The sequence below is a fragment of the Mesorhizobium sp. M0207 genome (assembly GCF_040321995.1).
GTDB lineage: Bacteria > Pseudomonadota > Alphaproteobacteria > Rhizobiales > Rhizobiaceae > Mesorhizobium.
The window spans coordinates 121,770-171,640 of record NZ_JAMYSQ010000013.1 but is presented as its reverse complement, the minus strand read 5'-3'; the positions used below and the strand labels follow the sequence as shown (position 1 = coordinate 171,640).

Below are 49,871 nucleotides of genomic sequence, written 5' to 3'. Positions count from 1 at the left end.
GCCGCCGATGCTGCCAAAGTTCCCATCAGCCATCGCATCAAGAAATGCGCCTGGAACGACGACTATCTCATCAATGCCATCACTCATATGCGATAGCCCTGCCACGAGAGGGGGGAGATGTCGCCGAAGGCGACAGAGGGGGTCGCCTCGGCTGGCGCAACGCCTTGTGGGACGAAAGAAAGGGTTGGCGCTTCACGCGCGGCAACCCGCTCTGGCCTGCCGGCCATCTTCCCCTCAAGGGGGGAGATTATCCCGCTCAGCCGCTTTCGCCAGAACGAGCTAAGTCGAGACTCAGCCGATCCCGCGCTCGACCAGGAAGCGGTGGCCACCTGACATCGCCGTTGTCTCGACCAGTCGATGGCCGCTCTCGGCGCAGAAGGCGGGAATGTCGATGACGGCGAGCGGGTCGGTGGTTTCGAGCCACAGGCGGCTGCCCGGCTGCATTGCGGCCAGGCGCTTTTTTGCCTTGAGCACGGGCAACGGGCAGTTCAGGCCTTTGAGGTCGTAGACGGCGGCGGGGCTAGCTGAGGGCCTGTGTTCCTGGCCCCCATCGTCTTGCTCAAGCATGAAGTTCAGCCGCCAAACATGCCGAGCAGCTTCTTCTTCAGCCTTGTCGCCGTGCTTTCGGCGTCCGCAGCCTGCGTTTCGGCGACCGGAACGGCCTCCGCGGATGGCGCGACGGTTGCGGTCGCGACAGGCGCTTCGGCTGCCGACTTGGCAGCATCCTTTTCGGCCAATGCCTGCGCCTTGGCGGCTTCCTTCTCGGCCAAGGCCTGTGCCTTGGCTGCCGCTTTCGCTGCCTTCGCCGCTTCTATCGCGGCAAGCCGCTGTTCCTCGGCCTTCTGCTTGGCAGCCTTTTCGGCGTCGAGCGCTGCCATCTTGCGGCCCGCCGGCGAATCGATGCGGCCCATGCGCGCCGTTTCGGCCACCGTGCCGTCCGGGTTGAGCGAGGGCGGCTCGATCGGAACGCGTTCGCCGCGGGCACGCCGCTTCGACCAGTCGGAAACGATGCTGGCTTCCTTGATCCCGGCGATGGTTGGCTTGGGCGCCGGCACGCTGGCCTTTATGGCGCCGTTGAAGGCCGCCTCATAGGTGCTTTGATAGGCGTTGATGGCGCTCTTCAGCGAATCGGGCTGGGTGGTCGGAGGGCAAGGGCCGGTCGGATTGAAGGTCGAGCCGTCGGCCGCAACCTGGTTGAACACGTAGCGCTTCTCGCAGACGTCGACTTTCGGCGGCACCTTGGTGACCTCGAAATTGTCGTAGCCAACCTTCAGCATCTTCCAGAATTCGTAGTTCGGGTCGTTGCGATAGCGCGCCATGTTGGCGGCGGTCATGCGGAACGGAAAAGCCTGGATCTGAAACTCGGTCTGGCCGCCCTGGAAGGCGTCGCGGCCGAAAGCGTAGATCTGCTCGATCTGGGCGTCGGTCATCGAATAGCAGCCCGACGACGAGCAGGCGCCATGGACCATCAGGTTGGAACCGGTGCGGCCATTGGCGCGGTCATAGGCGTTCGGGTAGCCGATATTGAAGGACAGGTGGTAATTCGACCGCGGGTTCATCTGTGCCGGGCGGACCGTGTAAAAGCCTTCCGGCGCCTGGCGGTCGCCTTCGGTGAATTTCGGGCCGAGCTTGCCCGACCATTTGCAGATGTCGTAGCTGGCGACCAGGTCGTAGCGGCCGTTGGTCTTGGCCTTCCAGATTTCGAGCTTGCCTTCTTCCTTGAAGATGCGGGCCATCACCGAGGAGGTGCGGACCATGCCCTTGGCTTTCATTTCGGCCAGGACTTTGTCCGGCAGCGGCTTGTTGGCTTGCGGCGCAAAATCCTTCATCGAAGCGTCATTGCAGCCGGCGACGCCGATCGCAGCGATCAGAACTCCGGTGCGGGCAAGCTTGGCAAACATGGATATGGCTATCGTCTCATCTCTGCGCCGCGGATGCCGCAGCTGCTAAACCGACCGCTGACGGACCTTAAGCCCGTTAACCTTGAAAATTCCTTACCGCAAGTATGCGGCGCGTCCCCTTGCGTTAAGCTCACTGAGCCGAATGCGGCGGCATTTTTGTGGCGAAACTGGTTCACGCCGCCACATTTCAGGCCGCGTGCCTGCGTTGGTTACAGATTGCGGCCCATCGCCAGGTATTTCTCGCGGCGATGCTCGCGGAAGTCGGTGTTGGCGCCGGAGAATTCCTTCATCGTCCTGGCGATGAGGTCGCCGGTGGCGGCGATCACCGTTTCGGGGGCGCGATGGGCACCGCCGAGCGGCTCGGCGATGATCGCGTCGATGATCTTCAGCTCCAGCAGGTCCTGCGCCGTGATCTTCATATTGGTCGCAGCATCCTTGGACCGCGTGGTATCGCGCCACAGGATCGAGGCGGCGCCTTCCGGCGAGATCACCGAATAGATGGCGTGTTCGAGCATGTAGACGCGGTTGGCGGTGGCGATCGCTATGGCGCCGCCCGAGCCGCCTTCGCCGATCACCACCGAGATCGACGGCACCTTCAGGCCAAGGCAGGCCGAGGTCGAGCGGGCGATGGCTTCCGCCTGGCCGCGCTCTTCGGCGTTGACGCCGGGATAGGCGCCGGCCGTGTCGACCAGCGTCAGCAGCGGGATCTGGAAGCGGTCGGCGAGTTCCATCAGCCGCACCGCCTTGCGGTAGCCCTCCGGCCGCACCGAGCCGAAATTATGCTTCAGCCGGCTTGCCGTATCGGAACCCTTCTCCTGGCCGATGATCGCCACCGGCTCGCCACGGAAGCGGGCGAAGCCGCCGACGATCGCCTGGTCTTCGCCGAAATTGCGGTCGCCGGCGAGCGGCGTGAAATCGGTAAGCAGGCCCTTGATGTAGTCGATGCAATGCGGCCTGTCCGGATGGCGCGCCACCTGCACCTTCTGCCACGGCGTCAGCGCTTTGTAGGCGTCGCGCAGCGCATCGCGCGAGCGCTTCTCGAGACGGGCGATCTCATCGCCGACATCGACCGCCTCGCCGTTCTCGGCAAGCTTCTTCAGCTCAAGGATCTTGCCTTCGAGATCCTGCACAGGCTTTTCGAAATCGAGGTAATTGTACATTCTTGGGCGAACCGGCAAGTCGGAAGGCAATGACTGACGCAAGCCCGAAAATGCAGGCTGGGCGCGGTGGAGCGTCGTTCTCACATAGCGACATGACGCCTAGTCGGCAAGCGGATGATGATCGTTGACCAGACGCACCAGCCGCTCCTCCAGCACATGCGTGTATATCTGCGTCGTTGAAATATCGGCATGGCCGAGCAGCTGCTGCACGGCCCTGAGATCGGCGCCGTTCTGCAAGAGATGGCTGGCGAAAGCATGGCGCAGCACATGCGGCGATATCTTCGCCGCGGCAATGCCGGCCCGCGCGGCAAGCCCTTTCAGCTCGCGGGCAAAGACCTGTCTCGAGAGATAGCCGCTGTCGGCGGCGGCCGGAAACAGGAACGGGCTGTCGGCAAGAGCCGGCACCGCCGCCCGGGCGGCAAGCCAGGTCCGCATCGCCGTGCGCGCCTTGGCCGACAGCGGCACCATGCGTTCCTTGTTGCCCTTGCCGCGCACCATGAAGAAGCGGTCGTCGCGCTGCGCCACCGTCACGGGGAGGCCGACCAGCTCCGAAACGCGCAAGCCGGTGGCGTAGAGCACCTCGACCAGCGCGTGCAGGCGCAGCGCCGCCAGGCTGTCGCCGTCATGCAGGGAGGGGTCCATTGCCTCCTGCGCGGCACGGTCGAGCAGCCGGCCGGTATCGGCCTCGCTCATCGTCTTCGGCAGCGGCCGGCCTTTCCTCGGACTGTCCAGCGTGCCGGTCGGATCGTCGCCGCGCAGGCCCTCGGCATAGAGGAACTTGAAGAACTGCCGGATCGCCGACAATTTGCGCGCCTGCGAGGTGGCGGCAAAGCCGCGCGCGGCGATGTCGTCGAGATAGGCACGGATATCGGCGCTGGTGGCAGCGGCAAGCCCACCGCCGATCCCGGCGGAAGCGTCTTCGAGGTCGCGGCGATAGGAGGAAAGCGTGTTTTCGGCGGCGCCGCGCTCGGCGCTCATCATCTCCAGGAACGCTTCGATGCGAGCGGCGCTGTTCATTTTTTGGGATTGAGCTTTTCCGGAGGGATGCGCACGCTCATTTCCGCCTTCCTCGGCTCGACGAACATGACCAGGGCGAACATCGCGCCATAGACAATGCCGGCCAGAATCGCGAGCGTCACGACAAAGCGAAACAGTGTTGGCATTAATTTTCGCCCGTCGTCTTATTCTGCATTTCCAACCCTGTGCCCTTATGAGACGCCAATCCGGCCAATTCAAGGGTGAAGCCCATAGTCCCGGTTGCGCCGCGCTTGACGCAAACAGGCTTTTGATGTCGATACGCCGCCAAAGAGGCCCTAGAAGCATGAACGCGCTACCAGCAAATCCTCCGGGCGAGAGCCATGCCGCGCTGCTCGGCCGGCTGGGCGGCCGTTCCATCGTCTTTGTCGGGCTGATGGGCGCCGGCAAGACCGCGATCGGCCGCAAGGTGGCGGCGATGCTGGCACTGCCCTTCATCGACAGCGACCAGGAGATCGAAAGCGTCTCGCGCATGAGCGTCCCGGACCTGTTCGAGCGCTATGGCGAGGCGGAGTTCCGGGCACTGGAGCAGCGCGTCATCCTGCGTGTGCTGGAGCACGGGCCGCAGGTGCTGTCGACCGGCGGCGGTGCCTTCATGAACGCGCAGACGCGCGAGGCGATCGCCAGCCATGGCGTTTCGGTTTGGCTGAAGGCCGAGATCGACCTGTTGATGGAGCGCGTTTCCAAGAAACAGAACCGGCCGCTGCTGAAAAGCGCCGATCCGCGCGCCGTGCTTGAACGGCTGATGGCGGAACGCTACCCGGTTTATGCCGCGGCCGATGTCGTCGTGCCGACCCGCGACGACCGCAAGGAGATCATTGCCGCCGAAGTGGTGGACGCGCTGCGCGGCCATCTTGGCGTTGCCGGCATCGACGAGGTGCGGTCGTGAGCGCTGATGCAACGGTCACTGTCGAAGTCGGGCTTGGCGAGCGTGCCTACGATATCTTGATCGGCCCCGGCCTGCTGTCACGCGCCGGCGCCGAGATCTCGCGCCGTCTGCCGGGAACGCGGGCGGCGGTCGTCACCGACGAAAACGTCGCTAGCGCGCATCTCGCAGCGCTTGCGGCCGGCCTGGCAAGCGGTGGCATCCAACATGCCGTCATCACGCTGCCGCCAGGCGAAAAGACCAAGAGCTTTGCGCATCTCGAGGAGGTGGTCGACGGCGTGCTGGCCGCCAAGCTGGAGCGCGGCGATGTCGTCATCGCGCTCGGCGGCGGCGTCATCGGCGACCTGGCCGGCTTCGCCGCCGGCATCGCGCGGCGCGGCATGAACTTCGTGCAGGTTCCGACCTCGCTGCTGGCGCAGGTCGATTCCTCCGTCGGCGGCAAGACCGGCATCAACAGCAAGCGCGGCAAGAACCTCGTCGGGGTATTCCACCAGCCGAAGCTGGTGCTGGCCGACACCGAAGTGCTCGACACGCTGCCGATCCGCGAGTTTCGCGCCGGCTATGCCGAACTGGCCAAATATGGGCTGATCGACCGGCCCGAGTTTTTCGCCTGGCTGGAAGAAAACTGGCGTCAAGTGTTTGCCGGCGGGCCGGAGCGGGCTGCGGCCATCGCCGAGGCCTGTCGTGCCAAGGCCGACGTCGTTGCCCGCGACGAGTTCGAGACCGGCGACCGCGCGTTGCTCAATCTCGGCCACACCTTCGGTCATGCGCTGGAGGCGGCAACCGGCTATGACGGCGCAAGGCTCGTGCATGGCGAGGGCGTCGCCATCGGCATGGCGCTGGCGCACCGCTTTTCGTCAAGGCTCAATTTGGCGAGCCCCGACGACGCTGCGCGTGTCGAGGCGCATCTTCGCGCCGTCGGTCTGCCCTGGCGGATGGCCGACATTCCAGGCGAACTGCCCGACGCCGAGACGCTGTTCTCCTTCATCACCCAGGACAAGAAGGTGTCGCGCGGCGCGCTGACCTTCATCCTGACGCGCGGCGTCGGACAGGCCTTCATCGCCAGGGATGTGCCGGCCTCGGAAGTGCTGGCGTTCCTCCGGGAGAACCATCCGGGTCGGCAGGAAAGCCGGCCGGGATGAGCCAGGCCGGCTGGATCGCGGCTGCCGTGCTCGCCGGCCTCGGCGTGCTGGGCTTCGTCTTGCGCCGGCGCCTGCTTGCCGCCTTCGGCTACGAGCTGCAACGCATGGAGCCGCAGCGCTCTGCGCGCGAGGAACTGCGCGGCGCCGTCGACGATTTCCGCCGCGACGGCCAGGTGGTGCGCGAGGACCGCGCCCGCATCGGCGGCCTGTTCGACCTCGAGGAGCTCGAAGTGTCGGACGTCATGGTCCACCGCACCAATATGCGCTCCGTCAACGCCGACGACCCGCCCGAAGCGGTGGTGCGCGAGATCCTGCAGAGCCCGCACACCCGCATGCCGTTATGGAAGGGTTCGCTCGACAACATTGTCGGCGTGCTGCACGCGAAGGATCTGCTGCGCGCGCTGAACGAGGTCGGCAACGATTTTTCCAGGATCGACGTGATGAAGATCGCGTCGAAACCGTGGTTCGTGCCCGACACCACGACGCTTCAGGAGCAGCTCAATGCCTTCCTGCGCCGCAAGGCGCATTTCGCCATCGTCGTCGACGAATATGGCGAGGTCGAAGGGCTGGTGACGCTGGAGGACATCATCGAGGAGATCGTCGGCGAGATCGCCGACGAGCACGACATCGACATCCAGGGCGTCAAGCAGGAGGCCGACGGCTCCGTCGTCGTCGACGGCACGGTGCCGATCCGCGACCTTAATCGGGCGCTCGACTGGAACCTGCCGGACGAGGAAGCCACCACCATCGCCGGCCTTGTCATCCACGAGGCGCAGTCGATCCCGGACGAAAAGCAGGCCTTTACGTTTCACGGCAAGCGCTTCGTCGTCATGAAGCGCGACAAGAACCGTATCGCGCGGCTGAGGATCAAGCCGGCGATGCTTGGAGAATGACAGTGCGCACCTTGTGGCAGCCGTGGGCAGTCAGGCGTTGATGAAGATCGATCGGCGAAGCCTGCTTCTGGCGTCGATGGCGGCGCTGCTGCCGGGACAGGCTGCGGCGGCATTGCGGCTGCGTTCGCCGTCGCCCGAAACCTTCGACTATGGGCCGGCCAAGCTCGACATTTATTCCCGCGACGGCGCAAGCGGCCTGCCGGTCGTCTTTTTCGTCCATGGCGGCGCCTGGCGAGTCGGCAACCGCGGCAACGTCAATGCCAAGCCGCAATTCCTGCTCGACAATGGCTTCGGCTTCGTCTCGATCGACTACCGGATGCTGCCCAAGGCCGACGTCGCCACCCAGGCGGCAGATGTCGAACTGGCCTATCGTTACGTCCGCGCCAACATCGCCAGGCATGGCGGCGATCCGGACCGGATCGTCGCCATGGGCCATTCGGCCGGCTGCCATCTCGTCGCATTGACCGGGCTGCGCGGCGGCCTGCCCGGCGTCGCGGCGCTGGTTCTCGACGACACCAGGGCCTACGATCTGGAGGCGCTGGCCAGAAGCGGCGGCATGGCAGGGGTCTATGCCCGCGCCTTTCCCGATCCGGCGCAGTGGCGCGCGCTGTCGCCTGTCACCTACGTCGAAGGCCGCAAGCACCCGCCGACCTTCATCGCCCATTCGCGCGCGAAAGCCCGCGCGGCGGATGCGCAGGCCTTCGCCGGGCGTCTGCGCGCCACCGGAACCAGGGTCACGCTGTTCGACGGCAGCGCCTATTCGCACATGTCGATCAATCGCGACTTCGGCACCGAGGGCGATGCATTGACCGCCGCGGTGATGGCTTTCCTGAGGGCGAGCCTCGGCTGAAATTACCAGCGGGTCTTTTCGCCGGGCGCCGCCGGCTCGATCGCCAGGGCGTGCACGCCGGATTTCAATTCCTCGGCCAGCAATGTGTTGACGGCGCGGTGACGTTCGACGCGGCTCATGCCGGCAAAGGCTGGCGCGACGATGCGGACGCGAAAATGCGTCTCGCCGGTGCCGTCGAAGGTGGCGTGATGGCCGGAATCCACATGATGATGCCCGGCATGGAGATGGCTTTCGTTGATGACGGCCAGCCGTTCCGGCGAAAACGCCTTTTTCAGCTTGTCTTCCATCGTTGCCTGTATGGACATCGCCGCTTCCCTTCACCACATCTATGTCATCGCACAAAATTCGCAATTCGCCGGTTTTATGCCGCGATTCAGCGGTTAGGGCGATCATCGCGAAAATGTCAATTCTTGTTTCGCATCCGCGAACAGCCCATAAATGGGTGAGATGAAGCCGTACCCAAAATATTTCGAGAAGATTCGTATCCGCCCGGAGAAGGACGCGGAGCTGAAGTCGCGTTCGCCGATCTGCCAGTGGGATGGCTGCAAGGAGGCCGGTACCCACCGTGCCCCGGTCGGACGGATGAAGGAAGGCGAGTATTTCCAGTTCTGCTTCGACCATGTGCGCGAGTACAACAAAGGCTTCAATTATTTCTCGGGCGTTCCCGACACCGAGATCGCCCGCTTCCAGAAGGAAGCCATGACCGGCCACCGGCCGACCTGGAAAATGGGCGTCAACGGCGCATCGACCCGCTCCTCGCCGGACTTTGCCCAGGCGCGCTCCGGTCGCGCCGGCTACTACAATCGCATGCGCGATCCGTTCGACCTGTTCAAAGGCCCGAAGGACCCGCGCGAAGCACGCGAGCGCAAGGCCAAGCCGCTTGAGGCCAAGGCACTGGAAACGCTTGGCCTTGATACAAAGGCAACTGGCAAGGATATCAAGGCGCGCTATAAGGAACTTGTGAAACGCCACCATCCGGATGCGAATGGCGGCGACAGAGGTTCGGAAGACCGGTTCCGCGATGTGCTCCAGGCGTATCGCGTGCTCAAGCAGGCAGGTTTGTGCTGAGCGACCTTACGGTTCGTGTCGTTTTCCAACTTTCATAAGGTTGGAAAAGGCTCTAAGACCGCCCCCGAACAAAATCGATTGCCGGCGAAACGCGGCGTTTCGCTTGTGGAGACGTTGATAGAGATGAACAAGGTCGATCGCGACATCGCCAACCTGCCCGACACCACGGTGTCGGTGAAGGAGACATTCGGCTTCGACTCCAAGATGGTGGTGCCGGCCTATGCGGTGACGAGCGAGCATGTCCCCGACATCGACCCGGACTACCTGTTCGACAAGAACACGACCATGGCGATCCTCGCCGGCTTTGCCTACAACCGTCGGGTCATGGTGTCGGGCTATCACGGGACCGGCAAGTCGACGCATATCGAGCAGGTCGCCGCCCGGCTCAACTGGCCTTGCGTGCGCGTCAACCTCGACAGCCATGTCAGCCGTATCGACCTCGTCGGCAAGGACGCCATCGTCGTCAAGGACGGGCTGCAGATCACCGAGTTCCGCGACGGCATCCTGCCCTGGGCCTACCAGCACAATGTCGCGCTGTGCTTCGACGAGTACGATGCCGGCCGCCCGGACGTGATGTTCGTCATCCAGCGCGTGCTGGAATCGTCGGGCCGGCTGACGCTGCTCGACCAGAGCCGGGTCATCCGCCCGCACCCGGCCTTCCGGCTGTTTTCGACCGCCAACACGGTTGGGCTGGGCGACACCACCGGCCTCTATCATGGCACCCAGCAGATCAACCAGGCGCAGATGGACCGCTGGTCGATCGTCACCACGCTGAACTACCTGCCGCACGACAATGAAGTGAACATCGTGCTGGCCAAGGCCAAGCATTACCGCGACGGCAAGGGCAAGGAGATCGTCAACAAGATGGTGCGTGTCGCCGACATGACGCGCTCGGCCTTCATCAACGGCGATCTGTCGACGGTGATGAGCCCGCGTACGGTTATCACCTGGGCCGAGAATGCCGAGATCTTCGGCAATATCGGCATGGCGTTCCGGCTGACCTTCCTCAACAAATGCGACGAGCTCGAACGCTCGCTGGTGGCCGAGTTCTACCAACGCGCCTTCGGCGAGGATCTGCCGGAATCGGCGGCGAATGTGGTGCTGGGCTAAGCAGAGTCTCGATGGCGGGTCCGGGCGACAACACGCGAAACAAATCCAAGACCGGCGCTGAGAACGACAGCTTCAAGCGCGCCGTCACCGTCTGCATGCGCGCCATCGCCGGCGACAAGGATCTCGAGGTCGGTTTCGCCAAGGATCGGCCGGCGCTGGCCGGCAGCCGCGCCCGGCTGCCGGAACTGCCGAAGAAAGCGTCGAAGGCGGACATCGCCATCACCCGCGGGCTCGGCGATTCCATGGCGCTGAAGCGCGCCTGCCACGATTCGCGCATCCACACCAGGCTGGCCCCGGAAGGCAAACAGGCCCGCGCCATCTATGACGCGGTCGAGCAGGCCCGGGTGGAGGCGATCGGCAGCCGCGCCATGCAGGGCGTCGCCGACAATATCGGCTCGATGCTCGAGGACAAATACGCCAGGGCCAACCTCGTCGACGTCAAGGACAAGGCCGACGCGCCGATCGAGGAAGCGCTGGCGCTGATGGTGCGCGAAAAGCTGACCGGCCGCACTGTGCCGAAGAGCGGCGAACGGCTGGTCGATCTCTGGCGCCCCTGGGTCGAGGAAAAAGCCAGTGCCGATCTGGACGGGCTGTCGGCAAAGCTCGACGACCAGCAGGCGTTCGCCCGCGTCGTGCGCGAGATGCTCGCCTCCATGGAAATGGCGGAGGAGCTCGGCGACGACCAGGAGACGGAAGACTCCGAGGACAACGACGAAAACCAGCCGCAAGGCGAGGAGCAGAGCGAGGAGGGCGGCGAAGACGATTCGGGCTCCGAGCAGTCGCAGTCCGAGGATACAGAGGCATCGTCGGACGACGAGCAATCGGCCGAGACGGAAGCCTCCGACGCCACCGCCGAGGATCTCTCCGACGATGACGACGCCGATGCGGAGACGCCCGGCGAGGCGCGCCGCAACGACAATCCCTTCACCAATCTGCCGAAAGAGATCGACTACAAGGTCTTCACCACGGCCTTCGACGAGACCGTTGGTGCGGAGGAACTGTGCGAGGAGGAGGAGCTCGACCGACTGCGCGCCTTCCTCGACAAGCAGCTCGCCAACCTTTCCGGCGTCGTCGGGCGGCTGGCCAACCGGCTGCAGCGCCGCCTGATGGCGCAGCAGAACCGCTCCTGGGATTTCGACCTCGAAGAAGGCTATCTCGATCCGGCACGGCTGGTGCGCGTCGTCATCGACCCGATGCAGCCTCTGTCCTTCAAGCAGGAGCGCGATACCAAATTCCGCGACACGGTGGTGTCGCTGGTGCTCGACAATTCGGGTTCAATGCGCGGCCGGCCGATCACGGTCGCCGCGACCTGCGCCGACATCCTGGCGCGCACGCTGGAACGCTGCGGCGTCTCGGTCGAAATCCTCGGCTTCACCACCCGCGCCTGGAAGGGCGGGCAGGCGCGCGAGAAATGGCTGAAGGAAGGCAAACCGCCGAACCCCGGCCGGCTCAACGATCTGCGCCACATCATCTACAAATCCGCCGACCATCCGTGGCGGCGGGCGCGCCGCAATCTCGGCCTGATGATGCGCGAGGGCCTGCTCAAGGAAAACATCGACGGCGAGGCGCTGCTGTGGGCGCACAACCGGCTGATCGCGCGGCCGGAGCAGCGCAAGATCCTGATGATGATCTCCGACGGCGCGCCGGTCGACGATTCGACGCTGTCGGTCAACCCCGGCAATTATCTCGAGCGGCATCTGCGGGCCATCATCGAACTCATCGAGACGCGCTCTCCGGTCGAGCTTTTGGCCATCGGCATCGGCCACGACGTCACCCGCTACTATCGCCGCGCCGTCACCATCGTCGATGCCGAAGAACTGGCCGGCGCCATGACCGAGCAGCTGGCCTCGCTGTTCGCCGAGGAAACCGTGCGCGACACGCGGCGCGGCGGCATGCGGCGCGCCGGATGATTTTTTCCCGCGGCGGCTTTTGGCAGAAGCTTTTGGCCGCCATTGCGTTGTTAGGCATCAGTTTGGCGCCAGCTGTCGCTGCCGGCCCGGCCTCGGTCGAGCCGGCCGAAATCACGGCACGGCCGATCAGCGAATTCCACATCGGCCGGCCGGACAAACAGTTCGGGCCGCTCGAATTCATCGGCGGGCTCGAAATGACCTCGTCGACGCGCGATTTCGGCGCGCTGTCGGCACTTCGGTTCCTCGAGCCCGGCAGCGATTTCATCGGCGTCGCCGACACCGGCTTCTGGTTCTTCGGCACCCTCGTCCACGATGCCGAGAAGCGGCCTTCCGGCATCCAGAATTTTCGCATGCAGCAGATGGTCGATTCGGCCGGTCAGCCGATCGACGAGAAATGGGCGGTCGATGCCGAAGGCCTCGCGGTCAAGGACGGCATTGCCACGGTCGGTTTCGAGGGCGATCACCGTATCGCAGAGTTCAAGATCGATCCGGACGGCATGAAGGCGCCGTTCAGGCAATTGGGCTTCCTGATTCCAGCCTGGGAACTTCGCCGCAATCGCGGCTTTGAGACCGTCACCCGCGCCAACCCCAACGGGCAGCACGCGGGCGGACTGGTCGTGGTGTCGGAAAAGAGCCTCGACAAGGCCGGCAACATCTTTGCCGCGATCATCGAAGGGCCGCACAAGGGCGTCTTCACCGTCAAGCGCAATGGCGATTTCGACATCACCGACGGCGCCTTCCTGCCGGACGGCGACCTGTTGCTTCTGGAGCGCAGTTTTTCGATGGCCGGCGGCGTCAAGATGCGGCTGCGGCGCATCTATGGCGAAGGCGTCGAGAAGGGCGCCGTCGCCGACGGGCCGGTGCTGCTCGAAGCCGACATGGGCTACCAGATCGACAACATGGAAGCGCTCGACGTCTGGACCCGCGACGATGGCGCGCTGATCGTGTCGCTGATGTCCGATGACAACCACTCGATCCTGCAGCGCAATCTTTACCTGGAATTTGTGCTGCACGAGGATTGACGCGCGACAGGCCTGCTGGCCGACAGCATCGCTGGCATTTCCGCGCCGTTTTGCAGCGGAGGCAATTTCCCCTGGCAATGACCCGCGTCGCGGGTTTTCCAGCCGGCTCTCACCATCTGAAAAAATACTTTAGTCGTGACTTGACAATTTGCGTCATCGGCGAAATACTCAAGTCCATGCTTAAGTATTCCGAGATCGACAGTATCCTGCGGGCTCTTGCCGAGCCGACGCGCCGGGCAATCCTGGAAAGGCTGAGCCGCGGGCCGGCCACCGTCAGCCAGTTGGCGGAGCCGTTCGGCATGACCTTCGCCGCCGTACTCCAGCATCTCCAGGCGCTGGAAGCGTGCGGGCTGATCCGCAGCGAGAAGGTCGGACGCGTGCGCACCTGCCGGATCGAGCCCGGCGGGCTGGCCCCGCTCGCCGACTGGATCGCCGCGCGCCGTACACTGGCCGAACGCCAGCTCGACCGTCTCGGCCAGATCCTGGCGGAGACTGATCAACCGAACGCAACACTCCACGACCAGGAAAAGGACGACAAGAAATGAACCAGATTGGCCCGGTTAACGACGAGCACTCCGTCATCCATTCGACCTTCACGATCGAGCGGACCTATCCGCAATCGCCCGAGAGCGTCTTCTTCGCCTTTGCCGACAAGGCGACGGTGCGGCGCTGGCGTGTCGAAGGCGACGGCTTCACCATCGCCGAATTCACCTTCGATTTCCGTGTCGGCGGCAGCGAGGTTTCGCGGTTCAGCTACCAGGGCGGCCCGGAGATCAGGCTCGATGCGCAGTTCCAGGACATCATCCCTGACCGGCGCATCGTATTTTCATACCGGATGGCGGTCGGGGCGCAGCCGCTGTCGGCGTCGCTCACCACGGTCGAGCTTGCACCTTCCGGCGAGGGCACCCGCCTGACCTATACCGAACAGGGTGCGTTCTTCGATGGCGTCGATTCAGCGCAAGGGCGCGAGGAGGGCACACGCGGGCTGCTGCAGGCGCTCGCCGCCGAGCTTCAGAAGGCGAAGTAGAGGTTCGTCGGCGTGGCGGGCGGCGACCACAAGGCCCGCCCGGATTGCGAGGTGGCCTATTGCCCCTTGGTCGCGAGCCAGACGATGTGCCGGGCGCCGCGCTTGCCGTGAGCCCGCACCTTGACCTCCTCGACCGTGAAGCCGCCCTGCTTGAGCCTTCGGGTGAAACCTGCGTCAGGGCCCTGCGACCAGACCGCCAGCACACCGCCGGGCTTGAGAGCTGCTCTCGCGCTGATCAGGCCGGCTGCGCCGTAGAGCGCATCGTTGGCCTTGTAGACGATGCCCTCGGGGCCGTTGTCGACGTCGAGCAGGATCGCGTCCCAGGCCGAAGCTTGCGATCGGATGAGCTGACCGACATCGGCCTCGCGAATGCCGACACGCCGGTCGTCAAGGCAACCGTCGAAAACTTCGGCCATCGGGCCGCGCGCCCACGCCACGACCGCCGGCACCAATTCGGCAACGGTGACCTGCGCATCGTCGCCGAGCTCGGCCAGCGCCGCGCGCAAGGTAAAGCCCATGCCGAGGCCGCCGATCAGGATGTTCGGGGTCCGGCGGCCGGCAATCCTTTGGCAGGACAGTTTCGCCAGCGCCTCTTCGGAACCGCTGAGCCGGCTGTTCATCAGCTCGTTGGCGCCAAGCATGATCGAGAATTCGCCGCCGCGCCGCTTCAGGCGGAGTTCCTGTCCGCCGTCAGGCGTTTTTGCCGAGTCCAGTTGAAGCCAGGGGATCATGCTCGATAGTCTTTGAGCATGATCTTGTCCGAAAACCGGTTCCCACTTTTCGCTAACGCGGACCTTTGGTTCGGGATCATGCTGCCAGTGCCGGTTGGCTCCAGCGGGCGGCAAGCAGCCGGTAGGGGATCAGCGCCACCACCGCTATGACCAGCTTGACGCCGAGATCGCCGAGCGCCCAGGAAATCCAGCGCATCGTCTCGACCGGCAGCACGCCCATCAGCGGCGCGGTTTCCAGCGCAAAGCCGTCGTTGGGCCCGGCGAAGGCGAACGCCGCCGCGAAGGCGACGGTGAAAAACACCACCGTATCGAAAACGGAGCCGACCAGCGTGCCGACGATCGGCGCGCGCCACCAGCTCTGCCGGCGCAGCCGGTTGAATACGGTGACGTCGAGCAACTGCGCGGTGAGGAAGGCGGCGCCCGAGGCAGCGGCAATGCGCACCAGCCGGTCGGCGGCGGTCTCGAATTCGATCAGGCCGTGGCGAAACAGCAGCGGTGGGATGACGATCGAGCAGATCACCGCTGTCATGAAGCCGACAAAGACGATCCTGCGCGCCACCGCCGGCCCATAGCGGCGGTTGGCGAGATCGGTGACCAGGAAGGAGAACGGATAGGTGAAGGCGCCCCAGGTCAGGATGTCGGCCAGCGACAGCCCGCCGATTGAACCTTGCATCGGGAACTGCACGAGGATGTTCGAGGCCACGACGACGAGCGCCATGGCCGCCACGAAGGGCAGGTACCGCGAGAGGAAAATCATTTTTTTATCCTGGGTAATGGAACCAGCGGAACGCGATCCGGAGTTCGGACCACGCCCTGGAAGGCGGCTGCCGCCGAAAAACTCAGGCGGCCGGCTGCTCGGCGATCTTCTTGGCGATCTGCTTCTTCAACAGGCGGGCGCGCTGCGACAATTCCTTGGCATCGGCCTTGGCCAGGAAGGCGTCGAGGCCGCCGCGATGCTCGACCGAACGCAATGCGTTGGCCGAAATGCGCAGGCGCACGTTCTGGTTCAGCGCTTCCGAGATCAGCGTCACATTGACGAGATTGGGCAGGAAGCGACGCTTGGTCTTGTTGTTGGCGTGGCTCACATTGTTGCCGGACATGACTGCCTTGGCAGTGAGTTCGCAGGTGCGGGACATGGTTCTAACCTTCGGTTCTCGGTCCTGGCCAAACATTCGACCCGCGCCGGGTGGCGCGCGGTTTCGGTCAGGCGGCCTCATGGAAAAAGTTGGCGTTCCATAGTTGCATTTCGCCGAGGCGTCAAGCTTGGGGTTGGTTAGTGCCAAGGGAATCAATCAAAAGATGACCGATGCCGGCGCTGCCCCTCATCCGCCTGCCGGCACCTTCCCCCGTATAGTGACGGGGAGAAGGGGCTGGGCCGCAGGCTCGGCGCTTTCTGCAACTCCGCAAATTGGCGAAACCGTTTGCAAGGCGACCTTCTCCCCGTCCCTATACGGGGAGAAGTGCCCGGCAGGGCGATGAGGGGCTGCGCAAACCTGTCGCGATTTTCCAGGTGGCCACATTTTGTTCTTGCTTTGTGCCGGCAGCTATGCTACTAATTTCGGTATGGTGCTAATTGGCTCCAACGACCCGCCCGTCGAGGCGGGTTTTTTATTTCTGGCCCTGGACCCTCCCCAGCGTTCCCTGCCGACGCCGCCTTTCACATTAAGGCCGGAATTCAGCCTATAAGCGGTCGCACAGGGACATGCCAGACCGGAGCCGCCCGTCCGGTCGACAATCAAGGACCCGCCATGCCTCGTTCTTTCCTCCATGCCCTGGTCGTGCTGTTGGCCGCCGCGTTGCCGACGACGGCTTCGGCCGAGCCGCAATCCTTCACGGGCGAATATTCGGTGTCGTTCCTCGGCCTCTCCGTGGCCAAGGCGAAATTCTCCAGCCATTACGAGGATGACACCTATTCGATCGAGGGCAGCGTTTCCGCCGCCGGGCTCGCCACTTTGTTCGACGATACGCGAGGCACGATCTCGTCGAAGGGCAAGATTTCGGGCAAGCAGTTGCAGCCGCAAGCGTTCCACGCCGACTACACGTCCGGCAAGAAGGCATCGATGATCGACATCCAGTTTGCCAACGGCGTCGTCACCTCGACCAAGGTCGTGCCTGAGCCGAAGAAGCGCAATCCCGAGAATTGGATACCGCTGGTCGGCAGCCATCTCGTATCGGTCCTCGATCCGATGGCCGCCACCGTCATCCATGCCGACAGCCTCGACCAGGTCTGCGGGCGCACGGTGAAGCTCTATGACGGCGAAATGCGTGCCGATCTGAAACTGACCTACGAGTCCAAAGGGTCGATCTCGGTGGCCGGCTACAAGGGCGATACGGTCACCTGCAGGCTGGGCTTCGAGCCGGTGGCCGGCTACCGCAAGAACCGCAAGGCGCTGAATTACCTGAAGAAACGCAGCCGCATCATGGTGACGTTTGCACCGGTCGGCCAAAGCGGCGTATATGCGCCGATCCGCGCCACGGTCAGCACGCAAATCGGCCCGTTGACGATCAGCGCGGAGCGGTTCGAAGCAAACGAATAGGCGTGATGGTGCGCCGCCAACGATGGGCAGGGGGCGACGGGTATGGCGCGCGCAACACTGATCGGCTTCTCCGCGGTCGCCATGTGGGCGCTGCTGGCGCTGCTTACGGATGCTTCGGGCGCCGTGCCGCCGTTCCTGCTTTCGGCAATCACCTTCACGATCGGCACTTGCGTCGGGCTGTTTGCCCGGCTGTTCATGCCGGCAGCCGATGGCGCCGCGAAGATACCGCGCCAGGTCGAAATACCACGCAAAGTCTGGGTGATCGGCATTGCCGGCCTGTTCGGCTACCACTTCTTCTACTCCACCGCGCTGCGCAATGCGCCGGCCGTCGAGGCCAGCCTGATCGCCTATCTGTGGCCGCTGCTGATCGTGCTGGGGTCGGCGCTGATGCCGGGCGAGCGGTTGGCCTGGAACCACGTCGCCGGCGCGCTGCTCGGCCTTGCCGGCACGGTCCTGATCGTCACCAAGGGCGGCGGCGGGCTTGCCTTCGATGCGCGTTATGCCTTCGGCTATGCAATGGCCGGCGTCTGCGCGGTGCTGTGGTCGTCCTATTCGCTGTTGTCGCGGCGCTTCCCGTCGGTGCCGACCAGCATCGTCACCTGGTTCTGCGCCGCCACCGCGGCGCTTTCGCTGGTCTGCCATCTGTTGCTGGAAGAGACGGTGCTGCCCAACGGCGCCGGCCAGTGGCTGGCCGTGCTCGGCCTCGGTCTGATGCCGGTGGGGGCGGCGTTCTATGCCTGGGACATCGGCGTCAAGCGCGGCAACATCCAGGTGCTGGGGGCGGCGAGCTATGCCGCGCCGCTGCTGTCCACCCTGGTGCTGATCGCCGCCGGCTTCGCCGAGCCGTCATGGCGCATCCTCGCCGCCTGCGTGCTGATCACCGGCGGCGCGGCACTGGCGGCGAAATCGCTGTTCCTGCGCAAGGGGGCCACGAGCGAGGCAAACGCATGATGCCGTTTCCCGGCGGCATCGATGCCAATGCCAATGCGACGCTGCTGTTTTCGCTGGCGGCGGCGGTGATTTACGCGTTCAGCCTCGGCATGCCGCCGCGCCTTTCGCGGTCGGCGGCAAGGACATTGGCGGTGGCGATGCTGGCGGTGCTGGTCGCGCAGCAGCGCGGCCCATGGCTGCTCGTCGCCGCGCTCGGCGTCAGTGCCGTCGGCGACGCCTTCCTGTCGCGCGACGGCGAGAAGGCATTTCTTGGCGGCGCGGCCAGTTTTCTTGCCGCGCATGTGCTTTACGTCGTGCTGTTCCTGCGTGCCGGCGGCGGCCTCGGGCTGCTCTCGGCCGAACCGTGGCGAGGAATTATTGCCCTGGCGATGGCCGTGTCGGTGTTGGCGATGATTTTCGCGCTCTGGCGCCGCGTCGGCCCGGCCTTGCGTTTGCCGATTGGCATCCATGCCGCGGCACTGCTTGCCATGGGCCTTGCGGCGCTCACCCTGAACAGCGTCGGGGTCATTGGCGGCATCGTCCTGCTCATGCTGTCCGACGGGCTGCACGCCGCGGAAAAGTTCCTGCTGCCCGCCATCTCGCCGCACCGCATTGGGGTGCGCCATGGGGTCTGGGCGCTGTACTACGCCGGCCAGCTGGCGATCACGCTGGGTTTCCTGCTGGGCTAGGGTGCCTAGGGCGTGCCCGGCAGCCAGCCTGGTTCGGCGAGTTCGAAGGCGGCGAAATCGAAACCCGGCGCCACGGTGCAGCCGACCAGGGTCCATTCGCCGAGGCTGCGCGCCGACTGCCACCAGCCTGCCGGCACGACGATCTGCGGCCGCTCGCCCGCGGCAAGCGCCGTACCGAGGATCTCCTCGATGACGGGACCGCCTTCTCGGTGTATCGATAGCGCCAGCGGCGCACCGTCATAGAAATGCCAGACCTCGGCCGCGTCCTTGACCCGGTGCCAGGCCGACAATTGGTCCTTCTCGAGGAGGAAATAGATCGCCGTCGAATGCCCGCGCGTGCCTGCCGTGCCGTCGCGAAAGGTCTCGGCATACCAGCCGCCTTCCGGATGCGGCTTCAGGCCGAGCAGGGCGATGATTTCGGCGGAACTGGTCATGACCCTAGCTCCTGGCGCCGCTCAGAAATTGTCCTTGCGCTTGCGGATCTCGGCGAACACTTCGGCGTCGGAGGCGTTCTCGAGGCCGAGATGCCTGCGGATCGCCGGATCGTGCCAGCGCAGGAACGGATTGGTCGACAGTTCCTCGCCGATGGTCGTCGGCAGCGTCGGTTTGCCGTCGGCGCGCAGCGCCTCGACCTTGGCGGCACGCTCTTTCAGCGCCGAATTGGTCGGGTCGACGGTGAGTGCGAAACGGGCATTGGCCAGCGTATACTCATGGCCGCAATAGACGACCGTCTCGGCCGGCAGCGCCGCGAGCTTCTTCAGGGATTCGTACATCACCGGCGGCTTGCATTCGAGCAGCCGCCCACAGCCGAGCGCAAACAGCGTGTCGGCGGCGAATGCTACTTTCGACGCCGGCAGATGATAGGTGACATGGCCGGCGGTATGGCCGGGCGTGGCGATGACCTCGATCCGCTCGTCGCCGAGATGGACGACCGAGCCTTGCTCGATAGTTTCGTCGATGCCGGGAATCTTCGCCTTTTCGGCTTCCGGCCCGACAATGCGCAGCTTGAAACGCTCCTTCAGCGCCAGATTGGCCTCGACATGGTCGAGATGGTGGTGAGTGGTCAGGATCATCGTCGGGGTCCAGCCGGTGCGCTTGATCGCCGCCAGGATGGGCGCCTCCTCGGGCGCATCGATGAGCGCCGTCTGGCCGCTTTTCGGGTCGTGCACCAGCACGCCGAAATTGTCGCTGCGGCACATGAATTGTTCTATCTCGACCGGCATCGCATCTCTCCCTTTATTGCCGCAGACATAGGGCGCCTGCCAGCCGATGTCATCTGCCTTTGTTGAACTTGGACTGCTTCGAAGCTACCGTTCCGAGCATGCATTCAGACATTGTCGATCTCCGTTCGTTTTATTCGACCACGCTCGGCCGCCTGGCCGAACGCTCGATCACCATGGCGCTGTCCTCGATATGGGCCGTCGTGCCCAACGAGCGGCTGGTCGGCCTCGGCTACACCTTGCCATGGCTGGAGCGCTTCGGCAGCGATGCCGAGCGCGTCTTTGCCTTCATGCCGGCAACGCAGGGCGCGGTGGTCTGGCCGGCGACGGGGCCGACGGCGACCGCCCTGGTCTTCGAGGAGGAACTGCCGCTGGTCGATTCCTGCATCGACCGCATGCTGCTCGTCCATTCGCTCGAACATGTCGAGAACCCGCGCGAGACGCTGAACGAGATCTGGCGGGTGCTGTCACCGGCCGGCCGTGTCGTCATCGTCGTGCCGAACCGGCGCGGCGTCTGGGCACGCTTCGAGCATACGCCTTTCGGCAATGGCCGGCCGTTCTCGCGCGGCCAGCTGACCGAATTGCTGCGCGAAGCGAATTTCACGCCGGCGGCGTGGTCCGATGCGCTGTTCTTCCCGCCGTCGCCGCGACGTTTCATGATGCAGTTCCATAATGTGCTGGAACGCGCCGGCCGGCGCTTCTGGCCGATCTTTTCCGGCGTTATCGTCGTCGAGGCGCAGAAGCGGCTCTATCAAGGCGTGCCGGTTGCCCAGCGCGCGTCCCGCCGCGTCTTCGTGCCGGTTCTCTCGCCGCATGGCGCGCCGACGCTTGGCCGGGCTGTCGCGGGCCAAACGTCCGACACCGCCAGGATGACGCGTTCGTGATCCGAGACGTGCTTTTTCACGCCTATCTGACGATATCAGGTTTGCTGTCCGACTGAAGGCCGTGCGGCCGATCCTATGACCGGTTTGGCATTGCTCCGAATGCAAGGATTTAACCGATGGATGATCGTCCGGATGTCGAGGCCAGCGCCCAGAAGCTTGCCACGTCGATCGAGGCCAGCAGCCTGCGTGAGCAGCTGGCAACAATCAAATTGGCACTGACCAGCTCGCCAGTGCGAAAACAATTGCTTTGGGCAGCGATCGGCATCGTCGCCGTCATCGTGGCGAGCTCGATCGGGCAGGTTCTGCTCAATCGCTGGAACCAGCCTTTCTACGACGCGCTGGCGCGGCGCGACATGCCGGCTTTCCTGCATCAGCTTCTGGTCTTTGCCGGCATCGCCGGCGGGCTTGTGGTGCTCAATGTCGGCCAGACCTGGCTCGACCAGATGCTCCGCCTGAAGCTGCGCGAGGCGCTGACGCTCGACCTGATCGACGAATGGATGCGGCCGGCGCGTGCCTTCCGGCTGACCCATGCCGGCGCCATCGGCGTCAATCCCGACCAGTGCCTGCAGCAGGATGCCGGGCATCTCTCCGATCTTTCCACCGGTCTTGGCATCGGCCTACTGCAGTCCTGCATCCTGCTTGCCTCGTTCGTTGGGGTCCTGTGGTCGCTGTCCTCCGGCTTCGTCTTCCACATAGGCGGCCATTCGCTGGCCATACCCGGCTACATGGTCTGGGCGGCGATCCTTTATGCCGGCACCGCCTCCTGGTTGAGCTGGTTGGTCGGGCGACCGTTGATCCGCTTCAACAACGATCGCTATACGCGTGAAGCGGAGCTGCGCTCCTCGGTGGTTCGCGTCAACGAGAATGTCGATGCCATCGCGCTGGCGCATGGCGAGGCCGATGCCAGGCGCCGGCTCGAATTCGATCTCGGCATGGTGCTGGGCGCCATGCGGCGCATCTACAGCGCCCAGATCAATCTTTCCTGGGTTACCGACACCTATGGCTGGATCACTGTCGTCGCGCCGATCCTGGTCGCCTCACCGGTCTATTTCGCCGGCGATATCAGCTTTGGCGGCTTGATGATGGCAGTCGGCGCTTTCAACCAGGTCCATTCGTCGCTGCGCTGGTTCATCAACAATATCGGCGGCATCGCCGATTGGCGCGCTACGCTGATGCGGGTCGCCGACTTCCGCATCGCGCTTGCCGACACCGACGCGCTGCACCATACGGAAAGGCGCATTTCGTTCGGCGAAAACCCGGACGGCAGCCTGACCTTCGAGAAACTCGAGGTCGCCTCGCCGGAGGGATGCACCAAGCTTGCCGAGCCGCATGTCGAAATCCGCGCCGGCGACCGGGTCATGATCACCGGAGATCCGGGCGCCGGCAAGACGCTGTTCTTCCGGGCCATTGCCGGTCTGTGGCCATGGGGCAGCGGACGGATCGGCATGCCGGCGGGAGAAGCGCCGATCTTTGTTCCGCGTACCCCCTATTTCCCGCTCGGCAAGCTGCGCGAGGTGCTCAACCATTCAGACGGCGCGGCGGAGGCGAGCGATGCCGAGATCTCGGAGGTGCTGGCCGATGTCGGGCTGCAACGCCTGTCGTCCTCGCTCGATCGCTCGGCGCGCTGGGAGCGTGAGCTCAGCGACGACGAGCAGCGTCTGCTGGCCTTTGCCAGGCTGGCCTTGCGACGGCCGAAATGGGTGATCATCGACGAGGCGCTGGACGCGTTCGACGGCCCAACGCTGAGGCAAGTGCTGTCGATGCTGGAGAAGCGCCTTCCCGACGCCGCGATCCTCAATATCGGCCGCGGCCAGCACAATGCCCGCTTCTTCCGGCGGGCGTTGACCATCGTCAAGGATGCCGGCCAGCCGCCACTCAAGCCGGCCCGTATCAGGGCAGGTGCCATCGAACCGCCCCCGGTTGTCGTTTCGGCTGGCCGAAAGAAATAGAAGGCAAGCTTTATTTCGCCGCGATCGCGGCGAAAAACTGTCGCGATCGTTTCAGATGGGAACGTTCCGATCGGCCATGCTTGACGCTCTCGCCCTGCTCGCCTGCCTTGCCTGCACCCCGGCGGCACCTGCGGCCGCACCGGCCAATGCAATTGCCGTCGATGTCGAGCTGGTGCTGGCCGTCGACATCTCGCAGTCGATGGATGAAAGGGAGTTTGCCCTGCAGCGCGCCGGCTATGTCGCGGCGCTGCGCCACCCCGACTTCATCAACGCCGTGCGTGCCGGCACCTTCGGCCGCATCGCCATCGCCTATTTCGAATGGGCCGGCACCATCCGCGACGATGCGGTCATTGCCTGGCAGGTCGTCGACAGCAAGGAGAGCGCCAACGCTTTCGCCGACAAGATCGCGGCCCGCCCGTTCAGGAGCTTTCGCGGCACCTCGATTTCCGGTGCTGTGGCTTTCGGTGCCGAGCTTTTCAACGGCACGGCCTTCACCGGCAAACGCCGCGTCATCGACGTCTCGGGGGACGGCCCAAACAACACCGGCTTGCCGGTCACAACGGCACGCGATGCGGCGCTGGCGAAGGGCATCGTCATCAACGGGCTGCCGATCCTGATCAGCCCGTCACCCACCTTCAGCCATCTCGACCGGTACTATGCCGAATGCGTCACCGGCGGGCCGGGCTCGTTCGTGCTGCCGATCTATGCTGCTTCCGAATTCGCCACCGCCACTCGCCGCAAACTGATCCTCGAGGTCAGCGGCATCGAGTATCCCAAGGTGGATCCGAGGACGATCCGCATCGACGCACCGATCGACTGCCTGCAAGGCGAGCGCGACCGAAGGTTTTTCTCGGACCCATATTTCCCGGAACTCGACCGATAAGGCTGGCCCAGGGGTAAGCTAAGCTGGTGGCAGGCCGAAGGCCGGGAACAGAGATGGCCCGAGCGGCCCTATGAAGATCGTCAAGGAAGCGATCCCGCCCTCGGCTGCGTCGAACACATGCAGGGAATGGGCCCGCCATTCAGGGCCATCGTGGCTGCGGGAATAAACCCCGACCGCCGGCTGGGCATTGGCGCGGGTAGCCAGCGTGCGGAAGCCGCCAAACCTCGGCCAGACGGTCTCGAAGAAACCGCGGATCGCTTCGCGGCCTTGATACCATTCACGCCAAGGCGGCATGGTGTAGATGGCGTCCTGACGCAGCAGCTCGATCAAGCCGTCGAGATTGGCGGCCTGCCAGGCCTGCATGTAGCGTTCGAGCAGCAGGCCTTCTTCGCGGCTGGGCCGTGATCGGCTGGCCGGCCGTCCCTGAGGATAGCGCGCCGCCAGCGTTACGCGGGCTCGCTGCAACGCGCTGTTGATCGAAGCCGTCGATCCGCCCAGCAAACGCGCCGTCTCGACAGCCGACCATCCGAGGACGTCGGCAAGCAGCAGCGCGGCGCGCTGCCTGGGCGGCAGATCCTGGATCGCCGCGACGAAGGCGAGCTGGACGGCCTCGCGGCTCTCGTAACGGGCTTCCGGACCTGGCTCGCTGCCGGCAATGTCTGGAAGCTCGGCGTCGGGGTAGGGCTCCAGCCAGGCGATGTCGGCTACCGGCCCGCCTATGGCCGCCCCGTGCGAGGGCGGCCGTCCGGGTTCCCGGAGAATGCGACGCGCCCTCGACCTCGCCTTGATGGCGTTGAGGCAAGCGTTGGTCGCGATCATGTAGAGCCAACCGCGAACCGAACCTCGCCCGTCGAACTCCGATCTTGCGCGCCAGGCGCGAAGCAACGTGTCCTGGACGAGGTCGTCGGCCTCGTGCAGCGAACCCATCATGCGATAACAATGCAGCTTGAGCTCGCGGCGATGCGCGGCCGTGACCTTCTCGAAGGCCAGCCGATCGAGGATCGGCTGGCGTGATGGTTGCAGAGGTGGTTGACCGTTTGTCATGTGGCTTCTGCGGTTACGAGCGAGCGTTGCATTACGCGCCCCTCAGGCGGCCGGGGCAAGCCCGCTACCGCTCACCATGAAGGAACTGCCTTGCGGCTGGCCGGTGGCGAGTGCGACCACCGCCCGTCCGACATCGGCCGGCGTTTGCATGTCGGTCATGGCGGCGATGAAGTCCGCCGGCTGGATGCCCATATAGGCCGCTATGCTGTCGGCGCCGGCTTTGCCCACGCCGGTTTCCGGCATGATGCGCATCGGCGCGAGCGCCATGAAGCGCAGGCCGAGGCCAAGCCGGTCGGCCTCCTTCTGGCTATGACCGGCCAGGAACATCTGCATGCGTTTTGCGCCAGCATAGCCGCCGGCGTTCGGTGGTCCGCCGGTCAAGGCCGCGCCGCTGGAGATCAGAACGATCCGGGTCCCCGGCTTGAGCGGACGCCGCAGAGCGGCCCGGCAAAACAGGAACGACGCCTTGACGTCCGTGTCCCAATTTGCCGAGAACGCCTTCCAGTTCTGTTCATGCACCGGCGCAGAAGGCGCCAGCGCACCTGCGCAGATCACCAGTACGTCCGGCTCAAGCGCGGCGAAGACCTTATCCGGGGCGGAGTCCATCGTAGCATCGACCGCGAGCGTCTTCACGCCCGAGACCTCCCAGGCAAATTGCGCCAGGGCCTGTTTTCCGCGGGCGACGGCCAGCACTGTCGCTTTCTCCTTGAGAGCGGCCTCCGCGATCGAGCGGCCGACACCACGGCTGCCTCCGACGACGACGACATTCTGATTTTGCAACGATCCCATGGATCACCTCTCGTTCCCGGCCGCCGGACCATCCAGGCGCGCTCATCGAAAGGACAGCGCAGGTGGGTGGAAATCATCGGTGCCAGGCGGAAATATCTTTCAGCTGACGGCAGCGGCGCGTCGGTTTTGTATTCAGTGTCATTACCTCGGGGGTAATCGACCTGTGCGCGACGTCTCGGCAAACTGCTCCCATCAAGCCGGTTGTCCGGCCTTCGACCACAAGGAGTTACGCCATGACCGCCTACGCCGTCGCCCATATGCGCCAGGTCACGCCGGGACCGCAGATCGTCGAGTACCTGCACAAGATCGATGCCACGCTGGAACCGTTTGGCGGCCGCTTCGTGGTGCACGGAGGCGAGGTGGAAGTCGTTGAAAACACCTGGCCGGGCTATCTCATAGTCATCGAGTTTCCCAACCGGCAGCAGGCACGTGCATGGTACGACTCGCCCGCCTATCAGGAGATATTGCCGCTGCGTACCGGCAATTCCCGGTCCGATGTGGTCTTCGTTGATGGCGTCCAGCACCCGCACAAGGCCACGGACGTGCTTGAATAGAGGGAATGATCGGGTACAACCGGCGTCTATGGTGCCGCCATCTATCTGGCGGCACCGAATTTGGATCGCGTCTGCATCGGCAGCTTCACCGCCCCTGCAGCACCTTGATCGCGTTGGACATGTCGCCATGCGACAATGCAGCCAGGTAATCCGAGTAGTTGATCCTCCCGTTCGCGAAGCCGTTCATCAATCGCGTGCAGAACGTGTGTTCCAATCCGGCATCCGGGACGTTCATGAGCGCGGCGAGGTTTGCCCTTTCAACCTTGCCGAACCGCATCTTGAATTTGGTCATGCACCGCTGGATCGCCTGCCGTTTCAGCGCCGGGCTGCCGCTCAACGCGACTTGTCCATTCTGGAAATCGGTCTTCGACGTCGTGCATCCGGAAATCAAAGTGGCCGACATCAAAGCTGTTGCTAATACTAACGTCTTCATTGCTTCCCCCAAACCAACCCGTTTGAGACCTGTTAAAGCAACAAAGAATGCCGGGCAACTTCATTGGATTGAAAATTGAAAATATGGTTTCTTGCGCAGGTCTGAGGTTCGTTGCTTCTGCCTGTCAAACCTATCGTTTCAGCAGGAATATCGCTTGCTGGCCGAAAAAATTCCAGAACCACCAAGGCATGGAGAAGCCGATCCGCTGGCCGTTGGCGTCGAGCGCGGTTGCCTTTTCCACCGTCGCGCCAAGCTCGTCGCACAGATTGACGAAGTCGCGAATGGTGCAGAAATGGATGTTGGGCGTGTCGTACCAGGAATAGGGCAGGTCCTTGGTCACCGGCATGCGGCCGTTGAAGAGCAGCGAAAGGCGCACCCGCCAGTGGCCGAAATTCGGGAATGAGACGATGGCGCGGTTGCCGATCCGGAGCAGTTCGTCGAGCACCAGCTTCGGATTGCGGGTCGCCTGCAAGGTCTGCGACAGAACGACGAAGTCGAAACCCTTGTCGGGATAGAATTGGAGATCCTTGTCGGCATCGCCTTGAATAACCGACAGGCCGCGCGCCACGCATTCGTTGACGCCGCGTTGCGACAGTTCCAGCCCGCGGCCATCGACCTTCTTGGTCTCCTGCAGCAATTCGAGCAGCAGGCCGTCGCCGGAACCGACGTCCAGCACCCGCGACTGCGGCGGGATGAGATCGGCGACGACTTCGAGATCGACGCGCTGGGCGCGGTTGACGCTCATGCGTTCGGCTCCTGCCTGGCGCATGATCCTGATCCGAAAAGTCTGCAACTTTTCGGGGTCATGCGCTGATGCCTGGCGCATGGTCCTGATCCGAACGGTCCGCAACCTTTCGAGGTCATGCGCCGAGCCCTCTCGCCCGAGCGGCCGAGGCGATAAAGCCTTTGATGGCGGCGAACAGTTCGGGCTCGTCGAGCAGAAAGGCGTCGTGGCCGCGGTCGGTCTCGATCTCGACGAACGAGACCGAAGCGCCGGCCGCGTTCAGCGCGTGCACGACCGAGCGGCTCTCTTCGGTCGGGAACAGCCAGTCGCTGGTGAACGAAACCAGGCAGAAGCGCGTCTTGGTGCCGGCGAAGGCATCGGCCAACCGGCCGCCATGGTCGGCGGCGAGATCGAAATAATCCATCGCCCGGGTCATGTAGAGATAGGAGTTGGCATCGAAGCGATCGACGAAAGTCATGCCCTGATGGCGCAGATAGCTCTCGATCTGGAAGTCGGCATCGAAACCGAAGGTCAGGGCTTCGCGGTCCTGCAGGTTGCGGCCGAACTTGCGGTGCAGCGCTGCTTCCGATAGATAGGTGATGTGGGCGGCCATGCGCGCCACCGCCAGCCCCTTTTCCGGCCGCTTGCTGTGCTCGAAATACTTGCCGCCATGCCAGTCCGGGTCGGCCATCACCGCCTGCCTGCCGACCTCGTGGAAAGCGATGTTCTGCGAGGAATGGCGGGCGCCGGTGGCGATCGGCAGCGCCGAGAAGACGCGCTCCGGATAGCTGGAGGCCCATTGCAGCACCTGCATGCCGCCCATCGAGCCGCCCAGCACGCTGAACAGCTGTTCGATGCCGAAATGCTCGACCAGCATCAGCTGCGCCCGCACCATGTCGCGGATGGTGATGATCGGCAGGTCGAGCCCGTAGGGCTTGGCGGTGGCGGGATTGGTCGAGGCGGGGCCGGTGGAGCCGAGACAGCCGCCGATGACGTTTGACGAGATGACGAAGAAACGGTCGGTATCGATGATCTTGCCGGGACCGATCAGCACTTCCCACCAGCCCGGCTTGCCGGTCACCGGATTGGTGTTGGCGACATGCTGGTCGCCGGTCAGCGCATGGCAGACGAGGATGGCGTTGGAGCGCGCGTCGTTGAGCGTGCCATAGGTCTGGTAGGCGATCTGGAACGGCGACAGCAGCGTGCCGGCGTCGAGCTTGAGCGGCTTGTCGGCGCCGAAACGCAACACCGGGCTCGACGGCTGGTCGGCCTCGTTGTTGGTTTTTCGCGCGCGCAAAGCGACCATCACATCTCCTTGCCCGGCCTTCAGTTGTCCACCGGTCCGGGCAACAGCCAGTCAGGGCAACAAAAAACCGGCCATGCCTTCGCAGAGCCGGTTACAAGATGCAAACGGCCCTTTAGCAAGTTGTTTAACGTGGCTGCAAGCCGACCGGCCAAATCACCACGGAACTGTTGCTGCTCTTCTAGGACCGACGCATGGCTTCGTCAACGGCAAGTTCTTGATCCCGAATTGCCGCCCCTCGACATTCCGGGCCACGGCTTGTATTTCCGCTGCGGCTTCCGGACGGAGGCACTCTCGACGGATTTCATGAAATGAGCCAGACACCGGATCAGACACGTCCAAAGCCCCGCGCCGGCATCATGGACATCGAAGCCTATGTGCCCGGCAAGAGCGCGGCGCCTGAAGGTGTCGCCAAGGTCCATAAATTGTCGGCGAACGAGAACCCGCTCGGCCCTTCGCCAAAGGCGATAGAGGCCGCGCGCGCGGTCGCCGACAAGCTCGCGGTCTATCCCGACGGCAGCGCCAGGCGCCTGAGGGAAGCGATCGCCGAGGTGCACGGGCTCAACCCGGCGAACATCGTCTGCTCCAACGGCTCCGACGAGATTCTGGGCCTGCTGGCGCAGACCTACCTCGCACCCGGCGACGAAGCCATCATCACCGAACACGGCTTCATGGTCTACAAGATCTACATACAGTCGGCCGGTGCCGTCCCGGTAACGGTCAAGGAGACCGATGAACGCGCCGACATCGATGCGATCCTCGCCGCGGTGACGCCGGCTACCCGGATCATCTTCCTTGCCAATCCAAACAATCCAACCGGCACCTACGTGCCGTTCCAGGAGGTGCGCCGCCTGCATGCCGGCCTGCCGCGAAACGTGCTTCTGGTGCTGGATGCAGCTTACGCCGAATATGTCCGGCGCAACGATTATGAAGCCGGCGTCGAGTTGGTGGGCAGCGCGGAAAACGTGGTCATGACCCGCACTTTCTCCAAATTGGGCCTGGGCGGGGCGCGGATCGGCTGGATGTATGCGCCAATGCACGTCATCGACGCGATCAACCGCGTGCGGGGACCCTTCAACGTCAATGCGACGGCAATCGAGGCCGGCATCGCGGCGATCCGCGACCGTGCCCACATCGAACGCAGCGTCGCGCACAACGAGACCTGGCTGGCCTGGCTGAGCGAGCAATTAAGCGGGCTCGGGCTGCGGGTGACGCCGAGCGTCGGCAATTTCATCCTCATCCACTTTCCCGAGGACAAAAAGCATTCGGCGGCGGCCGCCGACGACTACCTCAGTGCGCGCGGCTACATATTGCGGCGCGTTTCCGGCTACGGTTTTCCGAACGCGCTGCGCATGAGCATCGGCACCGAAGAGGCCAATCGCGGCGTTGTCGCAGCACTCGCGACATTCCTGAAAAGCTAGAACACCATGACCTCACCGATGTTCGAAAAGATCGCGCTGGTCGGCATCGGCCTGATCGGCTCGTCGCTGGCCCGCGTCATCCGCCGCGAGGGACTCGCCGGCCAAGTCGCGATTTCGACGCGCAGCGACGCGACGCTGGCACGGGCGAGCCAACTCGGCCTTGGCGACACCTATGCGACGGATGCGAAAGAGGCGGTTCGCGATGCTGATCTGGTTATCGTTTCGGTGCCGGTCGGCTCTTCAGGCACGGTCGCCGCGGAGATCGCGCCGGCGCTGAAGAAGGGCGCCATCCTCACCGATGTCGGCTCGACCAAGGCATCGGTGATCGCGCAGATGCAGCCGCATGTGCCTGATGGCGTGCACTTCATCCCCGGCCATCCTTTGGCCGGCACCGAAAAATCGGGACCGGACGCCGGTTTTGCCGAACTGTTCGAGAACCGCTGGTGCATTTTCACGCCTCTGCCCGGTACCGATCCCGCAGCACTGGAAAAGCTCTCGGAATTCTGGCGCCGCTGCGGCTCCAACATCGACACGATGGACCCGCAGCATCACGACATGACGCTGGCCATCGTTTCGCACCTGCCGCACATCATCGCCTATAACATCGTCGGTACCGCCGACGATCTGGAGTCGGTGACCAAGTCCGAGGTCATCAAATACTCGGCTTCCGGCTTTCGCGACTTCACTCGTCTCGCGGCGTCCGACCCGACCATGTGGCGCGACGTCTGCCTGCACAACAAGGACGCCATTCTCGAAATGCTGGCGCGGTTTTCCGAGGATCTGTCCTCGCTGCAGCGGGCGATCCGCTGGGGCGACGGCGAAAAACTGTTCGACCTGTTCACCCGCACCCGCGCCGTCCGCCGCTCGATCATCGAGGCCGGCCAGGATATCGACGTACCGGATTTCGGCCGCCAGGCAGTCGAACACCCGCCGAAGGGATAAGCCGCGGCAGGCCGATCGCAGGCCGGCCTGGCTTAGAGCGGTTCATCGTTTCACAGAAACGCCGAACGGCTCTATCTCTTTGTTTTGCGCAATTCCGGACGGAAAACCGTTTCACACTTTTCCTGGGATTGCTCTAGTCGAGCGGCTTGATCTTGCCGAGCGGGATGAAGCCGAGCGAGGCCTTGCCCCTGACGATCTTCAGCGGCATCGACGGCTGGTTGCCGAGGAGCGCCAGTCCGGCAAAGCCGGTCTGGATCTCTTTCTTCTGCTCGGGGATGGCGGTGGCGAGGATTGCCGCCACGGCCTTTGGATCATTGAGCCTGATCGTCAGGTCGGCATTTATGAGACCGTCGTCATCGACCGACAGCGGTCCGGAAACGGTGATGCGCGCAGTTCCGGACGACAGATCGAGCTCGTGGATTTCGGCCGCCTGGCCGCGCAGGCTCTTCGGATTTGCCTTGATCAGTGTCACGCCGTTCTTCAGCGTCACGTCGCCGCTGCCGTCGAGCGGCGGCAAGACGCGCCCGCCGATGGCCGCCGCGTCGATTTCAAGATCGGTGAAATTGCCGGCATAGTCGATGTCCGGGCCGTTTGGGCGCAATTGTCCGGTGGCGGTTCCGGCGCTGAACAGCGAGATGGGATCGGTGTCGTCTGCCGGATCGGTCTGGCCGGACAGGCCTTCTGCCTGCAGCGAGAGGCGGCTCGGCAGCGGCCAGGACAGCTTCATGTCGGCCCGCAGATCATCCCAGTCGATCCAGAGCGGGGTCATGCCGGGAACAGAGGTCCTGAGCGGCCCCCTGAGCTCGGCGGCAGGCGACAGAAGCCGGGTGATCTGCGTGGCGGCGTTGATCTTGCCTGTCGATGCCGCGACGTTGCGGCTGTCGTCCTCGTAAGCCAGGCTGTCGCAGGAAACGGTGAAGCTGAAGGGATAGCCGCTGACCGCGAGATTGGCGCAGTCGGCCTTGATGCCTTTGTCGTCGAGATCGGCGACCGCCTTTTTGGTGGCGCTCTCGACCAGGTCCGCCAGGTAGAACCAGCCGGCGCTGTAGATGCCGAACAGCACGAGGATGAAAGCGGCAAGCCACAACAGGCGGCGACGTTGGCTGGGCGGCGGGCGCTCGTCACTTGACGTCATGCTGCGGCTTTCGTTAACGCGGGGTGGCACGGGCGGGCTGTCGCTTGCGGCACCAACAGGTAGGCGGACTGAAACACCACCGGTGAGGTGGTCGTCACAATCAGGCTTGGCGATATGGGCGATTTTTGGGTTTTTGGCTACGGCTCACTGATCTGGCGACCGGGATTCGCACATGTCGAGACGCGGCGCGCCCGCCTGCATGGCTACCGCCGTTCGCTCTGCGTCTATTCTTTCGTGCATCGCGGCACGCGCGAACGGCCGGGCCTGGTGCTCGGCCTCGACCGCGGAGGCTCCTGCATCGGGCTGGCGTTCCGGGTTCCAGGCGAGCTGCGCAACGAGGTCATTACCTATCTGCGCGAACGCGAGCTGGTCACCAACGTCTATCTCGAACGTGTGCTCAGCGTTCGCCTCGACAAGGGTGAAACGGATGGGGGCAAGACGGTCGACGCCGTCGCCTATGTCGTGGACCGCAGCCATGAGCAATATGCCGGTGCGCTCGACCCGGCCGAGGCGGCGGCCGTCGTTCGCGGCGCCGTCGGCCAATCGGGGAGGAATGAGGATTACGTGCTCAGCACGCTGGAGCACCTCGAAGCACTGGGTATAAGCGACCACTGGCTGGAAGACGTGACGAGACGGATCACGACGTAGCTTCGGTGCCGTGACGCGGGCTACATCCTGAAAATCTGTTTACCAAGATCGGCGCGATCCAGGCTGTTTGCCACGGCAAGCTTGAACTCGGTCAGCGGGTGGAGACCGCCGACAGGAACGTGGAAGCCGGGCTGGCCGAAGGTGTCGATAATCTCGCATAGGACAGGCCGGTCGGGTTCGGCAGGCGGCGAAAAGAAGTAGCGATAGATATTCGCCCTGATTTCGACGCCGCTCAGCAAGACATCGAAATTGTGCAGTTCGAAGCGCTCGGCACTCATGCCGCCATTGATCACCATCTGCCCGCCGAGCGCCAGGGTGCGGATCAATTCGCCGCTGACAGGTCCGCCGACATTGTCGATAATCCCGTTCAATCCGGCGCCGCCGGTGATATCCATCACGGCTTCCCGGATACTTGTCTTCAACTCCGAAAGGTCAAGAGTGGCGGCGGCGCCAAGCGTCTTCAGATCGAAGCTTTGGTGCGAGCGCCACACAAGAGCGATGACGTTGATGCCGCGTCGTTGGGCGAACTGCATCACCATTGTCGAAATTGACGAATAGCCGGCCGTGACAGCCAGCCATTGGCCAGGCCGCACACGGGAATCCACCAGCAGATCCCACGCGGTAATGGGGTTCACCATCTGCCCGGCGCGTTCGACAGGATAGCCGGCAGGCAACGGGATCAGCCATTCGGCGGGAATGGCGGCGTACTCGGCCCAGCTGCCATAATAGCTGAACGCGACAAGCATCCCCGGTTCCAGCAAGACGTTCGCGCCAACGGCTTCGACGATGCCGGCGCCATGGTTTCCGGCGATCTGCCGGGGAAAATGCGGCTTCTTCGGTTCGGGATAGAGGTTCTGGATAAACAGGAAGTCGCCCGGATTGATCGAGGCCGAGACCATCCTGACCAGCACCTCGCCGTCGCTGATCCGTGGCATCGGCAGGTCATCCACATAGAGCACGTCGCGCGGCGAACCGATGGCGTCAAATACAATTGCTTTCATGCCGGTCTCCATAACAAACGATCCGAGGCCAACAGTCTGAGCCCCGGCCAGGCCGTGCCGAGACTTGCGTCGGCGCGGCGGAACCTATGGCCGGCCGGCAAAGGTCTGAATTGGCAGATTTGACAATCTATGTGCCAAACTTGCCAGATCGTTTCTTCAGAGGCTGCTGGTTTGGATGCCCGGGACCAGCCTCTTGAAGCCCGACACGGCGCGGCGGGTCGCGGTTTTGTGAAGCGCCGGCGGGCTGGAAAAGAGGCTATGCGTTTGACGTTGCCACGGTGCGACATAGGTTGGCTCGGTCGGCGGCTCCCACCCGCCCCAGCATGAATCACCATGGAGATCAGCCTTGCAGAAACGTCGTCTCGGTCGCACCGACCTATCCATCGCGCCATTGGTTCTGGGCGGCAATGTGTTCGGCTGGACCGCCGATGAGAAAACCTCGTTCGACCTGCTCGACCGCTTTGTCGACGCTGGCCTCAACGCCATCGACACGGCCGATTCCTATTCGCGCTGGATTGCCGGCCACGAGGGCGGCGAATCCGAAACCATCATCGGCAAATGGATGAAGAGCCGTGGCAACCGCGACAAGGTTGTCGTCATCACCAAGGTCGGTTCGGATATGGGACAGGGTAAGAGGGACTTGTCCGCCGCCTATATCGAAAAGGCCATCGATGCTTCGCTGAACAGGCTGCAGGTCGATAGCGTCGATCTCTATCTGTCGCACTGGCCCGACCCGGCGACCCCTTATGAGGAAACGCTCGGCGCTTACCAGAAACTGCTCGACAAGGGCAAAATCCGTTATGCCGGCGCTTCCAACCTCGACGCCGCCCAGCTGCGGGCCGCACTTGACGTAGCAAGCCTGCGCGGCCTGCCGCGCTACGAGGTGCTGCAGCCGGAATACAACCTCTACGACCGCTCGTCCTTCGATGGTCCGCTGCGCGATCTCTGCGCGGCCGAGGACATCGGCGTCATCACCTATTTCAGCCTCGCCAAGGGGTTTCTGAGCGGCAAGTACCGCAGCGAGGCCGACCTCGGCAAAAGTCCGCGCGGTGGCGGTGTGAAAGGCTATCTCAACACCCGCGGCATGCGCATTCTCTCAGCGCTCGACGCGGTGTCGGCCAGACATTCGGCCAAGCCGGCGGAAGTGGCGCTTGCCTGGGTCATGGCGCGGCCCGGCGTCACCGCCCCGATCGCCAGCGCGACGACGCTCGACCAGCTCGACAGCCTGGTGCGTGCCGCGTCGTTGCAGCTCAGCCCGGACGATATCGCCGAGCTCGACAAGGCCAGCGCGTAGCCGCGCACGATCGTTCAAGACCGGCGCCGCTGCCTTGCCCTACCGTCCCTGCCTCGTCACAGGATGCAGCGCCGCATGGCCGGACAGGGTCTTCTCGATCAGCAGCTATGGCAGCGATTGCTGGCGCTTGTGTTGGCGTCGGCCATCGTCATGGGCAGCCCGGGGCCGGCGACGATAAGCGTCACCGCGATCGGCGCCGCGTTCGGCCTGCGCGGTTCGCTGCGCTATGCCTCGGGAATCGTTGTCGGGACGGTTCTCGTGCTTTTGGTGGTGGCGACGGGCATCATGGCCGTTCTCACCGCGCTGCCGAAGCTCGCAGCGCTGTTGGCGGTCGCGTCAGCAGCCTACATCCTCTATCTGGCGTTCAAGATAGCGACGGCGCCGCCGCTGGCGGCACGCATTGGTGGGGCGGCACCTCCCACTTTCCTGGGCGGGTTCCTTCTGGCCGTTGCCAATCCGAAAGCCTATGTGGCGATTGCCGCCGTGTTCGCCGGCGCGTCTCCTGGCGCCGGCGGTCTTGCTATTTCAGCCAAGCTGGCGGTCCTCGCCTTGATGATTGCTGCCATTCATCTCTTGTGGCTTCTCGCCGGCGCGGCTTTTGCACATTTGCTGCGCAAACCGCTGGCGTCGCGGATCATCAATCTGGTGTTTGCCGTGACGCTGGTTGCAACAGCCGCCCTGGCTGCCTTGCCGTGAGCCTTTCCGGCATGCGCGGCAGGTGTCTCAGCCTTTCAATTCAGGTTTCGCATCGAGCTCACCAAGCCGTTTCATTGCCGTCGGCGGCATCGGCGGCGGGTTCGGCGTCTGTGCCGCCTCGACGAGAAGCTGGTCGCAGGCGGCTTCCGTCTCGCCGATCAGCCGTTGCATGAATTCGTCCTTGCCGAGGCCGGGCGGGATCGGTGGCAGGAAGCGCGCCTTGATCGTGCCGGGATAGCGCAGGAATTTGCGGCGCGGCCAATAGAGACCGGCGACGTGGGCGACCGGCACCACCGGAATGCCAAGCTGGGCATAAAGTTCGACGATGCCGTATTTGTAGACCGGTTCGTCGCCCGGCGCCCGGCGGGTGCCCTCGGGGTAGATGATCAGCTGGCGCGGATTGCGCGCCAATTCCTGTTTGGTCGCGGCGATCACCGTCTTCAATGCCTTCGAGCGGCTGCCGCGGTCGACCGGAATCATCCGCATCTTCAAAATGTACCAGCCGAAGAACGGGATCCAGGTCAGCTCCCGTTTCAATATGTAAACGGGATCGTCGAGATAAGGCAGGAAAGCGATCGTGTCCCAGAAGGACTGGTGCTTCGGCGCCAGGATGAAAGAGCCGTCAGGCAGGTTTTCCTGGCCGGTGATCTCACTTCTGGTGCCGGCGATCTTGTCGTAGAGCCACATGCTGGTGCGCGACCAGAATTTCGGCACGAACCAGGCGCGATGGCGCGGCGACAGGAAATAATACGGGGTCCAGAGGATCATCTGGACGATCAGATTGAGGTAAAAGGCGAGATTGAACGCCAGCGAGCGGAAATACAGCATACAGCAAGTGCCCGGTGAGGAGGTGTGCGTTCGTTACACCAAGCGCCGGCAAAAAGGAAACGCTGCGAGGCGGGCGATCGGCCCGGCCTTGCGAGGGCCGTCTTCGTCACGTTTCCCACGCGGCCTGCAGCAGGCGCTGTCTCAGGCGCGGGGCGGCGAAGTCGAGGAATGCGCGCAGCTTCACCGGCAGTAGCCCCTGGCCGGCATGGACGAGGCTCACCGGCCATGGGTCTGGCTCAAACTCTTGCAGCACCGGGCGCAGCGTACCCGACCGGACTGCGGCGGCAATCTGATAGGAAAGCAGCCTCGTCACGCCGACGCCGGCAATCGCCGCATCGATCGCTGCCTCAGCCGTGTTGACCCGTAACCTGGAGCGGACCGGCACGCTGAATTCGGTCTTGCCGGTGGCGAAGCTCCAGGCGGCGGCGGTGAGCCCTTCGAAGGTGATGGCACTGTGTGCTGCAAGCTCCTGCGGCGTTTTCGGTGTGCCGTGCTCGGCGAGATAGGCCGGGCTCGCGCAAACGACGCGGCGGATTGAACCCAAGCGGGTGGCGATCAGGCTCGAATCGGCAAGCTCGCCGATGCGGATGGCGAGATCGATGTGCTCTTCGACCAACTGGGTTATCCGGTCGGCGAGTGTCAGCCGCACACCTACCTCAGGATAGACGGAGAGGAAGCTGGTGACGACCGGCAGCACATGCAGGCGGCCGAAGACGATCGGCGCAGTGACGATGAGTTCGCCGGTCGGGGCATTGTATTCGCCGGCGGCTATTCGCTCGGCCTCGCCGACCTCGTCGAGAATGCGACGACAGGCGGCGAGATAGGCATGGCCTGCATCGGTCAGCGACAGCTGCCGCGCCGAGCGGTTCAACAGCCGTGTCTTCAAATGCTTTTCCAGGTCCGAAACCTTGCGGCTGACCGTCGTCAGCGGAATGCCGAAGCGGCGCCCGGCAGCCGAGAGGCTGCCTGTCTCCGCCGCGGCAACGAAAAGCGACATGGACTGGAGGCGATCCATAGCTCTCCCGAAAATTTGCCCTCCCGAAAAACGGAAGGATAGATTGCAGATATGGCATCTGCATCTCGAAGATGGAAGGACCTATTTCCTGACTAGCAATACAGCGCAGCTTGGCGCTTGAGGAGGCTTCCATGAACGCTCACACCAGCGATGTTGCTTTCACCCCGACGGTGAAGGCGATTCAGGCGCGCAAGGGCTCGCGCCAGGCCTATGCCCGTGTCGAGGAGCGTGGCGGCTGGCAGGCGGCAATCACGCCCGATCTCGCCGCCTTCATCGAGGCGCAGACCAGCGTCTTTCTGTCGACCGCCAATGCGGACGGGCAGCCTTACATCCAGCATCGCGGCGGGCCTGCCGGTTTCCTCACGGTGCTCGACGAACGGACGATCGGCTTTGCCGATTTTTCCGGCAACAGGCAGTTCATCACCCAGGGCAACCTCAGCGACAACCCACAGGCTTTCCTATTCCTGATCGATTATGCGCACCGGCAGCGCATCAAGATCTGGGGCAGGGCGCGCGTCGTCGAGGGCGATGCCGAGCTGACGGCAAAGCTGATGCCGCAAGACTATAAGGCGCGACCCGAGCAGGTTATCCTGTTTACGGTTTCGGCTTGGGATTCAAATTGCTCGCAGCACATCCCGCAGCGTTTCGAAGCGGCCGACGTGGCGGCGGCGCTGGACGAACGCGACAAGCGCATCGAACGGCTCGAACAGGAGATCGCACGCTTGCGATCAGATGCTGCAGCCAGGGAATAAGAGCTAGGGAATAAAAGTGCCGGTGCCGTTCAGTTTCCGCCCGCGGCGTCGGCCAGCGTGACGCCGTTGGGCGATTGCTTCACCGGCATGATGCCGCGCGCCAGCGCCAGCAGGTATTTGTTATATTCGGTGAACAGCACGCGCAGCGCTTCTGGCTTGGTCAGCCAGCCGCCATTCTCGAGGTTGGTGTTGACCACCGGATAGGGTTCGAGCCTGGCGCCGTGCAGCAGCCGGCCCATTTCCAGCAGGCTGCGCGGCATGTGATAATTGTTGGTGACGAGAATGACGGTGCCGTAGGCATGGTCCTCGACCCATTTGGCACTTTCCTCGGCATTGCCGATCGTGTCGAGCGCGGCGCGGTCGATGTCGACGCAGCAGGAAAACAGCCTCTTGTCGCCGCCGGTCGCGGCCTGAAGCTGGCGGCGGCTGGCGGAGGGATGGACGCCGCTAATCAGCAGCCGCTCGCCCTTGCCTAACGCAAGCAAGCCCATCGCAGCGTCGAGGCGCGACTGGCCGCCGGTCAGCACGATGATAGCGTCGGCCCTTGCCGGATTGGCGGGCGTAGTCAGGCGGCTGACGGTATTGGCGAACCAGCCGAAGCCGGCGACAAACAGCGCCATAAAGGCGAGCAGAAGGAGAGCCGAGATGCGCAAGGAGCGGGCTGCCAGCAGCCGCCCACGTTCGGCGAACTGATCCGGCTTGGCAAATTCATCAGGCTCGGCGAATACAGGCGGGCGCGCAACCAGCACTGGCATGCATCCAGCGGTATCGGTCGAGTCCCGAACGTCCATCATGAAATGGTTAATCCCGAAATACGGCCTTTGGTAGGAAAAAAATGCAATTTTCGTGACGATGCGTTTTCATCCGTGATCGATCTTTCCTTTAGCCGGCGTCCGGCTGGCGAATGTCGATGTCGCTGAGATAGGTAACCACGGTGAAATGGGAGGTTGCCGCCGTCAGCGCGCCGATCACCAGCACCATGACAGCGACCCCGAGATAACCCGCCGAGCCGATGGCGAAATTGCCGAACAGGGCGGTCGCCTGGTCGGCCTGCGGCGTTGCCATGTTGCGTGACGACCACCAGGAGAAGACGATGAAGACCAGGATCGCCGCGGCGCCGCCTGCCGCGGCGCCCTTCATGCCGGTGACCAGAAAATGCCGGCGGAATTCGCGCGCGATGAAGCGCGCCTCGGCGCCGACAAAATGCAGCACCTCGATGATGTGGCCATTGCCGGCCATGGCGCCGCGCGTTGCGAATACCACGGTCAGCACCGTCGCCGACAGCATCAGCGCCAGCACTGCAATACCGATCGTTACCGTGGTGCGGGCCATGGCAACCAGCCGGTCGACCCAGGTGCGATGATCGTCGAGCGAGGCACTCGGCAGCTTCGGCGTGATCGCCGCGCGCAGTGCGGCGAAATCGGGCGGACTATTCTCGTCGATGGTGATGATGATCAAGCGCGGCACCGGCAGCTCATCGATGTTCAGGCCCGAGCCCAGCCAAGGCTCGAGCAGCCGGGCCGTCGCTTCGCGGTCGACGATCCGGGCGCTTTTCACGCCAGGGAATTCGCCGGCGATCTGCGAGGCCAGCGCAAGTGCGGCCTCCATGTCGAGGCCGTCGACCGGCTTGATCTGGATGGTCGCCTCGCGCGAGATCTGGTTCTCCCAGACGGAGGCGGTGTCACGCACCAGCGTGACGGCGCCAAACGTCAGACAGGACAGAAACGTCATGATGGCGATGACCAGCACCAGCGCCCGGCCGGCGATGTTCTGCGCCGGCACGATCGGCGCCATTTTGCGCTGGACGCGGGGCTTTGCCGCCGCGGAGTCCTGACCCTCGAAATGTTCGACGGAGAGCTCAGTCATAGATGTCCAGCCTTCCGCCGGCCAGGATCATTCGCCGTGCGTCCACCTGTTCCATCAGGCCGAGGTCGTGTGTGGCGATCACCACGGCGGTGCCCAGCCGGTTGAGCTCGATGAACAACCGCAGCAAGCGTCGCGCCAGCGGCGGGTCGACATTGCCGGTCGGCTCGTCGGCGAGCAGGATCTCGGGCTGCTCGATCAACGCCCGGGCAATGGCGGCGCGCTGCTTCTCGCCGCCAGACAGCACCGGTGGCAGCACATGCATGCGCTCGCCGAGGCCGACCCATTTCAGCAGCTCGGTGACGTCAGTGCGATAGGTCGCCTCCTCGCGGCCGCGCACGCGCAGCGGCAATGCCACGTTCTCGTAGGTGGTCATATGGTCGAGCAGGCGAAAATCCTGGAACACCACGCCGATGCGACGTCTCAGATGCGGCAATTCGGTGCGCGAGATGCGCGAGCGGTCCTTGCCGAAAATGGTGATCAGGCCGCGCGTCGGCTTCAGCGACATGAACAAAAGCCGCAGCAACGTCGTCTTGCCGGCGCCTGAAGGTCCGCTCAGGAACTGAAAGGAGCGCTCCGGAATGTGCAAGGAGATGTCGCGGAGAATCTCCGGACCCATGCCATAGCGGAGGCCGACATTTTCGAAGCGGATCACTTTCGACGACCTGAAATTCTCGGCGGCAAGATGCCAGCCCTTTCTGTGGAAAGACCATCGGCCGGCATGGTTAACCGACGGTTAATTTGGGGGCTTTTCGAGCGAGTCACAGGGGTTCCGGTGGGGAAGCGTTAACCATTTCCGTTTACCCGAAAGAAACGAACAGCGAACAGGTGCGGTAGTATTGGGCCATGATGGCTGAGGATCGAACCGCGCGCCCGGTTTCCGGCGAAATCATGACCGATCCGGCCGCCGAGCCGGAACGCATCATGCGCGACGTGACCGCCGAGGTCATCGATGCCGACTATGAGGTGCTGCCCCGCCATTTTGCACGTCAAGACTTTGCGCCGCCGCCTGCGCGCATGATTTCCATGCCTTCGATCGAAGGCATGGACATGTTGCGCAAGCCCGAAACCGCCGTCGAACGGCCGTTGTGGGTGCATGGTGGGCCGATCTTCTGGATTGTCGGCGTCGGTGCCGTCTTTGCCGCCTTCTGGATTTCGGGCGGCCATGCGCTGGTTCGTTAGAACGGCGCCAGAAAATCAACAGGTCACCAGATAAACGATTCGCGACGCGCTGGGACATCCGACCGTTCGCGGGCGCCCTGCGAAAGATTTGGCCTTGCCAGACGGCACGACATGCCTAGAAACGGGTTGAAGACCGTTTCGGTCGGCTTCGCCTACAAAGGCGATCATTTCTGGAAGGGCAGCCAATGCCAGTTGTGCGCGGCAAGGACATCGAAGTCCTGTTTTCGGCGTCCGCCATCGCGCGGCGGAACCTGGAACTTGCCAAGGAGATCGCCGGGCACGACTACCACGACCTTCTGGTAATCTCGGTGCTGAAGGGATCGTTCATCTTCGCCGCCGATCTTATCCGTGCCATGCACGATGTCGGCCTGTCGCCGGAGGTCGAGTTCATCTTCATCTCCAGCTATGGCGCCGGCACGACCAGCGGTGAGGTGAGGGTGCTGCGCGACATCGACAACGAGGTCGCCGGCCGCGATGTGCTTTTGATCGACGACATTCTGGAATCCGGCAAGACGCTGAGTTTCACCCGCGACCTCATGCTGTCGCGCGGCGCGAGGAGCTGTGCCATCGCCGTGCTGCTCGACAAGCGCATGCGCCGCCAGACCACGCTCAACGCCGACTATGTCGGCTTCGACTGCCCCGATTATTTCGTCGTCGGTTATGGCATGGACGTCGCCCACGCGTTTCGCGAATTGCCCTTCGTCGGCATCGTCAAGGGCGACGCTTGAAGTCTTTTGATAATTCTACTCCGGCGGCCACCTGCCGGTGCTCTCGGACTCGAACGTCCGCTCCGCTCCGGTTCTCGAAAACCACGCCATCTGACTCGGCGGAGCGAATTCTGAAAAGGCCTCATCGACCTTCAGCGCCTTCAGGAAACATCAACTTTTCCCCGCCAAATATCTTGCCCATGGCAAAGCTCCTGATCGTCGAGGACGATGAATCCGTCCGCACTCTCGCCGCTCGTGCGCTCGAACGTGCCGGGCATAATGTCACTGTCGCCGCCGACGGCGCACATGGCCTTTCTCTGATCCGGGCGGCGCAAGGGAGCTATGACCTTGTGCTGTCCGACATCCGCATGCCGGAGATGGACGGCATCGAGATGGCCAAGGCGGCAGCAGCGCTGTTCCCGGCGATGAAGATCATGCTGATGACGGGCTATGCCGACCAGCGCGAGCGCGCCGAGGAATTGGACGGCATTATTCTCGACGTCGTGCAAAAGCCGTTCACGCTGGCTGAAATCCGCGCCCGCGTCGAACAGGCGCTCGCCTGCTTCGCCTAAGCCCAAGGCCGACCGCCTTCAGGCGGGGTCGCAGGTCGCCGCAATGGCTGGCGCGCCGCTCAGGCGCCGGCTGGCATTGAGCGCAAACAGGCCGGCGCCGATGATGAGGGCTGCGCCTGCCGCCGTCGCTGGTCGCGGCACTTCGGCAAAGAACAGAAAACCCCATAGCGGCGACCAGATGATACCGGTGTATTCGAAGGTGGCGACGCTGTTGGCGGGCGCCAGCCGGTAGGCCTGCGACAACAGGATCATGCCGGCCGAGGCAACGAAGCCGCATGCCCCCATCTTGAGGAGATCCGGCGTCGCCGGCCAGACCCATGGCCGGACGAGGAATTCGAGGCTCGGATGCACGGCGTGGTCAATGCCTGCCAGCCAAAACAATGCCGCCACCAAGGCGGCGCCGACCAGATAGGCGCCGTTCTGATAGAACGCCATGACAGTCGAGGATTCGGTGTCGCCGATCTTGCGTGCCATCAGCTGCGAGAAACCGTAGAGCAGAGCCGAACCTAGCGACAGCAGCGCTGCCCAGTCGAACAAGCCGGCGCCCGGGCGCACCATGACCAGCACGCCGAGCATGCCGACCAGGACGGTGGCGAGCGCCTGCCAGGACACGCGTTCGCCGAGATAGGGGCCGGCCAGCGCCATGATGAACAGCGGCGCCATGAAATAGAGCGCCACCGCGTCAGCCAGCGGCAGGGCGGCGATTGCCAGATAGTAGGCCGTGTAGGAGGTGAACTGGATGAAGGCGCGCATCGTCAGCATGCCGAACCGCTTCGACAGGATCGCCTGCAATCCGACATCGGCGTGGACAAGGAAAACCAGGATCGGCAGGGCGACGATCGAGCGGATCGCCATCACCTCGGTGACCGGATAGTGGCTCGACACCGCCTTGACCAGCGGGTCCTGCAGCGAAAAGACCAGCACGCCGAGACAGAGGCTGAAGATGCCGAGCACAAGCCGATTCTGCATAGGCGCTCCTGTCTCCCGCGTGCGTGGCCGAAGGCAGGCCTGCATCCGGGGTAAAAAGAACCCGCCACCGTTTCGGGCAGCGGGTACGAGTGAGGACTTTTGATTGGTCCGCAGCCGATTTCGCGGCCGCATATCCAATGGGTAAGGCGACTATCGTCCCCCGTTTGACATGTTGCAAACGAATTGGAATGATGCCAGCAATCAGATTTTCTTATGGTGGGCACATGCGACCCAATCTCGACAGCGACCTGTTGCGCACCTTCGTGGCGGTCGCCGACACCGGCAATTTCACCAAAGCGGCGGAGCGGGCCGGCCGCACCCAGTCGGCAGTCTCGATGCAGATGAAGAGGCTCGAAGGCATGATCGGCGACAGCCTGTTCGAGCGCGGGTCGCGCGGTGTAGCGTTGACGCAGCGCGGCGGCGAACTCATCGCCAACGCCAGGCGTATCGTTTCACTGCTCGACGAGACGGCGGCATCGATGGTCGCGGCGCCGCTTGGCGGGCCGGTGCGCATCGGTATCCCGGAGGAATATGGCCACGCGATCCTGTCGCGGGCACTCGGCGTCTTTGCCAAGCGCCATCCTCAGGTCGACATCACCGTCCGCTACGCGCATTCCGGTGCGCAGATCGCGGCGCTCGCCGCCGGCGAGCTCGATCTGGCGGTGGTGTTCGAATGGCAGGATCTGTCAGGCGGTGAGGTGCTGATGCATGACCCAACCGTATGGGTGACGTCGGAGCTGCATCACATGCATGAGGAGCGGCCGGTGCCGATCGCGCTCTACAACCGTGCCGGTTGGTGCAAGGATTTCGCGATAAAGTCGCTGGAACAGCGCGGTCTCGCTTATCGTGTCGCCTACACCAGCGATACCAATGGCGGCCTGCGGCTCGCCGTCACCTCCGGATTGGCGATTGCGCCGATCTCGCGCAGCAACATCCCGGCCGGCTGCCGCGAGCTTACGGCCGCCGACGGGTTCGGCGACATCGATTCCTCGAACGTGGTGCTGCGGCGCAATGCGAACGCTTCCGGCGAGGCAATCGACGGCATGGAAGAGGCGATCCGCGAGGCTTTCACCAACCGTTAAAGCATGCCACTCAGCTCAGCGCTGGCGGCCACCACGGACTGCGCGCGGCGATCTTCCGAATACAGGCAGCCTTACTTCAGCTCCAGCAACCGCTCCAGATAGCTGCGCTCGATATCGGGGCTGAGTGCGTTGCCGAGCCGCTTGCGGATCGCTTCGAGGATCTGGCGGGCACGCTGCACGTCGATCTCGTCGGGCACTCTCACCGAACTTCCGTCGTCGGGACCCTCGCTGGTGCGAGGCCGCCCGAGCGGGTCACGGTCGGCATTCTGCTGGCGTCCGCCCTGGCCGTTGCCGCCCTGGTCGCCTTGCATCGCCTGCAGTTGCTTCATCATGTCCTTGGCGCCCCTGCGCAAGGCTTCCAATGCGCGGCCCTGGTGACCGACGGCCTGGTCGCCTTCGCCCTCGCCGAGCGCCTGTTCGGCATTGCCCATGGATTTGCCGGCCTCGCCAAACCCCTCATTGGGGTCGAGGCCCATGCCTTCGAGGCTCTTCCTCAATTGATCGAGCTCGCTCTGCAGCTTGCCCTGGCCTTCCTGCAATTGCTTCAGCGCGTCAGCAAATTCCTGCGGCGTCATCGGGTTCGGCCGGCCGAGCGGATCGCGGTCGTCACCTGGGCCGGGCTTGCCCTCTTCGCCCATCGGGCCTGGCTCACTGTTCTCGCCGAGCTGCTCGTCGCGGTTCTGCCCGCGCTGTTGCTGGCCGCGCTGCATCTGGTCCATGCGGAAAGTGTCGTTCATCATCTCCTGCTGGCGCCGCATGATTTCGCCCAGCTTGTCCATCTGCTGGCGCATCTCGCTGTCCTGCTGACCGCCCTGTTGCTGGCGGCCTGCCTGCAGATTGTTCATCATGTCCTGCAGCTCCGACAGCAATTGCTGCGCCTGGTCGCGATTGCCGGATTTCGCCAGGTTCTCGATCTGGTCCATCATGCGGTCGATGTCGCTCTGGCGCAGTTCCTGGCCGTTCTGCTGCATCTGTGGCGCATTCGGATTCTGCTGCGCCCGCGCCGCGAATTCCTGCAGGAACTGATTCATCGCCTCGCGCAGTTCCTTCATCGCCTTCTCGATCTCTTGGTCGCTGGCGCCGTTCTTGATCGCGTCCTGCAGCGCCTGCTGCGCCTGACGCAGCCGCTTCTCGGCCGCCGAAAGATTGCCTTCCTCGATACCGAGCGCGATCTCCCAGAGGTAAGCGACCTCGTCGCGCAACTGGTCGTCGCTGTCGGCCATCTTCAGCCGGGTGCGGGCGCTCATGATGGCGAGATAGTGCGTCATGTTGTCGAACGTGTCTTCGGGCCTGAGCGTGATCGCATCCATCAGGTCGAGCACGCGGTCCTTGGCATAGGCGTCGAGCGCCAGCATGCGGCGCTGCTCGACCACAGCCCCCGCCAACGGGTTGGAGAATGGCCGCTCCGGCATCACCAGCGTCTTGGTTTCGCTGGTCGCCGTGTGTCCGGCACCGTCGGTGACGACAAGCGACAGCTTGACGTTGCCACCGGCCCAGACATGGTCGGTCAGATCCTTCGTCGTCTTAGCAGCATTGGCCTTGCCGCCGCGGTGCGGCAACGTCAGCGGCATTTCCGGCGGGCCATAGAGCGGATGCGCGTTGGGCACTTGCGGATCGGCCAATGCGAAAACCGCCTTGGCGGAGGCCGCGCCATAGTCGTCGTCGATCTGGTAGTTGAGTTCGAAGGCGCCGTTGACGGCGCGCTTCGGCTCGCCGACAAAGCGGATCTGCGGCGGCTTGTCGGGAATTATGGCGAAGGCCCAGCGGTCGAGCTCGCCGTCGCTGGACTGCAGCGTCAGCGTGCCGTCGGCGGTCAACTTGCCGCTGAACTGGCGCACGGTGGAAGGCGTTGCCGGACTTGCCTCAGTCTTGGCGGCTTGCGGCCCGGTCGGATCGATGGCGCGGGTGTTGCCGCCGGTATCGGCGTAGCTCAGCGTTTCCTCGCCCGAACCGCCGGTGACGCGCAGCGACACATCGCTGCCCTCCGGAACCGTGAAGGTCGGCGACGCTTTAGTGGCGTTGTTGGCCAAGACGGGGGCGTTCAGGAATACCGGCGGCCTGCCGGTATAAGCCGGCGGCGTCACCCAGGCATCAATGCGCGGCGGCACGACGTCGCGGGCGGCACGGGCAACAAAACCGTCGCTCAGCCTGCCGCCCGATGGCCCGAAGGAGAAGGCAAAGGCAGTGACCAACAAAAGCGCGGCAACGGCGCGCAGCGCCCACGGGTCGCGTTCCGGCACGCGTGTGCGCGGCACGTCGCCGCCAAGCTCGCCCAGCCGGTCCGCCATGCGCCGCTGATGCTCGCGCCACAGGGCTTGCGAAAAAATGCTTTCCTTGCCGCTCGGGCGATCGGTCTGGACCTGCACCGGGCTGTGCAGCAAACGGTTGGCCGCCTCGATGCGGCGGTCGACCTCGGCCCTGGATGGCGTGCGGAAGAAACGCAGTGGATAGAGTGCGGCAAGCGCTGCGACGCCGAATGCCGTGATAAGACCGATCCGCGCCAGATCGGGCAAAAATGGGAACAGGCCGAGCCACGAAATGCTGAGGAACAGGCTGGCGACGATGATCAGTGGCAGCAGCAATGGCCAGCCGCGTTCGACGATTATCGAGACCTGCGTCCCCAGCCGGCTCAAGGCAAGGCGCCTGGCCAGACTGCGATCGCTGGTGAAAATGGGTCGTTGTGTCATCGGCCCTTCCTGGCCGGGCGGGATAGCCCAGGCCTCACGAGTCTATCGCATGGGCCCGAAAAGTCGATTTTCGGGAAGCACGATGCGAAGACCTAAAATCCTAGCGCGTACTTCGTGCGTCCAAGCGGATGCACATCGCCCTAAGGATACCAACAAACACGGCGAAGGCGAGGCGGTTCCCCAAAACGTGAACAATAATGCCCCGGATATTGTCAGAATTTCGCCGGATTGGCGTTTGCGCCGCAGACCAGTACGGCAACGCGCTCGCCTGCAGCCGGTGCGTAGCGGCCGGACAGGAGCGCCGCGAAGGCGGCCGCACCGCCCGGCTCGGAGATGATTCGCACGCGGTCCCACAGCGCCGCCTGGGCGGCGATAATGTCGTCGTCGCCGACCAGGATCGAGCGCTCGACGAATGCCTCGGCGATGGGATACATCATTTCGCCGACACGCTTTGGCGCGAGCGAATCGGCGGCGATGCCCTCAGCCGGCGCGTCGACGGGTCGGCCCGCCTCGAAGGCGCGATGAAGCGTCGGCGCACCCTCCGGCTCGACCGCGATTATCCTGATGCGGCCGGAAAACCAGGCAGCGATGCCGCCGATCAGCCCGCCGCCGCCGACGGCGACCAGCAGGGTGTCGAGCTTCGGCAGGTCGGCCTCGATCTCGAGGCCGAGCGTGCCTTGCCCGACCAGCGTCTCCTCCTGGTTGAAGGCGTGGATCTGCAGCGCGCCGGATTTTTCGGCGAAGCTCTCGCTGGCGGCCAGCGCCTCGGCATAACGGGCGCCGCCGACGATCAGCTCGGCGCCGTAGCCGCGGATGCGGTCCAGCTTGGCCTGCGGGCTCACTTCGGGAACAAAGATGGTCGCCTTGTGGCCGAGCCGCATGGCGGCATAGGCGACGGCGGCGCCGTGATTGCCGCCCGACGCGGCGACGACGCCGGCCGCAGGAACCGGCCGTTCGAGGAGATTGGTGAACGCACCACGTACCTTGAACGAGCCGGAATGCTGCAAGCACTCAAGCTTCAGGTCGACGGGCAGAGGCGGGCGGCCGAAATCGGCCATGTCGACGCGCAGCACCGGCGTGTGGCGCACGAAGGGCCGGATGCGGGGTTCTATCGCCGCAATGCGCTCGCGTGTGATCGTGTGGCCGTGCAGCATGCTTTCACTCCCAGAGTTGACATTATTTAGTAACTTGGCAATGTGCCTAAATGCAAGAGGTCGACGTTTTCAAAGCGATTGCCAACGAGCGCAGGCTCCAGATCCTCGATTGGCTCAAGGACCCGCGGGCGCATTTTCCGCCGCAGACGGACGGCGATCTGGTCGAGGACGGCGTCTGCGCGCTGCTGATCGCGGAGAGGCTAGGGATCACCCAGGCTACACTCAGCGAGCATATGCGCGTGCTCACCCAGGCAGGGCTTTTGCGCAGCAAGCGCATCAAGCAGTGGATATTCTATCGCCGGAATGAGGACAGAATCGCCGAAATCAGGGCGCTCATTCAGCACTGGCTGTAGCTGCAGAGTTCTACTCCAACCAGTCCGGCACCGAGTCCAGTCCGATCAGCTCGTCATAGGTCTGGCGCGGACGCACAACGTGGAAGCGGTCGCCGTCGACCAGCACTTCCGGTACCAGCAGCCTGGTATTGTAGGTGCCGGCCTGAACGGCGCCATAGGCGCCGGCGGTGGAGAGAGCGATCAGGTCGCCGGATTTCAGCCGGGGCAGGTCACGGTCGAGCCCGAGATAGTCGCCGGTCTCGCAAACCGGGCCGACGACGTCGACCTTCATGCGTGGTGCAGCGGCCGGCTGCTGCGCCACCGGCTTGATGTCGTGAAAAGCGTCGTAAAGCGTCGGCCGGATCAGGTCGTTCATCGCGGCGTCGACGACGAGGAAGTTCTTGGCGTCGCCCTCCTTCACGAAGATTACTTCCGACACCAGGATGCCGGCATTCCCGACGATCAGCCGGCCTGGCTCGAACATTACCTTCAGCCCAAGTTTGGCAACATGTTTCCTGACGATCCGGGCATAGGCATCGGGCAAAGGCGGTGGGTTGTTGTCGACGCGGTAGGGAATGCCAAGGCCGCCGCCGACATCGATGTGCTCGATGGCATGACCGTCGGAGCGCAAGGCGCCGACCAGCTCCACCAGCAGCGCAAAGGCGTCGTCGAAGGGCTGCAATTCGGTGATCTGGCTGCCGATATGGGTGTCTATGCCGGTGACCTTGATGCCCGTCAGCTCAGCCGCGCGCGCATAGACCTTCCGCGCATGCTGCCACGGAATGCCGAACTTGTTCTCGGCCTTCCCAGTCGAAATCTTCTTGTGCGTCCTGGCGTCGACATCCGGGTTGATGCGCAGCGAGATCGGCGCGATCTTGCCCAGCGCGGTGGCGCGGGCCGACAGCAGCTCCAGCTCC

Annotated in this window: 55 protein-coding genes and 1 riboswitch (1 of these 56 only partly in view); of the genes, 28 read left to right on the top strand and 27 right to left on the bottom strand. The window is 63.9% G+C overall.

Features of this window, described 5'->3' with window-relative positions:
• Positions 1-291: 291 nt before the first annotated feature.
• The 5 genes from NKJ15_RS18875 to NKJ15_RS18855 all read right to left on the bottom strand — a co-directional run bounded on the left by NKJ15_RS18875 (position 292) and on the right by NKJ15_RS18855 (position 4,224).
• Positions 292-567, bottom strand: coding sequence for a sulfurtransferase TusA family protein (locus NKJ15_RS18875; RefSeq protein WP_352816746.1), 276 nt, complete (start codon positions 565-567; stop codon positions 292-294).
• A gap of 5 nt (positions 568-572) precedes the next feature.
• Complete coding sequence (locus NKJ15_RS18870) at positions 573-1,901, bottom strand: L,D-transpeptidase family protein (RefSeq protein WP_352616130.1); 1,329 nt, start codon at positions 1,899-1,901, stop codon at positions 573-575.
• A 209-nt stretch (positions 1,902-2,110) separates the two neighbouring features.
• Complete coding sequence (locus NKJ15_RS18865) at positions 2,111-3,061, bottom strand: acetyl-CoA carboxylase carboxyltransferase subunit alpha (RefSeq protein WP_352471457.1); 951 nt, start codon at positions 3,059-3,061, stop codon at positions 2,111-2,113.
• Positions 3,062-3,160: 99 nt separating this feature from the next.
• A complete protein-coding gene (locus tag NKJ15_RS18860) occupies positions 3,161-4,078 on the bottom strand; it encodes a site-specific tyrosine recombinase XerD (protein WP_352816744.1) in 918 nt (305 codons plus the stop codon).
• Positions 4,075-4,224 (bottom strand): hypothetical protein, encoded by a 150-nt coding sequence (locus NKJ15_RS18855; protein ID WP_023677884.1) that lies wholly within the window; start codon positions 4,222-4,224, stop codon positions 4,075-4,077. Before NKJ15_RS18855 ends, NKJ15_RS18860 begins: the two co-directional genes overlap by 4 nt.
• 158 nt (positions 4,225-4,382) lie before the next feature.
• On the opposite strand from NKJ15_RS18855, the gene NKJ15_RS18850 reads away from it, so the two are divergent.
• From NKJ15_RS18850 to NKJ15_RS18835, 4 genes are read left to right on the top strand one after another with little or no spacing between them, the layout of a single operon-like run.
• On the top strand, positions 4,383-4,985 hold the full coding sequence (locus NKJ15_RS18850) for a shikimate kinase (RefSeq protein ID WP_352471455.1): 603 nt from the start codon (positions 4,383-4,385) through the stop codon (positions 4,983-4,985).
• Entirely contained in the window at positions 4,982-6,124 is a 1,143-nt protein-coding gene (aroB, locus tag NKJ15_RS18845) for a 3-dehydroquinate synthase (protein ID WP_352816741.1), read from the top strand. The genes NKJ15_RS18850 and aroB overlap by 4 nt, the downstream gene beginning before the upstream one ends.
• A complete protein-coding gene (locus tag NKJ15_RS18840; protein WP_352471453.1) occupies positions 6,121-7,017 on the top strand; it encodes an HlyC/CorC family transporter in 897 nt (298 codons plus the stop codon). The genes aroB and NKJ15_RS18840 overlap by 4 nt, the downstream gene beginning before the upstream one ends.
• A 40-nt stretch (positions 7,018-7,057) precedes the next feature.
• The gene (locus NKJ15_RS18835; RefSeq protein WP_352616095.1) at positions 7,058-7,867 is read left to right on the top strand and encodes an alpha/beta hydrolase; all 810 of its coding nucleotides are present in this window, start codon (positions 7,058-7,060) and stop codon (positions 7,865-7,867) included.
• 2 nt (positions 7,868-7,869) lie between these two features.
• Here NKJ15_RS18835 and NKJ15_RS18830 read toward each other — a convergent pair whose 3' ends face one another.
• Positions 7,870-8,172 (bottom strand): BolA family protein, encoded by a 303-nt coding sequence (locus tag NKJ15_RS18830; protein ID WP_352471452.1) that lies wholly within the window; start codon positions 8,170-8,172, stop codon positions 7,870-7,872.
• A gap of 133 nt (positions 8,173-8,305) precedes the next feature.
• On the opposite strand from NKJ15_RS18830, the gene NKJ15_RS18825 reads away from it, so the two are divergent.
• The 6 genes from NKJ15_RS18825 to NKJ15_RS18800 all read left to right on the top strand — a co-directional run bounded on the left by NKJ15_RS18825 (position 8,306) and on the right by NKJ15_RS18800 (position 14,004).
• Complete coding sequence (locus NKJ15_RS18825) at positions 8,306-8,935, top strand: J domain-containing protein (protein WP_036238769.1); 630 nt, start codon at positions 8,306-8,308, stop codon at positions 8,933-8,935.
• A gap of 123 nt (positions 8,936-9,058) precedes the next feature.
• Positions 9,059-10,045 carry a cobaltochelatase subunit CobS gene (gene cobS / locus NKJ15_RS18820; RefSeq protein WP_352451201.1) on the top strand — a complete coding sequence of 329 codons (987 nt, stop codon included), beginning with the start codon at positions 9,059-9,061 and terminating at the stop codon, positions 10,043-10,045.
• A gap of 11 nt (positions 10,046-10,056) precedes the next feature.
• Complete coding sequence (cobT, locus tag NKJ15_RS18815; RefSeq protein WP_352816737.1) at positions 10,057-11,955, top strand: cobaltochelatase subunit CobT; 1,899 nt, start codon at positions 10,057-10,059, stop codon at positions 11,953-11,955.
• Positions 11,952-12,977, top strand: coding sequence for an esterase-like activity of phytase family protein (locus NKJ15_RS18810; protein WP_352816734.1), 1,026 nt, complete (start codon positions 11,952-11,954; stop codon positions 12,975-12,977). Before cobT ends, NKJ15_RS18810 begins: the two co-directional genes overlap by 4 nt.
• A 176-nt stretch (positions 12,978-13,153) precedes the next feature.
• Positions 13,154-13,522, top strand: a complete 369-nt coding sequence (locus NKJ15_RS18805; RefSeq protein WP_352710074.1) for an ArsR/SmtB family transcription factor — start codon at positions 13,154-13,156, stop codon at positions 13,520-13,522.
• Complete coding sequence (locus NKJ15_RS18800) at positions 13,519-14,004, top strand: SRPBCC family protein (protein WP_352816731.1); 486 nt, start codon at positions 13,519-13,521, stop codon at positions 14,002-14,004. Before NKJ15_RS18805 ends, NKJ15_RS18800 begins: the two co-directional genes overlap by 4 nt.
• 56 nt (positions 14,005-14,060) lie before the next feature.
• On the opposite strand, the gene NKJ15_RS18795 is transcribed toward NKJ15_RS18800, so the two are convergent.
• The 3 genes from NKJ15_RS18795 to rpmB all read right to left on the bottom strand — a co-directional run bounded on the left by NKJ15_RS18795 (position 14,061) and on the right by rpmB (position 15,871).
• Positions 14,061-14,735, bottom strand: a complete 675-nt coding sequence (locus NKJ15_RS18795) for a spermidine synthase (protein ID WP_352816728.1) — start codon at positions 14,733-14,735, stop codon at positions 14,061-14,063.
• A 76-nt stretch (positions 14,736-14,811) separates the two neighbouring features.
• A complete protein-coding gene (locus NKJ15_RS18790) occupies positions 14,812-15,492 on the bottom strand; it encodes a queuosine precursor transporter (protein ID WP_352505074.1) in 681 nt (226 codons plus the stop codon).
• An 82-nt stretch (positions 15,493-15,574) separates the two neighbouring features.
• Positions 15,575-15,871: a 50S ribosomal protein L28 gene (gene rpmB, locus NKJ15_RS18785; RefSeq protein WP_352505075.1), complete on the bottom strand. Its 297-nt coding sequence runs from the start codon at positions 15,869-15,871 to the stop codon at positions 15,575-15,577.
• Between the two features lie 612 nt (positions 15,872-16,483).
• On the opposite strand from rpmB, the gene NKJ15_RS18780 reads away from it, so the two are divergent.
• Genes NKJ15_RS18780 through NKJ15_RS18770 form a run of 3 tightly spaced genes read left to right on the top strand, consistent with a single transcriptional unit; the run spans position 16,484 to position 18,891 of the window.
• Entirely contained in the window at positions 16,484-17,272 is a 789-nt protein-coding gene (locus tag NKJ15_RS18780; RefSeq protein ID WP_352505076.1) for a DUF3108 domain-containing protein, read from the top strand.
• Positions 17,273-17,314: 42 nt separating this feature from the next.
• Positions 17,315-18,223: an aromatic amino acid exporter YddG gene (gene yddG / locus NKJ15_RS18775; protein ID WP_352816725.1), complete on the top strand. Its 909-nt coding sequence runs from the start codon at positions 17,315-17,317 to the stop codon at positions 18,221-18,223.
• Positions 18,220-18,891: a lysoplasmalogenase family protein gene (locus NKJ15_RS18770; RefSeq protein ID WP_352816723.1), complete on the top strand. Its 672-nt coding sequence runs from the start codon at positions 18,220-18,222 to the stop codon at positions 18,889-18,891. Before yddG ends, NKJ15_RS18770 begins: the two co-directional genes overlap by 4 nt.
• Positions 18,892-18,896: 5 nt before the next feature.
• Here the strand turns inward: NKJ15_RS18770 and NKJ15_RS18765 are convergent, their stop codons facing one another.
• Positions 18,897-19,325, bottom strand: coding sequence for a cupin domain-containing protein (locus NKJ15_RS18765; protein ID WP_352816720.1), 429 nt, complete (start codon positions 19,323-19,325; stop codon positions 18,897-18,899).
• Between the two features lie 21 nt (positions 19,326-19,346).
• Complete coding sequence (gene gloB / locus NKJ15_RS18760; protein WP_352816717.1) at positions 19,347-20,114, bottom strand: hydroxyacylglutathione hydrolase; 768 nt, start codon at positions 20,112-20,114, stop codon at positions 19,347-19,349.
• Positions 20,115-20,212: 98 nt separating this feature from the next.
• Here gloB and NKJ15_RS18755 point away from each other — a divergent pair, with 98 nt between their 5' ends.
• The 3 genes from NKJ15_RS18755 to NKJ15_RS18745 all read left to right on the top strand — a co-directional run bounded on the left by NKJ15_RS18755 (position 20,213) and on the right by NKJ15_RS18745 (position 23,827).
• Entirely contained in the window at positions 20,213-20,995 is a 783-nt protein-coding gene (locus tag NKJ15_RS18755; RefSeq protein WP_352816714.1) for a class I SAM-dependent methyltransferase, read from the top strand.
• Positions 20,996-21,111: 116 nt separating this feature from the next.
• Positions 21,112-22,944: an ABC transporter ATP-binding protein/permease gene (locus NKJ15_RS18750; protein WP_352816712.1), complete on the top strand. Its 1,833-nt coding sequence runs from the start codon at positions 21,112-21,114 to the stop codon at positions 22,942-22,944.
• 76 nt (positions 22,945-23,020) lie between these two features.
• Entirely contained in the window at positions 23,021-23,827 is an 807-nt protein-coding gene (locus tag NKJ15_RS18745; protein WP_023677905.1) for a DUF1194 domain-containing protein, read from the top strand.
• A gap of 18 nt (positions 23,828-23,845) precedes the next feature.
• On the opposite strand, the gene NKJ15_RS18740 is transcribed toward NKJ15_RS18745, so the two are convergent.
• Positions 23,846-24,871, bottom strand: coding sequence for an RNA polymerase subunit sigma-70 (locus NKJ15_RS18740; RefSeq protein WP_352816710.1), 1,026 nt, complete (start codon positions 24,869-24,871; stop codon positions 23,846-23,848).
• 42 nt (positions 24,872-24,913) lie between these two features.
• A complete protein-coding gene (locus tag NKJ15_RS18735) occupies positions 24,914-25,660 on the bottom strand; it encodes an SDR family NAD(P)-dependent oxidoreductase (protein WP_352816707.1) in 747 nt (248 codons plus the stop codon).
• Positions 25,661-25,893: 233 nt separating this feature from the next.
• On the opposite strand from NKJ15_RS18735, the gene NKJ15_RS18730 reads away from it, so the two are divergent.
• On the top strand, positions 25,894-26,214 hold the full coding sequence (locus NKJ15_RS18730) for a DUF1330 domain-containing protein (protein ID WP_352540204.1): 321 nt from the start codon (positions 25,894-25,896) through the stop codon (positions 26,212-26,214).
• Positions 26,215-26,299: 85 nt separating this feature from the next.
• Here the strand turns inward: NKJ15_RS18730 and NKJ15_RS18725 are convergent, their stop codons facing one another.
• The 3 genes from NKJ15_RS18725 to metX form a co-directional block, all read right to left on the bottom strand.
• Positions 26,300-26,647: a hypothetical protein gene (locus NKJ15_RS18725; protein WP_352471436.1), complete on the bottom strand. Its 348-nt coding sequence runs from the start codon at positions 26,645-26,647 to the stop codon at positions 26,300-26,302.
• A gap of 130 nt (positions 26,648-26,777) precedes the next feature.
• Positions 26,778-27,392 carry a methionine biosynthesis protein MetW gene (metW, locus tag NKJ15_RS18720; protein ID WP_352540336.1) on the bottom strand — a complete coding sequence of 205 codons (615 nt, stop codon included), beginning with the start codon at positions 27,390-27,392 and terminating at the stop codon, positions 26,778-26,780.
• 115 nt (positions 27,393-27,507) lie between these two features.
• Positions 27,508-28,677: a homoserine O-acetyltransferase MetX gene (metX, locus tag NKJ15_RS18715; RefSeq protein ID WP_352570574.1), complete on the bottom strand. Its 1,170-nt coding sequence runs from the start codon at positions 28,675-28,677 to the stop codon at positions 27,508-27,510.
• A 92-nt stretch (positions 28,678-28,769) separates the two neighbouring features.
• A riboswitch (SAM riboswitch) is annotated at positions 28,770-28,847 on the bottom strand.
• 138 nt (positions 28,848-28,985) lie between these two features.
• Here metX and hisC point away from each other — a divergent pair.
• The gene (gene hisC / locus NKJ15_RS18710; protein ID WP_352816703.1) at positions 28,986-30,095 is read left to right on the top strand and encodes a histidinol-phosphate transaminase; all 1,110 of its coding nucleotides are present in this window, start codon (positions 28,986-28,988) and stop codon (positions 30,093-30,095) included.
• 6 nt (positions 30,096-30,101) lie between these two features.
• Entirely contained in the window at positions 30,102-31,037 is a 936-nt protein-coding gene (locus tag NKJ15_RS18705) for a prephenate/arogenate dehydrogenase family protein (protein WP_352816700.1), read from the top strand.
• A 133-nt stretch (positions 31,038-31,170) separates the two neighbouring features.
• On the opposite strand, the gene NKJ15_RS18700 is transcribed toward NKJ15_RS18705, so the two are convergent.
• Positions 31,171-32,172 (bottom strand): DUF2125 domain-containing protein, encoded by a 1,002-nt coding sequence (locus NKJ15_RS18700; protein ID WP_352816697.1) that lies wholly within the window; start codon positions 32,170-32,172, stop codon positions 31,171-31,173.
• Positions 32,173-32,286: 114 nt separating this feature from the next.
• Between NKJ15_RS18700 and NKJ15_RS18695 the strand changes: the two genes are divergently transcribed.
• Complete coding sequence (locus NKJ15_RS18695) at positions 32,287-32,820, top strand: gamma-glutamylcyclotransferase (RefSeq protein ID WP_352816695.1); 534 nt, start codon at positions 32,287-32,289, stop codon at positions 32,818-32,820.
• A 20-nt stretch (positions 32,821-32,840) separates the two neighbouring features.
• Here the strand turns inward: NKJ15_RS18695 and NKJ15_RS18690 are convergent, their stop codons facing one another.
• A complete protein-coding gene (locus tag NKJ15_RS18690) occupies positions 32,841-33,821 on the bottom strand; it encodes a quinone oxidoreductase family protein (RefSeq protein WP_352816692.1) in 981 nt (326 codons plus the stop codon).
• 346 nt (positions 33,822-34,167) lie between these two features.
• On the opposite strand from NKJ15_RS18690, the gene NKJ15_RS18685 reads away from it, so the two are divergent.
• Positions 34,168-35,115: an aldo/keto reductase gene (locus NKJ15_RS18685; protein ID WP_352816689.1), complete on the top strand. Its 948-nt coding sequence runs from the start codon at positions 34,168-34,170 to the stop codon at positions 35,113-35,115.
• A gap of 75 nt (positions 35,116-35,190) precedes the next feature.
• Entirely contained in the window at positions 35,191-35,811 is a 621-nt protein-coding gene (locus NKJ15_RS18680) for a LysE family translocator (protein ID WP_352816688.1), read from the top strand.
• A gap of 27 nt (positions 35,812-35,838) precedes the next feature.
• Here NKJ15_RS18680 and NKJ15_RS18675 read toward each other — a convergent pair whose 3' ends face one another.
• Both NKJ15_RS18675 and NKJ15_RS18670 read right to left on the bottom strand, forming a co-directional pair.
• On the bottom strand, positions 35,839-36,639 hold the full coding sequence (locus tag NKJ15_RS18675) for a lysophospholipid acyltransferase family protein (RefSeq protein WP_352769978.1): 801 nt from the start codon (positions 36,637-36,639) through the stop codon (positions 35,839-35,841).
• Between the two features lie 106 nt (positions 36,640-36,745).
• Entirely contained in the window at positions 36,746-37,654 is a 909-nt protein-coding gene (locus tag NKJ15_RS18670) for a LysR family transcriptional regulator (RefSeq protein WP_352816685.1), read from the bottom strand.
• Positions 37,655-37,785: 131 nt separating this feature from the next.
• Between NKJ15_RS18670 and NKJ15_RS18665 the strand changes: the two genes are divergently transcribed.
• Positions 37,786-38,406 (top strand): pyridoxamine 5'-phosphate oxidase family protein, encoded by a 621-nt coding sequence (locus tag NKJ15_RS18665; RefSeq protein ID WP_352816682.1) that lies wholly within the window; start codon positions 37,786-37,788, stop codon positions 38,404-38,406.
• Positions 38,407-38,435: 29 nt separating this feature from the next.
• On the opposite strand, the gene NKJ15_RS18660 is transcribed toward NKJ15_RS18665, so the two are convergent.
• The 3 genes from NKJ15_RS18660 to ftsE all read right to left on the bottom strand — a co-directional run bounded on the left by NKJ15_RS18660 (position 38,436) and on the right by ftsE (position 40,924).
• Positions 38,436-39,026, bottom strand: a complete 591-nt coding sequence (locus NKJ15_RS18660) for a YdcF family protein (RefSeq protein WP_502898855.1) — start codon at positions 39,024-39,026, stop codon at positions 38,436-38,438.
• 262 nt (positions 39,027-39,288) lie between these two features.
• Complete coding sequence (locus NKJ15_RS18655; RefSeq protein ID WP_352540194.1) at positions 39,289-40,272, bottom strand: cell division protein FtsX; 984 nt, start codon at positions 40,270-40,272, stop codon at positions 39,289-39,291.
• Positions 40,265-40,924: a cell division ATP-binding protein FtsE gene (ftsE, locus tag NKJ15_RS18650; protein ID WP_023677923.1), complete on the bottom strand. Its 660-nt coding sequence runs from the start codon at positions 40,922-40,924 to the stop codon at positions 40,265-40,267. Before ftsE ends, NKJ15_RS18655 begins: the two co-directional genes overlap by 8 nt.
• 236 nt (positions 40,925-41,160) lie before the next feature.
• Here ftsE and NKJ15_RS18645 point away from each other — a divergent pair, with 236 nt between their 5' ends.
• From NKJ15_RS18645 to NKJ15_RS18635, 3 genes are all read left to right on the top strand, one after another.
• A complete protein-coding gene (locus tag NKJ15_RS18645; protein WP_352540193.1) occupies positions 41,161-41,451 on the top strand; it encodes a hypothetical protein in 291 nt (96 codons plus the stop codon).
• Positions 41,452-41,636: 185 nt separating this feature from the next.
• A complete protein-coding gene (gene hpt, locus NKJ15_RS18640) occupies positions 41,637-42,179 on the top strand; it encodes a hypoxanthine phosphoribosyltransferase (RefSeq protein ID WP_254816654.1) in 543 nt (180 codons plus the stop codon).
• Between the two features lie 179 nt (positions 42,180-42,358).
• Positions 42,359-42,730: a response regulator gene (locus NKJ15_RS18635; RefSeq protein WP_352691048.1), complete on the top strand. Its 372-nt coding sequence runs from the start codon at positions 42,359-42,361 to the stop codon at positions 42,728-42,730.
• Between the two features lie 18 nt (positions 42,731-42,748).
• On the opposite strand, the gene NKJ15_RS18630 is transcribed toward NKJ15_RS18635, so the two are convergent.
• The gene (locus tag NKJ15_RS18630; protein ID WP_352816679.1) at positions 42,749-43,699 is read right to left on the bottom strand and encodes a DMT family transporter; all 951 of its coding nucleotides are present in this window, start codon (positions 43,697-43,699) and stop codon (positions 42,749-42,751) included.
• Positions 43,700-43,923: 224 nt separating this feature from the next.
• Between NKJ15_RS18630 and NKJ15_RS18625 the strand changes: the two genes are divergently transcribed.
• Complete coding sequence (locus NKJ15_RS18625) at positions 43,924-44,781, top strand: LysR substrate-binding domain-containing protein (protein WP_352471415.1); 858 nt, start codon at positions 43,924-43,926, stop codon at positions 44,779-44,781.
• A 71-nt stretch (positions 44,782-44,852) separates the two neighbouring features.
• On the opposite strand, the gene NKJ15_RS18620 is transcribed toward NKJ15_RS18625, so the two are convergent.
• Positions 44,853-47,468, bottom strand: coding sequence for a TIGR02302 family protein (locus NKJ15_RS18620; RefSeq protein ID WP_352816676.1), 2,616 nt, complete (start codon positions 47,466-47,468; stop codon positions 44,853-44,855).
• 212 nt (positions 47,469-47,680) lie between these two features.
• Positions 47,681-48,622: a threonine/serine dehydratase gene (locus tag NKJ15_RS18615; RefSeq protein WP_352502689.1), complete on the bottom strand. Its 942-nt coding sequence runs from the start codon at positions 48,620-48,622 to the stop codon at positions 47,681-47,683.
• A gap of 50 nt (positions 48,623-48,672) precedes the next feature.
• Here NKJ15_RS18615 and NKJ15_RS18610 point away from each other — a divergent pair, with 50 nt between their 5' ends.
• Complete coding sequence (locus NKJ15_RS18610) at positions 48,673-48,975, top strand: ArsR/SmtB family transcription factor (RefSeq protein WP_352816673.1); 303 nt, start codon at positions 48,673-48,675, stop codon at positions 48,973-48,975.
• Between the two features lie 10 nt (positions 48,976-48,985).
• Here NKJ15_RS18610 and lysA read toward each other — a convergent pair whose 3' ends face one another.
• Positions 48,986-49,871: the 3' portion of a diaminopimelate decarboxylase gene (gene lysA, locus NKJ15_RS18605; protein WP_352816672.1), read on the bottom strand. The gene runs 383 nt beyond the window's last position; the window shows 886 of its 1,269 coding nt (coding positions 384-1,269); its start codon lies beyond the right edge, outside the window; the stop codon is at positions 48,986-48,988.

Bases quoted from the DNA above. Each gene is read 5' to 3' on its own strand.
- NKJ15_RS18875 (WP_352816746.1), bottom strand. From the start codon at position 567: ATGCTTGAGCAAGACGATGGGGGCCAGGAACACAGGCCCTCAGCTAGC.
- NKJ15_RS18870 (WP_352616130.1), bottom strand. From the start codon at position 1,901: ATGTTTGCCAAGCTTGCCCGCACCGGAGTTCTGATCGCTGCGATCGGC.
- NKJ15_RS18865 (WP_352471457.1), bottom strand. From the start codon at position 3,061: ATGTACAATTACCTCGATTTCGAAAAGCCTGTGCAGGATCTCGAAGGC.
- NKJ15_RS18860 (WP_352816744.1), bottom strand. From the start codon at position 4,078: ATGAACAGCGCCGCTCGCATCGAAGCGTTCCTGGAGATGATGAGCGCC.
- NKJ15_RS18855 (WP_023677884.1), bottom strand. From the start codon at position 4,224: ATGCCAACACTGTTTCGCTTTGTCGTGACGCTCGCGATTCTGGCCGGC.
- NKJ15_RS18850 (WP_352471455.1), top strand. From the start codon at position 4,383: ATGAACGCGCTACCAGCAAATCCTCCGGGCGAGAGCCATGCCGCGCTG.
- NKJ15_RS18840 (WP_352471453.1), top strand. From the start codon at position 6,121: ATGAGCCAGGCCGGCTGGATCGCGGCTGCCGTGCTCGCCGGCCTCGGC.
- NKJ15_RS18835 (WP_352616095.1), top strand. From the start codon at position 7,058: ATGAAGATCGATCGGCGAAGCCTGCTTCTGGCGTCGATGGCGGCGCTG.
- NKJ15_RS18830 (WP_352471452.1), bottom strand. From the start codon at position 8,172: ATGTCCATACAGGCAACGATGGAAGACAAGCTGAAAAAGGCGTTTTCG.
- NKJ15_RS18825 (WP_036238769.1), top strand. From the start codon at position 8,306: ATGGGTGAGATGAAGCCGTACCCAAAATATTTCGAGAAGATTCGTATC.
- cobS (WP_352451201.1), top strand. From the start codon at position 9,059: ATGAACAAGGTCGATCGCGACATCGCCAACCTGCCCGACACCACGGTG.
- cobT (WP_352816737.1), top strand. From the start codon at position 10,057: ATGGCGGGTCCGGGCGACAACACGCGAAACAAATCCAAGACCGGCGCT.
- NKJ15_RS18810 (WP_352816734.1), top strand. From the start codon at position 11,952: ATGATTTTTTCCCGCGGCGGCTTTTGGCAGAAGCTTTTGGCCGCCATT.
- NKJ15_RS18805 (WP_352710074.1), top strand. From the start codon at position 13,154: ATGCTTAAGTATTCCGAGATCGACAGTATCCTGCGGGCTCTTGCCGAG.
- NKJ15_RS18800 (WP_352816731.1), top strand. From the start codon at position 13,519: ATGAACCAGATTGGCCCGGTTAACGACGAGCACTCCGTCATCCATTCG.
- NKJ15_RS18795 (WP_352816728.1), bottom strand. From the start codon at position 14,735: ATGATCCCCTGGCTTCAACTGGACTCGGCAAAAACGCCTGACGGCGGA.
- NKJ15_RS18790 (WP_352505074.1), bottom strand. From the start codon at position 15,492: ATGATTTTCCTCTCGCGGTACCTGCCCTTCGTGGCGGCCATGGCGCTC.
- rpmB (WP_352505075.1), bottom strand. From the start codon at position 15,871: ATGTCCCGCACCTGCGAACTCACTGCCAAGGCAGTCATGTCCGGCAAC.
- NKJ15_RS18780 (WP_352505076.1), top strand. From the start codon at position 16,484: ATGCCTCGTTCTTTCCTCCATGCCCTGGTCGTGCTGTTGGCCGCCGCG.
- yddG (WP_352816725.1), top strand. From the start codon at position 17,315: ATGGCGCGCGCAACACTGATCGGCTTCTCCGCGGTCGCCATGTGGGCG.
- NKJ15_RS18770 (WP_352816723.1), top strand. From the start codon at position 18,220: ATGATGCCGTTTCCCGGCGGCATCGATGCCAATGCCAATGCGACGCTG.
- NKJ15_RS18765 (WP_352816720.1), bottom strand. From the start codon at position 19,325: ATGACCAGTTCCGCCGAAATCATCGCCCTGCTCGGCCTGAAGCCGCAT.
- gloB (WP_352816717.1), bottom strand. From the start codon at position 20,114: ATGCCGGTCGAGATAGAACAATTCATGTGCCGCAGCGACAATTTCGGC.
- NKJ15_RS18755 (WP_352816714.1), top strand. From the start codon at position 20,213: ATGCATTCAGACATTGTCGATCTCCGTTCGTTTTATTCGACCACGCTC.
- NKJ15_RS18750 (WP_352816712.1), top strand. From the start codon at position 21,112: ATGGATGATCGTCCGGATGTCGAGGCCAGCGCCCAGAAGCTTGCCACG.
- NKJ15_RS18745 (WP_023677905.1), top strand. From the start codon at position 23,021: ATGCTTGACGCTCTCGCCCTGCTCGCCTGCCTTGCCTGCACCCCGGCG.
- NKJ15_RS18740 (WP_352816710.1), bottom strand. From the start codon at position 24,871: ATGACAAACGGTCAACCACCTCTGCAACCATCACGCCAGCCGATCCTC.
- NKJ15_RS18735 (WP_352816707.1), bottom strand. From the start codon at position 25,660: ATGGGATCGTTGCAAAATCAGAATGTCGTCGTCGTCGGAGGCAGCCGT.
- NKJ15_RS18730 (WP_352540204.1), top strand. From the start codon at position 25,894: ATGACCGCCTACGCCGTCGCCCATATGCGCCAGGTCACGCCGGGACCG.
- NKJ15_RS18725 (WP_352471436.1), bottom strand. From the start codon at position 26,647: ATGAAGACGTTAGTATTAGCAACAGCTTTGATGTCGGCCACTTTGATT.
- metW (WP_352540336.1), bottom strand. From the start codon at position 27,392: ATGAGCGTCAACCGCGCCCAGCGCGTCGATCTCGAAGTCGTCGCCGAT.
- metX (WP_352570574.1), bottom strand. From the start codon at position 28,677: ATGGTCGCTTTGCGCGCGCGAAAAACCAACAACGAGGCCGACCAGCCG.
- hisC (WP_352816703.1), top strand. From the start codon at position 28,986: ATGAGCCAGACACCGGATCAGACACGTCCAAAGCCCCGCGCCGGCATC.
- NKJ15_RS18705 (WP_352816700.1), top strand. From the start codon at position 30,102: ATGACCTCACCGATGTTCGAAAAGATCGCGCTGGTCGGCATCGGCCTG.
- NKJ15_RS18700 (WP_352816697.1), bottom strand. From the start codon at position 32,172: ATGACGTCAAGTGACGAGCGCCCGCCGCCCAGCCAACGTCGCCGCCTG.
- NKJ15_RS18695 (WP_352816695.1), top strand. From the start codon at position 32,287: ATGGGCGATTTTTGGGTTTTTGGCTACGGCTCACTGATCTGGCGACCG.
- NKJ15_RS18690 (WP_352816692.1), bottom strand. From the start codon at position 33,821: ATGAAAGCAATTGTATTTGACGCCATCGGTTCGCCGCGCGACGTGCTC.
- NKJ15_RS18680 (WP_352816688.1), top strand. From the start codon at position 35,191: ATGGCCGGACAGGGTCTTCTCGATCAGCAGCTATGGCAGCGATTGCTG.
- NKJ15_RS18675 (WP_352769978.1), bottom strand. From the start codon at position 36,639: ATGCTGTATTTCCGCTCGCTGGCGTTCAATCTCGCCTTTTACCTCAAT.
- NKJ15_RS18670 (WP_352816685.1), bottom strand. From the start codon at position 37,654: ATGGATCGCCTCCAGTCCATGTCGCTTTTCGTTGCCGCGGCGGAGACA.
- NKJ15_RS18665 (WP_352816682.1), top strand. From the start codon at position 37,786: ATGAACGCTCACACCAGCGATGTTGCTTTCACCCCGACGGTGAAGGCG.
- NKJ15_RS18660 (WP_502898855.1), bottom strand. From the start codon at position 39,026: ATGGCGCTGTTTGTCGCCGGCTTCGGCTGGTTCGCCAATACCGTCAGC.
- NKJ15_RS18655 (WP_352540194.1), bottom strand. From the start codon at position 40,272: ATGACTGAGCTCTCCGTCGAACATTTCGAGGGTCAGGACTCCGCGGCG.
- NKJ15_RS18645 (WP_352540193.1), top strand. From the start codon at position 41,161: ATGACCGATCCGGCCGCCGAGCCGGAACGCATCATGCGCGACGTGACC.
- hpt (WP_254816654.1), top strand. From the start codon at position 41,637: ATGCCAGTTGTGCGCGGCAAGGACATCGAAGTCCTGTTTTCGGCGTCC.
- NKJ15_RS18635 (WP_352691048.1), top strand. From the start codon at position 42,359: ATGGCAAAGCTCCTGATCGTCGAGGACGATGAATCCGTCCGCACTCTC.
- NKJ15_RS18630 (WP_352816679.1), bottom strand. From the start codon at position 43,699: ATGCAGAATCGGCTTGTGCTCGGCATCTTCAGCCTCTGTCTCGGCGTG.
- NKJ15_RS18625 (WP_352471415.1), top strand. From the start codon at position 43,924: ATGCGACCCAATCTCGACAGCGACCTGTTGCGCACCTTCGTGGCGGTC.
- NKJ15_RS18620 (WP_352816676.1), bottom strand. From the start codon at position 47,468: ATGACACAACGACCCATTTTCACCAGCGATCGCAGTCTGGCCAGGCGC.
- NKJ15_RS18615 (WP_352502689.1), bottom strand. From the start codon at position 48,622: ATGCTGCACGGCCACACGATCACACGCGAGCGCATTGCGGCGATAGAA.
- NKJ15_RS18610 (WP_352816673.1), top strand. From the start codon at position 48,673: ATGCAAGAGGTCGACGTTTTCAAAGCGATTGCCAACGAGCGCAGGCTC.